A 56,533-nucleotide genomic window follows, 5' to 3' on the forward strand; every position below is an offset into this window, starting at 1 on the left:
TCCCTACCTCCTCAAGAATGAGGAACGCAAACATGCAAATCACGCGCCAGCTCGGGACTTATTCAGCGTTGCCCTAAGATACCTGATCCGGCGGGTACTGGGTTTTCTGATCGAAGCTGACCAAATGCTCTCGCTCATACTTTCGTTGTTGCGTCTGCGCGACGCCAAGGCGCGTGTGCTGCCGTTGTTACCGTGGGCGCTTCACGATGAGATCGGCTATGACTACCCTGGTACCACTAGCAACGTGTTGCGGGCGCGGTCCGCGCAGGAGGAGGACGCGGAGATCAAAGCTCTACTCGTCGACATCTCCACGCAATTAGAAGTCGCCATGGCAGCGCTCGATGCGCTCCCGCGGCTTCGCGAACTGACGGTACCGCGCTCACTGCGCCGCGACTTTGCGAAAGCGCGCGACAAGGCAATGGAACATTCAATGCGCGAGGCCAGTAAGCGCTCGGTCCTCGCGCAGCTCGCGAGCCAAGTACACATCAAGGCCGGCGAGACCACCTTTCAATATCTGGACGAGTCATTCTCCGAGCCCACTGGGTTTGCCTCACATTCGGTCTCATTTGAGCTACCGCGGCGCGAGGTGCTCGATCCGGTGGGTAACGCCTACCGGCGACTGCAGCTTCGCACGACCAAGCGGGATCATGCATGAGCGCCAGCAACCCCATGCGTTTGGCACTGTCGCACTACCTTCGCACGCTGCGTGAGCGCGACGAGTTCGACCGGCTGCTGCCAGAGCTGCTGACGGAAATGGGCTACCTGCCTTTGGTGAAACCCAAGGCAGGTGTTCGTCAGTTCGGAGTGGACTTCCCAGCCGCGGGCAGATCCCCTGTCGATGGCGTCGATGAGCTGCTGATCTTTGTCATAAAGCAGGGCGACATAGGCCGGAACACCTGGGACGGAGATCAAAACGCCGTGCGGCAAAGCATGGACGAGATCATTGATGTCTGGCTCGCCAGTCATGTTCCGCCCGAGTACAGGAACCACCGCAAGGTGATCGTGGTGGCGACCACCGGTGACCTCGGCCAAGCAGTGCAAGCCAACTGGTCGGGCTTTGCGACACGCCATCCGCAGCTTCGATTCGAGTTCTGGGGCGCCGACAAAGTGGCCGACCTAGTCGAAGCGAATTTGCTCAACGAACACTTGTTCGATGGCCAGGACCGGTCAGATCTGCGCAAGGCGCTCGTGATGGGTGCCGATAGTGACTATCAATTCGACGATCTGTGCCGCTTGTTCCTTCGCCAGCTTGGCATGGCGTCCGACGGCCAATTGACCGAGGAGGGAAATAGGCAGTCAGTTCCGGCGCTCCTCAAGGCGTTACGCCGAATGCATCTGGCCGCCCTGGTGTGCTCGTACTGGGTGGCCGGCGAAGGCGAGCGGCGCCAAGCGCTTTGGGTACTGGAACGCACGCTGCTGTGGTGCTTCCATCGAGCCGTGCTGCAATCGCTGCAGGAGCGCGAAGACATACAAGAGGTCATCCGAGAAGTCTGGCGCTCCTACTTGGTGATAGCCAACCGGTACTACGAGGCAATCAGCGCGCACATCCACATGAAAGATGGACTGTCGGGCTACGCGCGTGAAGGCGCGGAGTATTCGGTACTGCTGCTTGAACAGGTCGGTCTCGTTGCATCGATCGGCCTATCCGCCGTTATGGTAGACGCCGAGCAAGACGATCTCTGGTCGGCGCGCAGTAATGAGTTCTCAGGTGCGCTCGCTGCGCTGCTGCGCAATCATGAGGCGGCCGCATCCCCGCGCATTGACGCTCAGGTGATCGATATTTGTCTGGCCTTGGTGCTGTTGGTCCAGACATGCCGCTTCGACATAGCGAACTGGTGGGTCGCGGAGATCGTTGGGCGCCTAAACCTTGTTTTCAGACTCGGCCGGATGTTTCCAGTCGGAACTGACTCTTTCGAAGACTTGGTTGAACTTAGCGTGTCTGAAAACGACGAGTTCAAGGGACGCATGAAACAGCATTCCTGGCTGCTGGCAACCATAGGCTCATGGTGTGCCATGTTAGGCCTCGATGGCGCGTATGAGGCCTTGGCCGAGGGCTATGTGCAGAACTACCCTGAGGTGGGCAGTCAGCTCTGGCACCCGTCTGCCGACTGGAGCACGCGGTGGTATTTCGCACCTGCACACCAGACCAACGGCAGCACAGAAGCACCCTACACACTGCCCACGTCGGCCCAAGTCCTGCGCGATCGCATCGCGCAGTTCAATACCACCGGGCGCCTTAGATGGGAGGAAAATTCGCCGGCGTTGGCGATAGGCCTGTGGCCTCTGGACTTCATAGCCTGCCGGCACTTTCGAACCCCTGTACCCGCCTCGTTGTGGTACCACCTGAATAGTACGCTGCCTAAACGTTGCGAGAACGAGAGCTGATTGACGCTGCGTATCCGAAATTTCGCAGAAGAGCCGGCTTTTGTGACCAAGTCACAGCGTACGACGTCAGTCTCGGGGCGGAAATTTTCGTTTGGTCCAGCATGGGTGAGCCAACGCCAGCTAGTGCGCCAATACGATCGACTGTGGCTGACTGCTGATTGGCACGCAGCAGACGATCGCGCTCATCACATCACCGACAGCTTTCGCTGGCGGGCATTAGCAACTGCGAAGCGACTGGTTACGCACATAAAACCAAATCGCCATACAAAAAAAGGGGCCAGCGGCCCCTTTTTTTAGATTACAAACTCCCGACGGACTTTATTTTTCTCCGACGGACTTTATTTGCTCCAGTCATTTATAGCATAAAGCCTCACTCCACCGTCACACTCTTAGCCAGGTTCCGTGGCTTATCGACATCCGTACCCCGCGCACACGCCGTGTGGTACGCCAGCAGCTGCAGTGGCACCACATGCAGCAACGCAGACAGCGCGCCGTAGTGCTCCGGCATGCGGATCACGTGCAGGCCTTCGCCGCTGGCGATGTGGGAATCGGCATCGGCCAGTACGTACAGCACGCCGCCACGGGCACGCACTTCTTGCAGATTGCTTTTCAGCTTTTCCAGCAGGGCGTCGTTGGGGGCCACGGCCACGACCGGCATCTCGCTGGTGACCAGGGCCAGGGGGCCGTGCTTCAACTCACCGGCGGCGTAGGCTTCGGCGTGGATGTAGGTGATTTCCTTGAGCTTGAGCGCGCCTTCCAGGGCGATGGGGAAGTGCAGGCCACGGCCCAGGAACAGCGCGTTTTCCTTCACTGCGAAGTCTTCGGCCCAGGCGATGATTTGCGGCTCCAGCGCCAGCACGGCTTGCAGCGCGGCGGGCAAGTGGCGCATGGCCTTCAGATGGCCGGCCTCTTCTTCTTCGGTCAGGCGGCCCTTGGACTTGGCCAAGGCCAGGGTCAGCAGGAACAGGCCTGCCAGTTGGGTGGTGAAGGCCTTGGTGGAGGCCACGCCGATTTCCACACCCGCGCGGGTGATGTAGGCCAGCTTGCATTCACGCACCATGGCCGAGGTGGACACATTGCACACTGTCAACGTGTGCTGCATGCCCAGGCTTTGGGCGTGACGCAGGGCGGCCAGGGTATCGGCGGTTTCGCCGGACTGGGTGATGGTGACCACCAAGGTCTTGGGGTTGGGCACCGAGTCGCGGTAGCGGTACTCACTGGCGATCTCCACCTGGGTGGGGATCTTGGCGATGCTTTCCAGCCAGTATTTGGCGGTGCAGCCGCTGTAGTAGCTGGTGCCACAGGCCAGGATCAGCACCGAGTCGATGTCTTTGAAAACGGCTTCGGCGTCGCCGCCGTTAGGGCCTTCAAACAGCCCCGGCACGATGGCGGTCACGCCTTCCAGCGTGTCGCCGATGGCGCGCGGCTGCTCGAAGATTTCCTTCTGCATGTAATGGCGGTAGGGACCCAGCTCGGCTGCGCCGCTGTGGGCGTGCACGGTCTTGACAACGCGGGTGACGGGCTTGTGGGCCTTGTCCACAATCCAGTACTTACCCATTTGCACATCCACCACGTCGCCCTCTTCCAGGTAGACGATCTGGTCGGTCACGCCGGCCAGGGCCATGGCGTCGCTGGCCAGGAAGGTTTCGCCTTGACCCACGCCCAGAATCAAAGGTGAGCCGGCGCGCGCGCCGATGACGCGGTGCGGCTCGTCCTTGCAGAACACGGCAATCGCATAGCCGCCGTGCAGCTGCAGCACCGTGGCCTTGACTGCCTCGAACAGGTCGCCGTTGTACAGGCTGTCCACCAGGTGGGCGATGACTTCGGTATCGGTCTGGCTGGTGAACACGTAACCCTTGGCCTTCAGCTGGGCGCGCAGCTCTTCGTGGTTTTCAATGATGCCGTTGTGCACCAGGGCAATACGGCCGGCGCGGCTGGCGGAATCGGCGCCGGGGCCGTGGCTGAAATGCGGGTGCGCGTTGTGCACGGCCGGGGCGCCGTGGGTGGCCCAGCGGGTGTGGGCGATGCCGGTGCCGCTCTCCAACTTGTCTTCGCTCACCTGCGTCATCAACTCGGCCACGCGCGAGGTGCTGCGGGCGCGCCGCAGGGTGCCGGTGTGCTGTGCATCCGGGCCCATGCCTTGCACGGCCACGCCGCAGGAGTCGTAGCCCCGGTACTCCAGGCGCTGCAGGCCCTGGACCAGGATGGGGACGATATTGCGGGTAGATACAGCGCCAACGATGCCACACATAAAAGACTCCAACAGTTTGTTTGTGCCGGCATGTTAAGCCTGAGCACGAGAAGATTGGTTTCAATATTTCATATTTAATGGAATAATATTTCTTACTAAATTTATCAAGAAATTAAAGTAAAAATTTATTCAATTTATGGAACAAATAGAACTCGATGCGATTGATCTGCGCCTACTGCAACAGCTGCAGCAGGATGCTTCGCTGAGCAATCTGGCGCTGGCGGAGCTGGTCCATGTCTCGGCCCCCACCTGCCTGCGGCGCGTCAAGCGCCTGGTGGACTCGGGCCTGATCGCCAGGCAGGTGGCCATCTTGGACAACGACAAGCTGGCCACGCAGCTGGGCCATGGCCTGACGGCGATTGTGGAAATCACCCTGGACCGGCAGGGCGACGAGCACCTGGCCGCTTTTGAGGCCCGGGTTGCGGCAGACGACGCGGTGCAGCAGTGCTACCGCGTATCGCCCGGGCCGGACGTCTGCCTGGTGGTGTTTGCCCGTGACATGCCAGACTACCTGGCCCTGGCGCAGCGCCTGTTCACCAGCGATGCGAATGTGCGCAATGTGAAGGCATTCTTCAGCCTGAAGCGCAGCAAGTTCGAGCCCCGTGTGCCGGTGGCACTTCGCACCAATATTTAAAGGAAAAAGGCCCGCAGCGCAGAATATACCTGCGCAAGCAGCTACCAAATCCATAGCACAAATATTGACTCACCCAGCCATCAATTTCTGCACGCGTCGGCACCAGAAATTTCAACCCGGCAGGCAACGCATCTGCTTATAGTGGCAGACAGCCCACCCGCACTGCCATGAATACCCCCACGCTAGAAGACACCGCCCAGCTGCAGACCCGCCGCGCCGAAGTGGCCCAAGCCCTGGCCGCCGCCCTGCCCCGCCACGCCATCCTGTCGCGCCGGGAAGACACCACGCCTTATGAATGCGACGGCCTGACCGCCTACCGCACGCCGCCGCTGCTGGTGGTGCTGCCCGAGACCGAGGCCCAGGTAGTGGCCGTGCTGCAAATCTGCCACCGCCTGCAGGTGCCGGTGGTGGCGCGCGGCGCGGGCACCGGCCTGTCCGGCGGGGCCATGCCGCACCGGCTGGGCGTGACGCTGTCGCTGGCCAAGTTCAACCGCATCCTGGCCGTGGACCCACTGGCCTGCACCGCCACCGTGCAGTGCGGCGTGCGCAACCTGGCCATCAGCGAGGCCGCCGCGCCCCACGGCCTGTACTACGCGCCGGACCCCAGCAGCCAGATCGCCTGCACCATAGGCGGCAATGTGGCCGAGAACTCGGGCGGAGTGCACTGCCTGAAATACGGCCTGACCTTGCACAACGTACTGCGTGTGCGCGGCTACACCGTGGAGGGCGAAGAGGTCGTATTCGGCTCCGAGGCGCTGGACACACCCGGCCTGGACCTGCTGCCCCTGGTCATTGGCAGCGAAGGCATGCTGGCCGTGACGCTGGAAGTCACCGTCAAGCTGGTGCCCAAGCCGCAGCTGGCACGCTGCGTGATGGCCAGCTTTGCCGATGTGGAGTCGGCCGGCAATGCGGTGGCAGCGGTGATTGCCGCCGGCATCATCCCCGCAGGCCTGGAGCTGATGGACAAGCGCATGACCGCCGCCGTGGAGGACTTCGTCCACGCCGGCTACGACCTGGACGCCGCCGCCATCCTGCTGTGCGAGAGCGACGGCACACCCGAAGAGGTGGAAGAAGAAATCACCCGCATGGAAGCCGTGCTGCAGGCCAACGGCGCCACCCGCTGCACCGTCAGTGTGGACGAAGCCCAGCGCCTGAAGTTCTGGAGCGGACGCAAGAACGCCTTCCCCGCGTCGGGCCGCATTAGCCCCGACTACATGTGCATGGACTCCACCATTCCGCGCAAGAAGCTGGCCGAGATCCTGCGCGCCATCGAGGCCATGGAACAGCAATACGGCCTGGCCTGCGCAAACGTATTCCACGCCGGGGACGGCAACCTGCACCCGCTAATCCTGTTCGACGCGAACGACCCCGACCAGATGCACCGCTGCGAACTGTTCGGCGCCGATATTCTGGAAACCAGCGTGCGCCTGGGCGGCACGGTGACCGGTGAGCATGGCGTGGGCGTGGAAAAGCTGAACTCCATGTGCGTGCAGTTCAGCGCACCCGAGCGTGAACAGATGCTGGCCGTGAAGCGTGCCTTCGACCCACTGGAGTTGCTAAACCCCGGCAAGGTCATCCCCAGCCTGCAACGCTGCGCCGAATACGGCAAGATGACCGTGCTGCGCGGCATGCTGCCCTTCCCCCATTTGCCGAGATTCTGATGGCCCACACCGACACTGCGCTGCAGCACCTCATAGAGCGGGTGCAAGCCGCCCACGCACACAAGACAGCCCTCAACATCCAAGGCGGCAATAGCAAGGCCTTTTACGGCGAAAAGCCGCACGGCGAGCCGCTCAGCATGCGCGACCTGGCGGGCATCAGCAGCTACGAGCCCAGCGAGCTAGTCGTCACCGCGCGCGCCGGCACCCCGCTGGCCGAGCTGGAGGCCGCCCTGGCCGCCAAGGGCCAGTGCCTGCCCTTCGAGCCGCCGCGCTTCAACGCCCACGGCACGGTCGGTGGCATGGTGGCCGCCGGCCTGTCCGGCCCCGCCCGCCCGCATGTGGGCATGGTGCGCGACTACGTGCTGGGCGCCACCGTGCTCAACGGCAAAGGTGAACTGCTGAGCTTTGGCGGCCAGGTCATCAAGAACGTAGCCGGCTACGACCTGTCGCGCGCCCTGGCCGGCTCCATGGGCGTGCTGGGCATCATTTGCGAAGTATCGCTGAAGGTGCTGCCCACGCCGCCCGCCAGCGCCACCCTGGTGTTCGAGATGGACGAAGCCACGGCCCTGCAGCAGCTGCACACCTGGGTCGGTCAGCCCCTGCCATTGAACGCCAGCAGCTGGCATGCGGGTCACCTGCATCTGCGCCTGGCCGGTGCCCAGGCCGCCGTGCACGCGGCCTGCCAGCGCCTGGGCGGCACGCTGCAGGAGCCCGAAATGGCCGCCACCTGGTGGCAGCTGGTGCGCGACCAAGGCCACCATTTCTTCCAACTGGATGCCGCCCACCTGGCGCGTGGCGAAGAACTGTGGCGCATCTCCGTACCCGCCACCACGCCGCCGCTGGACTTGCCGGGGCAAAGCTTCATCGAATGGGGCGGCGCGCTGCGCTGGCTGCGCGGCTTTGCCACGCCCAAGCAGATACGCGCCGCCGCAGCCCAGGCGGGTGGCCATGCCACTCTGTTCCACGCTGACCACCGGCATGACGGCGTATTCACCCCGCTGTCGGCCCCGCTGCTACGCATCCAGCGCGCACTGAAAGCCGCCATGGACCCGGCTGGCATCTTCAACCCTGGTCGCTTGTACCCCAGCCTGTAATGCAAACCCACCTCAGCCCCGAATTCAAGAACACTACCGACGGCCAGGCCGCCGAGGCGATTCTGCGCAAATGCGTGCACTGCGGCTTTTGCACCGCCACCTGCCCCACCTACCAGCTGCTGGGCGACGAGCTGGACGGGCCGCGCGGCCGCATCTACCTGATGAAGCAGGTGCTGGAGGGCGCGGAAGTTACGCGCAGCACCCAGCAGCACCTGGACCGCTGCCTGACCTGCCGCAACTGCGAATCCACCTGCCCCAGCGGCGTGGAATACGGCCAGCTGGTAGACATAGGCCGGCGCATCGTGGACGAACGCGTGGAGCGCCCCACCACCGAGAAAGTCGCCCGCTGGATCTTGCGGGAAGGCCTCACATCCCCGCTGTTCGCCCCGGCGATGAAGGTCGGCCAGGCGCTACGCCCGCTGCTGCCCCAAGCCCTAAAGAACAAGGTGCCCAAAGCCACGCCGGCCCAGGCATGGCCCACGCGCGAGCACGCCCGCAAGGTGCTGGTGCTGACGGGCTGCGTGCAGCCGGCGATGATGCCCAACATCAACAGCGCCACCGCCCGCGTGCTGGACGCTGCCGGCATCCAGACGCTGGTGGCGCCCAGCGCCGGCTGCTGCGGGGCCATCCGCAGCCACCTGGGTGACCACGGCGGCGGCCTGGCCGATACGCGCCGCAATATCGACGCCTGGTGGCCGCTGGTGGAGGCCCACACGGTGGAGGCCATCGTGATGAACGCCTCCGGCTGCGGCGTGATGGTGAAAGACTACGGCCACGCCCTGGCCGCCGACCCGGCCTATGCGGCCAAGGCCGCGCGCATCAGCGCACTGACACGCGACCTGAGCGAGCTGCTGCCTGATCTGGCCGCCGCCCTGCACGGCAAGCTACGGCCCGGCGCCCAACAGCAGCTGGCCTTCCACCCGCCCTGCACACTGCAGCACGGGCAAAAACTACGCGGCGGGGTGGAAACGCATCTGGGTGCGCTGGGCTTCAAGGTGCAGCTGGCCGCGTCTGAGAGCCATCTGTGCTGCGGCTCGGCCGGCACCTACTCGGTGCTGCAGCCCGCACTGGCCACCCAGCTGCGCGACCGCAAGCTGGGCCACCTGGAGCCGCTGGGTGCGCAAACCATCGTCTCGGCCAATATCGGCTGCATCCAGCACCTACAAAGCGGCACCAGCACGCCGGTGAAGCACTGGGTGGAGGTTCTGGATGCCGCTCTGGTTTACGAATGAAATAAGCCTCCAGCGCAGTTAATACCTGCGCGAGCAGCTATTCAAAATATAGCAACTACTCTGCCAGGCTGGTAGCGACGCTGATGTCGCCCTCCAGCACCCGGTGGATGGGGCATTTGTTGGCGATCTCCAGCAGCTTGGCACGCTCCTCGGGCGTGATGTCGCCTTCAATGTGCAGGCTGCGCTGCAGCGCGTAGCGGACCTTGCCGTCCTCGGTCTTACTCTCGGTGTGGCTGATGTCCACGCGCAGGTCGGTCACGGCCAGCTTGCGGCGGCGGATGTACAACTCCAGCGTCAGGCTGGTGCAGGCGGCCAGGGCCGAGTCCAGCAGGTCGTGCGGGTCGGGTGCCAGATCGTCGGAGCCCAGGGTGGCATCCACATCGGCGCTCCAGCTGTGGCGGCCATTGGTCAGGGTGGTGAGCGCACCGAACGGGCGGTGCAGGCGGGATTGGATGGGCATGGGTTTCCTGGGTGGCTTGAAGCAGCCACTTTAGCCCATTCCCCACCCGGCACGCCCCCGAAAAATCAAGCCAAATTGCCCTGGCACACGTACTTCAGGTGCATGTATTCGCCCAAGCCATGGGTCGAGCCTTCGCGGCCGTAGCCGGACTCTTTCACGCCGCCAAAGGGCGCTGCCTCCGCCGCCAGCGCGCCTTCGTTAATACCGACGATGCCGCACTCCAGCGCCTCCGCCAGACGCCAGATGCGCCGCACGTCGCTGGAATAGAAGTAGGCGGCTAGCCCGAACGGCGTGGCATTGGCTGCGGCCAGAACTTCGGCTTCGGAGGTGAAGCGTGTGATTGGCGCCACAGGGCCAAAGGTTTCCTCGCACGAGCAGTCCATGCTGGCCGTCGCGTCCACCAGCACCGTGGGCGCGTAGTAGTTCGCCCCCAATGTCGGCAGGCGCTGGCCGCCCGCCAGCACCCGGGCGCCGTTGGCCACAGCGTTCTGCACGTGGCGCTCGATCTTTTCGACGGCACGGGCGTTGATCATGGGGCCGATCTGCGACGCGGCGTCGGTCGCCGGACCGACCACCAGCGCAGCCACACGCGCGGCCAGCTTCTGGGCGAAGGCGTCGTGCACGCCGGCCTGCACATAGATGCGGTTCGGGCACACGCAGGTCTGCCCGCCATTGCGGAACTTGGACACCATCAGGCCCTCGATGGCCGCGTCGATGTCAGCGTCGTCGAACACGATGAAGGGTGCATTGCCACCCAGTTCGAGCGAGAGCTTTTTCAGCGTATCGGCCGAACGGCGCGCCAGATGCTTGCCCACCGGGGTGGAGCCGGTAAAGGTGATCTTGCGCACGCGCGGGTCGTCCAACCACACGTCCACCACCTCGGGGGTGCGCTCACGCGAGGCGGTGACGATGTTCAGCACGCCCGGCGGCACGCCGGCCTCCTGCGCCAGCTTTACCAGCGCAAGCGATGTCAGCGGCGTGTCCTCAGCCGGCTTGCAGACCACGGTGCATCCCGCAGCCAGGGCGGGCGCGATCTTGCGGGCGATCATGGCCGCTGGAAAATTCCACGGCGTAATGGCCGCGATCACACCCACCGGTTCCTTGAAGGCAAACATGCGGCGACCCGGCACTGGCGCGGGAATGATGTCGCCGCCGGCACGGGTGGCCTCTTCGGCAAACCATTCCACATAGCTGGCCGCGTACAGCACCTCACCCTTGCCTTCGGCCAGGGGCTTGCCTTGTTCGCGTGAGATCAGCCGGCCCAGATCTTCCTGGTGCGCCAGCATGAGGTCGTTCCAGCGCTTGATGATCTGCGCCCGCTGCTTGGCTGGCACGGCGCGCCAGACCGGGAAAGCCGCGTGGGCCGCATCGACAGCCACACGGGCGTCTGCGGCCGAGCCATCGGGCACGCTGGCAAACACCAGGTTGGTGGCGGGGTCGCTAACGTCCAGACGGCGGCCGTCGCTGGAGTCGCACCATTCAGTGCCTATGAGTTGGCGACCCGGCAGCAGGTCCTGGCGTTGAAGTGTCAGTGGCATAGAGGTATAGGGTGTGAAAGTAAGAAAAGATCAGGCGGCGGCAACATGCTCGGCAATGGCGATGCCAACCTCGGTGGTCGAGGCTGTGCCGCCCAGGTCCGGCGTACGTGGCCCACTGCGCAGCACGTCTTCAATGGCACGCACGATCGCGTCGTGCGCGGCGCGGCCCACACCTTCGCCATGGGTCAGAAAGTCCAGCATCAAGGCACCCGACCAGACCATGGCGATCGGGTTGGCAATGTTCTTGCCGTAGATGTCGGGGGCCGAGCCGTGCACGGGCTCAAACAGCGAAGGGAAGCTGCGCTCCGGGTTCAGGTTGGCCGATGGCGCCAGGCCGATGGTGCCGGTGGTGGCGGGGCCCAGGTCGGACAAGATGTCGCCAAACAGATTGGTGGCCGCCATCACGTCGAAGCGGTTGGGCTGCAACACGAAGCGCGCGGTCAGGATGTCGATGTGCTGCTTGTCCAGCACCACCTCGGGGTAGTCCTTGGCCACCGTTTCCGCGCGCTGGTCCCACCAGGGCATGCTGATGGCAATGCCGTTGGATTTGGTGGCCAAGGTCACATGCTTGCGGGGCCGACTTTGCGCCAGATCGAAGGCGAAACGCAGCAGGCGGTCCGTCCCCTTGCGCGAGTAGACCGACTCCTGGACCACGATCTCGCGGTCGGTTCCCTCGAACATGATGCCGCCCAGCGAGGTGTATTCACCCTCGGTGTTCTCGCGCACCACGTAGTAGTCGATATCGCCCGGCTTGCGGCCGGCCAGCGGACAGGGCACGCCCTCGAACAGGCGCACCGGGCGCAGGTTGATGTACTGGTCGAACTCGCGGCGGAACTTGAGCAGCGAGCCCCAGAGCGACACGTGGTCGGGCACGGTGGCGGGCCAACCCACAGCGCCAAAGTAGATCGCATCGACGCCCTTGAGCTGCTCCTTCCAGTCGTCCGGCATCATCTGGCCGTGCGCCTGGTAGTAGTCGCAGCTGGCCCAGTCCATGGTGCGGCACTCCAGTGAGAAACCGAAGCGCTCGGCGGCGGCCTGGACCACGCGCAGACCTTCGGGCAGTACCTCCTTGCCGATGCCGTCTCCGGCGATGAGTGCGATGCGAAAGCTAGGTTCCATGGCTATCAGGTCCTTGTGAAGATGGGGCTTGTCATTCAGGCCACAGCGCGCCGTTGATCCATCTCATCGAGCCAGCCGCGCCGAAGTTCGGGCACCGAGCGTTCCAGCAGTTCGTAATACGGATGGTGCGGGCCGCGGTTGTAGTCAGCGCGGGCAACTTGCGCGAGCTTGTGGCCGTCCTTCATGACGACGATTTCGTCGCAGACCGCGCGCACCGTGTGCAGGTCGTGGCTGATGAACAGGTAGGACACGCCGAGTTCACGCCGCAGCTCGGCGATCAGGTCGAGCACAGCAGCGCCAACGACGGTATCCAGCGCCGAGGTCACCTCGTCGCAGAGTATGAGGTCAGGGTCGGCAGCCAGCGCGCGCGCCAGGTTCACGCGCTGCTTCTGCCCGCCCGAGAGCCCACCGGGCAAACGCGCAGCCACGGTGTGTGGCAGCTTGACCAGGTCCAGCAGCTCGCGGATGCGCTTCTGCAGTGCCGGCCCGCGCAAGCCCTTGTAGAACACCAAAGGCCGCGCCAGGATGGCCTCGATGGTCTGCGAGGGGTTGAGTGCCGTGTCGGCCATCTGGAAGACGATCTGGATCTGGCGCAGCTCTTCCTTGCTGCGCTCGGTGAGCGTTGGTGCCAGCTCGCGGTTCTGGAAGATGATGCCGCCACCGCAGGGCTTGATCAGCCCGGCCACGGCACGCGCCAGCGTGGTCTTGCCGGAGCCCGACTCGCCGATCACGCCAATGGCCTGGCCCCGGTACAGCTTGAGGTCGATGTGCTGCAGGATCAGCTTTTCGGGCTGGCCCTGGAGGTCGGTGGGGCCATAACCAGCCGAGAGGTCGTGGATGTCCAGCAGCAGCTCGCTGCCACAGCCTTGCGGCGACACCCGGGGCGCAGGACGCGCCGCAGCCAGCAGGCTTTGGGTATAGGACTGGGCTGGCTGGCTGAGGATGTTTTCGGTCGCGTTGATTTCCTGCATCTGCCCGTTGCGCAGCACCAGAATGTGGTCGGCCATCTGGGCCACGACGGCCAGGTCATGGCTGACGTAGACCGCCGTGGCACGGCGCTCGCGCACCACACGGCGGAAGGCGCGCAGCACCTCCAGCTGGGTGGTGACGTCGAGTGCGGTGGTCGGCTCGTCCAGTATGACCAGGTCTGGGTCGGTGATCAGCGCCATCGCCGCCATCACGCGCTGCAGCTGCCCGCCGGACACCTGGTGCGGGTAACGCGCACCAATGGTTTCGGGACTGGGCAGCGCAAGCTCTCTGAACAGCGCCACGGCCTTGGCTTCGGCTTCAGGCCGCTTCATGAGGCCGTGGATGAGCGTGGGCTCCACCACCTGGTCCAGCAGCGTGCGCGAGGGGTTGAAGGAGGCCGCCGCACTCTGTGCGATATAGGACACGCGGCGCCCGCGCAGGGTGCGCTGCCCGGCTGCGTCCAGCGTCAACACGTCCACATCGCCGATGCGCACGCTGCCGCCGGCAATGGTGCAGCCGCTGCGGGCATGGCCCATCAGCGCCAACGCGGTGGTGGTCTTGCCGGAGCCGGACTCGCCGATCAGTGCCAGTACTTCGCCGGGCTGGATGGAGAAGCTGAGATGGTCCACCAGCGTCTGGCCGCCTGCAGTGATGTGCAGGTCTTTAACAACAACAGGTGCGCCCATCAGTGTGCTCCCCGGCGGCGTTCGCGGGCCGCGCGGCCCGGCAGGTTGTCGATAACCAGGTTGACAGCGATGGTCAGGCTGGCGATAGCCAGGGCCGGAGCGATCACCGAGGCGCCTGCATCGGGCAGCGCACCGATGTTCTCTCGCACCAGCGAACCCCAGTCGGCGGCTGGCGGCTGTATGCCCAGGCCGAGAAAGCTCAGGCCCGCCAACAACAGCACCACGTAGACGAAACGCAGCCCCAGGTCGGACAGCATGGGGCCCAGGATGTTGGGAAGAATTTCTCGCAGCATGATGTAGAGCGTGCCCTCACCACGGGTGCGTGCCACCACCACGTAATCCAGCGCATTGATATTGACTGCCAGCGAGCGCGCAATGCGGAAGGCGCCGGGGATATAGATGATGGCAGCCGTGGCCACCAGCATGGCCACCGAGGAACCGAACCCCGCCACCATGATGAGCGCAAACATCTTGCTGGGAATGGCGGTCAGGGTGTCCAGGCCACGGCTGAGCGTGGCGTCCAGCACCCTGCTGCCGCTGGCGGCCAACAGGGCCAGCACGGTTCCCACGCCGCTGGCGAACAGCGTAGCAATCAGGGCTACGCCGACGGTGTAGCGGGCGCCATTGACCACGCGCACCAGCATGTCGCGGCCAAGATAGTCCGTCCCCAGCCAATGCGCGGCACTGATGGGGGCGAAAACGGCATTGCTGCCGGAGCCGGCAAGCTCTCGCGACAACATCGCTGGGCCGAACAATGCGGCGAGCATCCAGATGGCCAGCACCGCCAGACCCACCAGACCAGATAAACCGAACCCGGATAGCCAGCGTCGACAAGCGCCGCGCGGGGTGGCCACGGGAGGAGCGGTCAAGGTTTGCACAACAGGTTCCATGGGGTATCGCTTATGTGTTGGGGGCGTTGAGGGGATATCGCAAAGAGATGCAAGCCAGGTACAGGCTACTCAGAGGTGGCGCAGGCGGGGGTTGGCGACGATGCCGCAAACATCGGCCAGCGTCACCAAGATGAGGTATCCCGCACAGAAGATCATGGCGCAGGCCTGCACCAGCGGCATATCACGCTGGGCGACAGCGTCCACCATCAGCTTGGCAATGCCGGGGTAGTTGAAGATGGTCTCGACAATGATCACGCCGCCAAGCAAATAGGACAGGCTGAAAGCCACGGCATTGGCAATCGGGCCAATGGCGTTAGGCAGCGCATGGACCATCACCGTGCGCAAGGGCGAGGCCCCCTTCAAACGCACCATTTCGATGTACGGCGCTTCAAGCTGGTCGATGACCGCAGCACGGGTCATACGCATCATCTGCGCGATGATCACGCAGCACAAACTGAGCACCGGCATCGCAAAGGCACGCAGCATCTGCCCTATGGATTCAATATCACTCGCATAGGACAGCGCGGGCAGCCAATGCAGCTTGACCGCGAAGACGAGCACCGCCAGTGTGGCAACCAGAAATTCAGGCACAGACACCACGCCAACGGCCACGGTGGAGGCAAACCGGTCGAACCAGGAACTGCGCCATACCGCCGAAGAGATACCCAATGCCAGAGCGATGGGAACCGAGAAAACGGCAGTCACGGCCGCCAGCAGCAGCGAATTGGGCAGGCGGCTGGCCACCAGCTCCCCCACGGGCATGCTGGTCGTAGCCGAGGTACCGAGATCGCCATGCAGAACACCCCCCAGCCAGTGGATGTAGCGCAACGGGGCGGGCACGTCCAGACCCATCTGCACACGCAGCGCGGCCAGGGCCGCTGGGGTCGCATCCTGACCCAACTGCTCCTGCGCGGCGTCTCCGGGTAACACGGCAGTGATCGCAAAGACCAGCGCTGAGACGGCCAGCAAGGAAAGCAAGCCAATGGCAATGCGCTGGCCGAGCAGCTTGAGAATCAGGGCATTCATATCAATCTTTCAGGTACAACAACCTGCCGCCTGCACAGCACTTGCAAGAAATGGGCACACTGTGGCGGGCGGTCATGTCCGTGGCTATTCAGGCCATCACGCAGCGCTTATGCGTCCAGCCAGACGTGCTCGGCAAAGGAGAAACCCATCAACCCGCCCAGCGGCCGGGCTTCCAAACCCTTGACCTTGGAGCTGTAGGCGTCAATGCTGGCAATGAACATGGGAATGCCGATGCCGGACTCCTGGTGGATCAAGGTTTGCATGTCGGCGTACTGCTGTTTGCGCTTGGCCAGGTCGGTTTCGGCACGCGATGCCAGCAGCAGTTGGTCGAACTTGGGGTTCTTCCAGCGCGACTCGTTCCACTGCGCGTCGGACTGGAAGAACTGTGTCAGCAAGGTATCGACGCTGGGCCGGGTGTTGATATTGCCGAAGCCAATCGGGCTGCTGAGCCAGTGGTTCGACCAATAACCGTCGGACGGCATGCGCTTGACATCCAGCTCTAGGCCGATGCGCTGACCCGTTTCCTGCATCAGCAAGGCGATCTCGGTGGAGTAAGTGGCCGCAGGCGAGGTCACGACAGGAATTTTTCCGCTCACACCCGATTTCTGCAGATGGAACTTGGCCTTGTCCAGGTCCATGGTCCGCTGCGGCAGGCCTGCGAAGTAGAAGCGGTTGGTCGGGTCCACAGGCTGGTCGTTGCCGACCGTTGCATAGTCCAGTGCAATGGTCTTCTTCATCTGCTCGCGGTCCAGCATGTACTTCATGGCCATGGCGAAGTCGGGGTTGGTACCCGGGCCCAGGTCGCGGCGCATGATCAGGTCGGTGTATTGACCGGACTGCGACGTCAGGATGTTGAAACCCGGTGTGCCTTTGACACGTGCGACAGCGCGCGGATTGACGCCGTTGATCAAATCCATGCCACCGGACAGCAGCGCATTGAGCCGGGCACTCTCGTCGCCGATACCCACAAATTCGACCTCATCGAGGTAAGGTTTACCGGGTTTCCAGTAAGACTCGTTACGGACAACGATGGAGCGTATGCCGGGCTTGAACTCCTTGAGCTTGTAGGGGCCTGTGCCAATGCCCGCAGTGAAGTCGGTCGTGCCGTCTTTGACGATGTGGAAGTGGAAGGTGGCGACGATGGTCGGCAAGTCGGCGTTCGGCGCCGTCAGCACGATCGTGACCTCGTTCGGACCGGTGGCCTTGACGCTTTCAATCTGGTCGGCCAGCACCTTGGCCTTGGAGGCCGTGGCCGGGTCCTTGACGCGCATCACCGAATACACCACGTCCGCTGGCGAGAGCGCCTTGCCGTCATGGAAGGTCACCCCCTTGCGCAGCGTAAAGACCCAGGTCTTGGCATCGCGGGTGGTGAACGATTCCGCCAGAGCTGGCTGGGGAGTAAGGCTGGCGTCGAGCACGGTCAAGCCATTGAAAAGCATGGTGCTGCGGCAGTAGTCGGCCTGGTTGGATTGCTTGGCCGGATCCAGCGTGTCGGTAGCGGCTGTCTGCTCACCCGAGACACGAATACGCCCACCCTTGCGTGGTGTCTGCGCATGGGCAGACATCGCGAAGGTGGCAGCACCACCAGCCAGGGTGGCCTGCATGCCACCCGCCATCAGCATGGCGAGCACATCGCGGCGCGAAGCTCCGCGGCGCAGGGACTCCATCACCCGGACGCTGTCTGTGGGATGGACAAGACTATCGAACTGATTGCGGCTATTGCTCATGGGGACGCACTCCTTGTAGAACGGTGAATGGGGGAGTAAATGGCTCAAAGACCGACGACGCCAGCCAGGCCGCCGATGTCCTGGATCTCGGTGTAGCCATAAGCCGGATTGCCGGGGCCATGGCCACGATTGACGAACACCTTGTTCACAATGCCGATGTCTGCGGCCGACATCAAGTCGTAGCGCAGGCTGGACGAAACGTGCAGCACATCCTCCGGGTTACAGCCCAGCGAGTCGAACATGAACTCAAAAGCGCGCAGCCGTGGCTTGTAGGCCTGGGCCTGCTGGGCGGTGTAGACACGGTAGAAAGGCGCACCCAGCATGGCGACGTTCTTCTGAATTTGAGAGTCGTCGGCATTGGAGAGAATCACCAGCGGGATCTCGTGCGCAACCTTGGACAGGCCTGCCGGCACATCTTCATGCGGTCCCCAGGTAGGAACGGCGTCGTAGTATTGCTGCGCATCGCTATCCAGATACTGGATCTTCCAGGCCTTGCACAGGCGGCGCACGGCATTCTTCAACACGGTCTCATAAGGCTTCCAGTCACCCAGAACCTCATCGAATCGATAGCTGGTGAAGTCTGCAATGAACTGCTCCATACGATCGGCCGGAATACGGTCCGCAAAAATGACCCGGGTCATCTCGGTCATACGGAAGCGCGTGAGCGTGCCGTAGCAGTCGAAGGTGATGTACTTGGGACGAAAAGCCATGGTTGCTGATCCTTGATATGCCGGTGTCCGACCGGAAACGGGTTGCGGCATAACTGATTTCCGCGACGTCTTGATGTGAAGTAATTGAATCACGCAAGCTCACGAGGGTTGTATGGAAATGGCTGGCGTTTTGATCCCAAGCTGCTGTTTGAAGTGGGGAGCGCGGCATGGCGTGCGGTTCGCACCGCATGCGTGCGGTATGCACCTTGGTGTGCTGCGGCGCATCCACCCGGCACGCTTTTGAAGCAAGGCTAGAGCAGGTTAGTCCGGCAACCCAGACTTGCTAAATACCCGGCTGCGGTACGCCTGTTGCATCGCACCGCCACCGTACCCGGCACCAGACAAACAGCCGCAGCATATGTATGCGTAAGCCGGGCTGCAGCGGCAGCGAATTGCAAAGCGCCGGGCCGCCACAGAAGATGCTTGCGAGTTGCAGCAACATGCATCTTGACTCTGGCGTAGTGCATCGATGTCGGTCAAGATCGGCGCACTCCCATGTTTGCAAGAGAGATTTCCCGTATGCCCTTATCTTCCCCTTCCGACATCGCCGAAGACCGCGTGGTCTTCAGAGCGATGACCAACGACGACATCGAGCAGGCCCACGCACTGTCCGCCGAACTTCGCTGGCCGCACCGCCCGACCGACTGGGCACAAGTCTTTGAATATGCTGAAGGCACGGTGGCTGAACAAGGCGGCAAGATCGTGGGCACCGCACTGCGCTGGCGCTGGGGTGCGCAGCATGCATCCCTGGGCCTGATCATCGTGAGTCCGGCGTGCCAGGGTCGCGGCATCGGCCGCCAACTCATGGAGGTTCTGCTCGACGGACTGGACTCACACAGCGTATTGCTGCAGGCGACAGAAGCCGGTCGCCCACTGTATGAAAAGCTGGGCTTCAAGGTCACTGGCGGAATACGCCAGCACCAGGGCCTGGCTAAGCCGACACCGCTGATCGAACTACCTCCCGGTTGCCGCTTGAGGCCTGCGGGCCAGAACGAGCTGGCCGCGCTGCAATCGCTAGATGCAGCTGCGCGTGGCATGCCCCGCCTCGCACTGATAGAAGACCTGTTGGACCGGGCTGAAGCCTGCGTGGTGCTGGACTGCGAACAAACACCGCGAGGCTTCGCCATGCTGCGCCGCTTTGGTCGTGGCCACGTCATCGGGCCAGTAGTCGCCCCTGACGTGGAAGGTGCCAAGGCGTTGATCGCCCACCTGGCCGGACAAAACGCCGGCCATTTCACCCGCATCGACGTGGATGCCAACGCGGACCTGGGCGACTGGCTGACCGCCATCGGCCTGGCGGAGGTCGATGCACCGACAACCATGGTGCGCGGCACACCCTTGCCGACCACCAAAGGTGGGCCGGTACTCTTTGCTATCACAACCCAGGCCATCGGCTAAGGACCGGAATGCACGCATTCAGCTTTGTCTACAAGTCCGATCCGGTACGCGGCCGCGTATGGGCCGAAGTGTTTCGTACGCAGGCACCACATATCGACTTTCGGATCTGGCCCGATGTCGGCGATCCCGAGCAAGTGCGATTCCTGGCGGCCTGGGTGCCCCCCGATGACATCACTCACCAATTTCCCAAGCTTAAGGTGCTGTTCTCCTCCGGTGCAGGCGTGGACCAATTCGACTTGCATGCGCTACCGGCAGACCTGCCGGTGGTACGCATGGTGGAACCAGGCATCGTCGCTGGCATGGTGGAGTATGTGACCCATGCCGTGCTGGACCTACACCGGGACATGCCCAAGTACCGTCGCCAGCAGCAGCAGGCCGATTGGCGGCCACTGCAGGTCCGGCCAGCCGCCGACCGGCGCGTTGGCGTGCTCGGCCTCGGGTCGCTCGGGCAGGCAGTGCTCGCGCAGCTAAAGGCACTAGGTTTCGATTGTGCGGGCTGGAGCCGTTCGCAACACCATATCGACGGCGTGCAATGCCACGCGGGCAGCGAAGGCCTGGCTAGCTTTTTGGCACGCACCGACATACTCGTCTGCCTGCTGCCTCTGACCGACGCGACGCGCGGACTTCTCAATGCCAAGCTCTTCGCCCAACTCCCCAAAGGCGCAGGCCTGGTACATGTCGGACGTGGGCCGCAACTGGTCGATGCCGATCTACTGGCAGCCCTGGAAACAGGGCACATCGGTGACGCCATACTCGACGTAACAGAGCCTGAACCTCTGCCCGCGTCGCATCCATTTTGGTCGCATGCGCACATCGCGTTGACCCCGCATATCGCGAGCATGACACACCCGTTGAGTGCTGCACGCGTGGTGCTGGACAATCTGCGCCGCTTCGAATCCGGCGAGCCCATGGTGGGGTTGGTGGACCGCCAGCGAGGCTACTGAAAGCGTACGCAATCTACCGACAACCCCTACCGGCAGATTGCGCTGCGAGAGACCGCGAATCGGCAATTTCCCACTGTTGGCGGCACCAGCTTCGGCACCCATATTGCAACGTGCGCCCTAGCATAGAGGCATCAAGCAAGCAACTTTGGATAAGGCCTCTTCCATGTCAAAACTTCTCGTCTCCTTCAACCTCGACCAACTCGGCGAACCACGCGAATACCGGCCGCCAGCGGACCGCGTTATCGAGGGCGACATCGTCTGCCGCAACTGGGATGTCGATAGCGCCAAGGATGGCCAGGTGCGTGCCGGCGTGTTCGAGTCGACAGTCGGAGTCAACCACTCCATCAAGGGCGAGACCTGGGAGTTCTGCCTGATCCTTTCTGGCGTGGTGGAAATCACCGAGGCCGGGCAAGCACCGGTGACCTACAAGGCTGGCGACTGTTTCATCATGAAGCCCGGCTACATCGGCACCTGGCGCACGATTGAAACCGTGCGCAAGGTATGGGTCATGGCCTGAAGCAACGGCCCCCGGACAGCACGGACCACCCCATAAGCACAGAAAACCAGACCATGGCAGCCCCCAACCTCACCCTCAACGACGCGCGGCTCTATATCGACGGCAAATGGCTCGACCGTTCCAGCGCTGCGCAGATCGCCGTAGTCAATCCATACACCGAGCAGGTGGTGGGGCATGTCGCCGCCGGTTCATCGGCCGATGCCGATATGGCCGTGGCTGCAGCCCGGCGCGCATTCGAGACTTTTTCGCGCAGCACGGTAGTGGAGCGACTGGCCCTGCTAGGCCGCATCCTGGCACTACTGGAAGAACGCGCGGAACTGTTCGCACAGGCCATCGTGACCGAGATGGGCGCTGCGATCAGCTTCGCCCGGGCGTCCCATGTGCCCTATGCCATCGCCCATGTACGCGTGCAAATGGAGGTGTTGCAGCGCTACGCCTTTCTCACCAACGAGGGCGGCACCGCCTTGGCCAAAGAGCCGATCGGTGTCTGCGCACTGATCACGCCCTGGAACTGGCCGCTGTACCAGATCACCGCCAAGGTGGCACCCGCGATCGCAGCCGGCTGCACCGTGGTACTCAAGCCCAGCGAGCTCTCGCCTTACAGCGCACAACTCTTCGCGCAGGTGATGCACGACGCCGGCGTACCGGCCGGTGTGTTCAACCTGGTGGGAGGCACCGGCGAAGTCGTCGGTGCGGCACTGGCGTCGCACCCGGACGTCGATATGATTTCCATCACCGGATCGACGCGCGCGGGTGTGCTGGTGGCACAGGCGGCCGCCGTGACGGTCAAACGCGTAGTGCAGGAACTGGGCGGCAAGTCGCCCAATGTGTTTCTTGACGATGCCGACTTTGAGAACGGCGTTGCCAAGGGTGTGCTCGCAGGCATGCGCAACGTAGGCCAGTCGTGCAGCGCACCGACACGGATGCTGGTGCCGGCGTCACGCCTGGCCGAAGTGGAAGCCTTGGCGCAAGCGGCCGCGGCCAGCATCGCGGTAGGCGATCCGCGCGATGAAAAGACGGCCATGGGCCCGATCGCCAATGCCGCGCAGTTTGTCCGGGTGCAGGACATGATTGCAGCCGGCATGGACGAAGGCGCCAAGCTAGTCTGCGGTGGGCAGGGCCGACCGGTCGGACTGGCGCACGGCTTCTTCGTACAGCCAACCGTGTTTTCCAATGTGACGCCCGGAATGCGGGTAGCACAGGAGGAAATTTTCGGCCCAGTGCTGGTGATCATGCCGTACAAGGATGAGGCAGAAGCTATCGCCATAGCCAACGACACGGTTTACGGCCTGGGTGCCCACCTGCAATCGAGCGACTTGGATCGCGCCCGCCACGTGGCGGGCCGCATCCGCGCCGGACAGGTGCATATCAACTACCCCACCTGGAACGGACACGCACCGTTTGGCGGCTACAAGCGCTCTGGCAATGGACGCGAATATGGCGTCCACGGCCTGGAGGAATACCTAGAGACCAAGGCCATCATTGGCTACTGATGGTGCCGCCAAGGAACCGGGTTGAGTGCTTGACGCAGCATCGCGAGGAAGGCGGTCGTACGCGCGCTGCGACCACGCCGCGAGCCCAACATGGCCACCACGTCAGCACCAGGCAGTTCCCATCCCGGCAGGACCGCACGCAAGCGGCCTTGCACAATATCATCCGCGACATTCCATTCCGAGCGGATGGCAATACCCATGCCGGCCAAGGCCCAGTCCCGCACCACGGCGCCATCGTTGCTGGACATCACAGGGTTGATGCGAACCGTCACGGGGTCGCGCCTGGCGGCACTGAAGCGCCAGAGCGTGACATCCTCATTGTTCTCCCGCACCACCAGGCAACGGTGTCTGGCCAGGTCGCCAGGCTCGGCAATCGGCTCGGCGCGCTCCAGATAGGCGGGGCTGGCGCACAAGATGCGCCGGTTCGGCGCCAGCGTAGTCATGATCTGGTTCGGCGGGCCCGCCGGCCCGATGTGGATCACCACATCGCAGCTTTCAATAAGCTGCGCGCCGGGGTGGTCAGAAAGCTCCAGCGAAATGGTCACGCCCGCATGCGTACGTGCGAAGGCCTCAGCGACCGGCGCCACGTGCAGCCTGCCAAAGCCATGCGGTGCGGCGACACGCAGGTGCCCGCTCACCTTGCTCGTGCGGTCGCCAAGTGCTTCAGCGAGCGCGTCGATGGTGTCGGCGACCATGCGGCCGTGTGCAGCGACCAGCGCGCCTTCGTCGGTCAGGCTAGAACGCCGGCCTGTGCGATCCAGGAGCTGCACCCCGGCACGGGCTTCCAAAGCTTGCAAGCGCTGCGACACCGCGGGCGGCGTGACATTGAGCTTGCGCGCGGCTTCGGCCAGCGAACGGGAATCTGCCAGCACGGCAAAAAAGGCGAGATCTTCAGAAGTAATCATTAAGGCATAGCTTAATGTTTAATGCAGAAAACGTAAATTGCAAACTTATAGGTCGACACGGAAAATTCCTCCATCAACCGACCTGGAGAACCCGCATGAACGAGGCAATGACTACCGTAGACCTGACGCTGCAAGCGACCACCGAAAACAGCAGCTTGCATACACTGGAAACCCCTTGCCTGGTGCTCGACGCCACACGCATGGAGCGCAACGTGGCACGTTTGCGCAGGCGTATGGCGGATCTTGGCGTGCAGCTGCGCCCGCACCTCAAGACCGCCAAGTCGGTCGAAGTGGCGCGCCGGGTCATGGACTCGCCACGCGGTCCGGCCACCGTGTCGACACTCAAGGAGGCAACACTGTTCGCAGCTGCCGGTGTTCGCGACATCGTCTATGCGGTCGGCATTGCGCCGGCCAAGCTGGCCCAGGTGCTGGCGCTGCGTGCCCAAGGGATCGACCTCGCCGTGGTACTCGACACGGTGGCGCAGGCCGAAGCGGTTGCAGCCGCCTCCCGCGAGGCCGGCGCCCCCATTCCCGCGCTGATCGAGATCGATTGCGATGGCCACCGCTCTGGCGTGCTGCCGACCGACGCCACCGCTTTGCTGGCCATCGGCAAGGCGCTGGAACAAGGTGCATCGCTGCGCGGCGTATTGACCCATGCCGGCGGTAGTTATGCCGCACGCGGCGCGGAGGCTTTGCAGCAATGTGCGGAGGACGAACGGCGCAGTGTCGTTGTGGCTGCCACCATCTTGCGCAATGCGGGCTGGCCCTGCCCAGTCGTGAGCATGGGTTCCACCCCGACCGCGCACAGCGCTTCGAACCTGACCGGTATCACCGAGGTGCGGGCAGGCGTATTCGTGTTCTTCGACCTCGTGATGGCGGGCATCGGCATCTGCCGCATCGACGACATCGCGCTGTCTGTCATGGCGACAGTAATCGGCCACCAGCGCGCCAAGGGCTGGATACTGGTCGATGCCGGCTGGATGGCGTTGTCGCAGGACCGCGGCACCTCGAAACAGGCGGTGAACCAGTGCTATGGCGTGGTCTGCGACATCGCTGGCGAGCCTTACCCCGACCTGATCGTCTCCGATGCCAACCAGGAGCACGGCATCATCACCGTCCGGCCTGGCTCCAGCGGCACGCTGCCCGATCTGGCCATCGGCGACCGCGTACGAATTCTGCCCAACCATGCCTGCGCCACCGGAGCCCAGCACAGCCGCTACCACGTCGTGCGCGGTGACAGCAGCACGATCGAAGCCGAATGGCCAAGGTTCGGCGGCTGGTGATCGCGAATTTCTTTTTTGATCTTCATCCACTCTAACCCAACGTCCCAACCATGCCAGCACCTCTCACCGCTGTAGAAACCACGCCAGACCTGCCCACCCACGCCGATGTGGTCGTCATCGGTGGCGGCATCATCGGGTGCTTTACCGCCTATTACCTGAGCCAACGCGGACTGAAGGTCGCGCTGGTCGAAAAGGGGCGCATCGGTGCGGAACAGTCGAGCCGCAACTGGGGCTGGTGCCGCCAGCAGAACCGCGATGCCCGCGAGCTACCTATGGCCACCAAAAGCCTGGACCTGTGGGAACAGTTCAGCGCCGAATCCGGCGAAGACACGGGCTTCAAACGTTGTGGCCTGCTCTACCTCAGCAACAGCGAGGCGGAGCTGGCCGGCTGGGCACGCTGGGGCGAGTTCGCCCGCACCGTCGGCGTGAAAACACACATGCTGACGGCCGAAGAGGCCGCCCAGCGCGGACGCGTAACCGGTAAGCCGTGGAAAGGCGGCGTCTTCTCGCCCACCGACGGCACAGCAGACCCATCGCGGGCAGCCCCGGCGGTGGCCCGGGCCATCATGCAGCTCGGCGGCAGCGTGCACCAGGACTGCGCAGCGCGCGGCATCGAGATGGAAGGAGGCCGGCTGTCGGGCGTTGTCACGGAGAAGGGCACGGTACGCACCAAGATCGCCGTGCTGGCAGGCGGTGCCTGGGCGTCCTCCTTTTGCCGCCAGTACGGCATCCGGTTCCCGCAAGCGGCCATCCGGCAGACGGTGCTGGCGGTCTCGCCGGGGGCCAGCGAACTGCCGCCGGCACTCCACACCACCGCCGTGTCCATGACCCGGCGCAGCAATGGCGGCTACACCGTGGCCATCAGCGGTCGCGGGCGGGTGGATCCCACACCGCAATTGCTGCGCTTCTCCGCCCAGTTTCTGCCCATGTTCCAGCGCCGCTGGCGCAACCTGGCACCGGGCGGACTGGAAGGCATGCGGTCGGGCCATGAAGGAATGTCCCGCTGGCGGCTGGACCAGCCGACACCGATGGAGCGCATGCGCACCCTCGATCCAGCGGTGGACAAGGCGGTCGTGCGCTTGACCTACCAACGCGCGTTGGACCTGGTCCCGGCGCTGAAAGACCGCACCGTCACGGCGGCATGGGCCGGTTATGTTGACAGCACGCCTGATGGAGTCCCTGGCATAGGCGAGATGGCCAGCGTTCCCGGCCTGGTTCTGGCGGCCGGCTTCAGCGGACACGGCTTCGGCATTGGTCCCGGCGCCGGTCATCTGATCGCCGACATCGTCAGCGGCGCTACACCTCTTGTGGATGCGCGCCCCTACCACCCGGACCGCTTCCAGTCGCCGGCCTGGGGCAAGGTGGCGGAGTTCTAGATGTGCCGATCGAGGCGCTCTGTATCAGGCGTCGAGCCAGACGTTTTCTGCAAAAGAATAGCCCATCAGGCCACCCAGCGGAATCGGCGCCAGGCCCTTGAGCTTGCTGCTGTGGCCGTCGATGCTGGCCAGGAACAAGGGGATGCCGATACCTGCCTCCAGGTGGATCATGGTCTGCATGTCGGCGTACATCTGCTTGCGCTTGGCCAGATCGGTTTCAGCACGCGATGCCAGCAGCAGTTGGTCGAATTTCGGGCTCTTCCAGCGCGACTCGTTCCAGGCCGCGTCCGACTGGAAGAACTGGGTCAGCAGCGTATCGGCACTCGGGCGGGGATTCACATTGCCGAAACCCACCGGACTGTTCAGCCAGTGGTTGGACCAGTAGCCATCGGCCGGCATGCGCTTCACGTCCAGGTCCAGGCCGATGCCCTGTCCGGCCTGCTGCAGCAGAAGCGCAATCTCCACCGAATACATGGCCGCTGGCGAAGCCACTACCGGCACCTTGCCGGTCACACCCGACTTCTGCAGGTGGAACTTGGCCTTGTCCAGGTCCATCTTGCGCTGCGGCAGGCCCTCGAAGTAGAAACGGTTGGTCGGGTCTATCGGCTGGTCGTTCGCGATCACGGCATAGTCGAGCGCGATGGTCTTCTTCATCTGCTCGCGGTCGAACATGTACTTCATCGCCATGGCGAAGTCGGGGTTCATGCCCGGGCCTTGGTCTTTGCGCATGATCAGATCCGAATACTGACCCGACTGGGTGGTGAAGATAGCGTAGCCCGGCGTACCCTTGACGCGGGCCACGGAACGCGGGTTGACCGAAGCCACCAAGTCCATACCACCCGACAGCAGTGCGTTGACGCGTGCGCTTTCATCGCCGATGCCGACGAACTCAATCTCATCAAGGTAGGGCTTTCCAGGTTTCCAATAGGCCTCATTGCGCACCACCAGCGAGCGCACACCGGGCTTGAATTCCTTGAGCTTGTAGGGGCCGGTGCCGATGCCCGCGTTGAAGTCCGTAGTACCGTCCTTGACGATGTGGAAATGAAAGGTGCCGACGATGACGGGCAGGTCTGCATTCGGCGCGGAGAGCACCATCGTGACCTCGTTCGGGCCGGTGGCCTTCACACTTTCTATTTGGTCTGCCAGCACCTTGGCTTTCGACGCGGTGGCCGGGTCCTTGTGGCGCATCACGGAATACACCACGTCGGCTGGCGACAGCGCCTTGCCGTCATGGAACACCACACCTTTGCGCAACGTGAAGACCCAGGTCTTGGCATCCTTGGTGGTGAACGATTCGGCCAAAGCAGGCTGTGGCGTAAGGCTGCCGTCCAGCACGGTCAAACCGTTGTAGAGCATGGTGCCGCGCGAGTAGTCGGTCTGGTTCGACTGCTTTGCCGGGTCCAGCGTATCGCTGGCAGCGGCCGTGGCACCGGCTACGCGAATGCGCCCACCGCGGCGCGGAGTTTCGGCATGCGCCGTCATCGCCACACCGGCCAGGCTGGTGGCCAGCGTGGCCTGCATGCCACCAGCCATCAACATGGCAAGAATGTCGCGCCGCGTGGCACCGCGTCGTATCGATTCCATCACCCGCAGGCTTTCGCCGGGACTGACAAGTTGGTCTAGCTTGTTTTTTCTGTAGTTCATGGTGGTGAGCTCCTGGGGTTGAAAGAAAACGGGGAGGATGCGCGGTTGACCAGTAACCGCTCAGGCCAGTCGGTCCTTGAGTCGGTAGTACATACCCACCGCCGGCAGAAACCACGGCGGTCCAAAGTGGCCTGGAATAGCGGGCCAGTCGCGGCCTTGCCAGGGGTTGGCATGCACCTGGCCAGCCATGACATCGGCCATGACTTCGCCCATATGCACCGACATCTGCGTACCATGGCCGCTATAGCCCATGGCGTAATACAGCCCGTCGCGCTCGCCCGCATGGGGCAGTCGGTCCTGCGTCATATCGACCAGCCCCCCCCAGCAATAGTCGATGCGCACGGCACCCAGTTGCGGAAAAGTCTCGGTCAGGCCTGCACGCAGTATCTCGCCGCTGGCTGCATCCGATTGCGGGCTGGATATCGCAAACCTCGCCCGCCCGCCGAACACCAGCCGATGGTCGGCCGTGAGCCGAAAGTAATGGTGGATGTTGGCTACCGTGGTGTAAGTACGACGCTGGGTCAGCAGGGACTGTGCACGTTCGGCGCCGAGCGGTTCGGTGACAACAATGAAGCTGCCGATAGGCACGATGCGACGGCGCAGCCAGCCAAAGCTGCCGTAAGCACCGTGACGCGTTGCACCAGTAGCCAGCAGCACCTGCTGCGCTGTCACCGTGCCACGCGCCGTGTGCAACTGCCGGGCGCGGCCCGGGCCTGTCCGCGTGATGCGCTCAACACTGGTACCGGTATGTATCTGGGCGCCGCTGCGCTCAGCAGCAGCAGCCAGGCCCGCGGCAAAGCGGCCCATATGCATCTGGCCACTGCGTTTGTAGAGCAGGCCGCCATGGAAGCGTTCGCTTTGCACCTCAGCCTGAACCCGTGCGGCATCAAGTATCTCGACGTCGTTGTCCACGCCATCGTCTATCAGCCGCTGCGCGCTGCGTTGCAGCGCGGCCATCTGGTTGGGCCGGGTGGCCAGCTTGAGTTTGCCGTGGCGCAGAAAGTCGCAATCAATGGCCTCGTCGCGTACCACGCGGGCCACCGTGTCTACGGCTGCATCGTAGGCCTGGTACCAGGCACGCGCCTTGTCGATACCCACCTTGGCCGCCACATCGGCATAGTCCACGGCCAGCCCATTGTTGACATGTCCTCCGTTGCGCCCTGAAGCCTCGGCAGCAACACGGCTGCCAGCCTCCAGCACGACGACGTTCGCACCCCGCCGGGCCAGGGTCCGTGCGGCCGATAGCCCAGTAAACCCCGCGCCAACGATGGCCACATCGACCTGCGCGGGTAGCTCCCGCACCGGGGCAACAAAGGCAGGCGACGAATCCGTCCAGTAGGAATCAAGCTTCATGCTGCAGCACCGCCAAGATTCCGCTGCCGGGTGCCACAGCGCGCCAGCTGGCGTGATCCGTGGCTGCAGGGTAATGTGCTGCGGCCACCGTAGACGGTGTGCCTGGGACGAAAGATCATGGTCTCGGTTCCTGTGTCAAACCGGTCTCAGACCGGCGCAGGTCACGGCCTGACAGGCCTGTGCACCCACTGGATTTCGAACTGATTGAAACATGCACTGGTACGAGGCTTGTAGGGAAATGCATGCCTTGCCACGCTAAAGCTGCGGTTTGACGTGGCAGCTGCAGCACGCCATGCGGTCTGCACCGCATGCGTGCGGCGATGCACTTCCCTGCAGCGTACCGAAGCCCGAAAAGCACGGTTTTGAAGCAGCCCTCGCACCATCGCCTTGCCAGTGCCGACCTGTATTGCGCCATACATGCCGACATGGCAAAAGTGCCTTCCAGCAGCGCCGCATGATCTGCTGTCAAAACTCTCATAACCGCAGGCTTCACCAATCGCCAGCCCCATTGCAGCACCACGCGACAAGGCACAAGACCTATGCTGACAGGCATCAGAACGTCTCATCGTTTCGCATGTTTTTGCATCCACGGACCCGCCATGAACCAACTCTCAGATCTGCCTCAACTTGCTTCTCTCAGCGCCATTGACCGTGCCCACCTGATTCATCCCGTCTCGCCCTGGCGCATGCATGAACAACGCGGCCCCACTGTGTTGAGCTCTGGCCGCGGCGCCTGGCTGACAGATGCAAATGGCCACGAACTGCTCGACGCGTTTGCCGGTCTGTGGTGCGTCAACGTAGGTTACGGGCAGGAGAGCGTGGTACAGGCCGCCGCCGAACAAATGCGCCGCCTACCCTATGCCACTGGCTATTTCCATTTCAGCAGCGAGCCCGCCATCCGCCTGGCCGCCAAGTTGGTCGAGATCACGCCTGCATCGCTGACCCGGGTGTATCTGACACTGGGTGGATCTGAGTCGGTGGATGCGGCCGTGCGTTTCATCGTGCAGTACTACAACGCCATAGGCAAGCCATCCAAGAAGCAATTCATCGCGTTGGAGCGGGGCTACCACGGATCGTCATCCACCGGTGCGGGTCTGACGGCCTTGCCAGCATTCCACCGGGGCTTTGATTTACCCCTACCCACGCAGCACTACATTCGTTCGCCCAACCCCTACCGCCATGAAGGTGCCGCTGATCCGCAAGCGGTTATCGACGCATCGGTCGCCTCATTGCGCGCCAAAGTGGCCGAGCTGGGTGCCGAAAACGTGGCGGCATTCTTCTGCGAACCCATACAGGGATCTGGCGGCGTCATCGTGCCGCCCAAAGGCTGGCTCAAGGCCATGCGCGATGTCACGCGCGAGCTCGACATCCTGTTCGTCGTGGACGAAGTCATTACCGGCTTTGGCCGCACGGGCCCGATGTTCGCCTGCGATGCCGAAGGTGTGGAGCCCGACCTGATGACCATGGCCAAGGGTCTGACTGCGGGCTATGCGCCAATGGGGGCGACGATGATGAGCGAAAAGGTCTACACAGGCATCGCTGACGGTGCGCCCGATGGTGCCGTCATAGGCCATGGCGCCACCTATTCTGCGCATCCCGTTAGCGCCGCAGTCGCACTGGAGGTTCTGCGCCTTTACGAAGAAGGCGGTGTGCTGGCCAATGGGCAGCGCGGCAGCGTGCATTTTGCGGCCGGCCTGGACGCCCTGACTGCACATCCTTTGGTTGGCGAATCCCGCCACCGTGGCCTGCTTGGCGCTTTGGAGCTTGTCAGCGACAAAAACACCAAGAGCGGCTTCGATGCAGCACTGGGTTTACCTGAGCGTATCGCCCAGACAGCTTACCGCCACGGCCTGGTGTTCCGCGCGTTTGGAGACAACATCCTCGGCTTCGCACCGGCTCTCACCTTCACCGAAGACGAGTTCGCTCAAATGTTCGACCGGCTGAAGACAACGCTTGACGATGTTCTCGCCATGCCCGATGTACGTGCCGCACTGGCCGGCTAGGGCCCAACAGCCCTTTCACGTAGCAGAATCTGTGTTTTCCACGCTATAGACCTCGCCATGAACGAAGCCTTAAAGATTGACCGCCTGGACCTGCGTATCCTGGCGCAACTACAAAAAAATGGGCGGATGACCAACGTTGACTTGGCAGACGCGGTGGGCTTGTCGCCAAGCCCCTGTCTGATCCGCGTGAAGCGGCTGGAGCAGTCTGGCTACATCGCGGGCTATGGCGCGCATCTGCGCCTGGAAAAGCTCGGCGACACGCTGACCGTCTTCACCGAGGTCACCCTGTCGGACCACCGCCGCGAAGATTTCGCGCGCTTCGAAGCGGCCATCCGCGAAGTGGACGAAGTGCTCGAATGCCACCTGGTGAGCGGCGGCTACGACTACCTGCTGCGCTTCCTGACGCGCGGCGTGAACCACTACCAGGAAGTGGTCGAGGAACTGCTTGAACGCAACATCGGCATCGTCAAGTACTTCAGCTACATCGTCATCAAGTCGCCGTTCATCAAGGCGCACTGCCCCGTCGAGAAACTGTTTCCCCACCAGCGCTGAACTCCGCGCCTGACCGCATGCCAGACACCTCTTCTCGTCCCGCACCCCACCCCCGTTCGCCCGGCCGCTTTGTCCGGCTCGCAGAGACCGACCGCCCTACCCTGTCGCTGCTGATCGATGGCGAGCCGGCTACCGCCCTGGTGGGCGATACGCTGCTCGTCGCCTTGCTCAGCCACGGCCGCCGGGTGCGGGATAGCGAATTCGGCGACGGACCGCGCGCTGGCTTCTGCCTGATGGGCGCCTGCCAGGACTGCTGGGTGTGGACGCCGCAAGGCCAGCGCCTGCGCGCCTGCAGCACGCCGGCCGAGCCCGGCATGGCCGTGCTGACCCAGCCGCCGCTGCAGCATTGGCCGGTCACCCCCGACCTGCAGCAATCTCTGCAGCAGCAGGCGGCAAAGGGGCCTCTGTGAGCACCGCACCCCGCATCGTGGTGGTGGGTACCGGCCCAGCCGGTGTGCGCGCTGCCCAGGCCCTGGTCCAGGCCGGCCTGCGGCCCACCGTGGTCGACGAAAGCCGGCGCGACGGCGGCCAGATCTACCGCCGCCAGCCCGAGGGCTTCAAACGCTCCTGCGCCAAGCTCTACGGCAGCGAAGCCGGCAAGGCCCAGGCCCTGCACCAGGACTTCGACGCGCTGCGCCCGCACATCGACTACCGCAGTGACACCCTGGCCTGGAACGTGACCGAAAAAGCCCTGCATCTGGTGCATGCGGGCCAGGCCGAGACGCTACCGTTCGACGCCTTGCTGGTCTGCGCCGGAGCCACTGACCGGCTGATGCCAGTGCCCGGCTGGCACCGCGCCGGCTGCTACAGCCTGGGCGCGTCGCAGATCGCCTTGAAGGCGCAGGCCTGCGCCATCGGCCAGCGCGTGGTCTTCATGGGCAGCGGCCCGCTGCTGTACCTGGTGGCCTCGCAATACCAGCAGGCCGGCGCCCAGGTGGCGGCCGTGCTGGATACCGCGCCCGCGTCCAAGTCCTGGGCCGCCATCACCGGCCTGCTCGCGCGGCCCACGCTGGCGCTGCGCGGGCTCGGCCTGATCCGCGGCCTGCGCCGTGCCGGCGTGCCGGTGCTGCAAGGCGTGACGCCTCTGCTGATCGAAGGCGACGAGCGCCTGGGCGTGCAGGCGGTGCAGGTCCGTGACGCGCAAGGCCGTACACAGCGCTTCGAATGCGACGCAGTCGGCCTGGGCTGGCACTTGCGCGCCGAAACCCAGCTGGCCGACTTGGCCCGCTGCGAATTCGATTTCGAACCCGTGAGCCGCCAGTGGCTGCCACGCATCGATGGCGACGGCCGCAGCAGCACGCCGGCGGTCTACCTTGCAGGCGACGGCGTACGCATCCTCGGTGCCGACGGCGCGGAAGCCGCCGGCCGCCTGGCTGCGCTGGCGGCGCTGGCCGACCTCGGGCATGTCCAGGGCCGCGCCCTGTATGAAAACGAATCGGCCACGCTGCGCCGCACCCTGGCGCGGATGGACCGCTTCCGCCTAGGCCTGGCGCGCACCTTCCCCTGGCCGCATGCGCAGGCCGCGACCCTGCCCGACGAGGCGGTGGTGTGCCGCTGCGAAGCCGTCACCGTGGGCGAACTGCGCCGCTGCGTGAACGAACTCGGCAGCCAGGAAGTCAACCGCGCCAAGGCCTTCAGCCGCGTCGGCATGGGCCGCTGCCAGGGGCGCTTTTGCGGCCATGCCGCGGCCGAGATCGTGGCCCAGGCCTGCGCAATTCCGGTAGAACAGGTAGGACGGCTGCGTTCGCAGGCGCCCGTCAAGCCGCTGATGATGGACACGCTGGAGGCCACCGAATGAGCGCAACCACATTCGACACCGACGTGCTGGTATTGGGTGGCGGCCTGATGGGCACCAGCACCGCGTTCTTCCTGCGCCAGCATGGCAAATCGGTCACGCTGCTCGAGCGTGAACTCGTGGGCCGGCAGGCCAGCGGCACCAACTTCGGCAATGTGCGCCGGCAGGGCCGCGAACTGCACCAGATGCCGCTGGCCAACCGCGCGCGCGCCGTCTGGGGCCGGATCAAGGAGCTGCTGGGCGAGGATGTGGAATTCGTGCCCTATGGCCATCTGCGCGTCTGCTATACCGAGAAGCAGGCCGCAGTGATCGAGAAACATGCGCGCGACGTGAAGCCACTGGGCCTGGACCTGGAGCTGTTCAGCGCCGAGCAGTTGCGCCAGCGCTGGGGCATCTTCGCGCCCAGCGTGGTGGCCGGCTCGTATTCACCACAAGACGGCCACGCCAACCCGCGCCTGGCCGGCCCCGCCTTTGCGCGCGCGGCACAGCGCGCCGGCGCCAACATCATTGAGCATGCCGAGGTGCTGCAAGTCGAGCGTGACGGCAATGGCTTCGTCGCCCACACGGCCGATGGCCGGCGCTTTCGCGCGCCGCAGATGCTGGTGGCCTGCGGCGCCTGGTCGAACCGCATGGCCGAGCAGTTCGGCGAGCGCGTGCCGATGGAGGCCCGCGGCCCGCAGATGGGTGTGACCGAGCCACTGCCCTACGCGATAGGCCCGTCCATCGGCCTGTCGTCGCCCATAGAAACCGAAGGCCTATACTTCCGCCAGATCGCGCGCGGCAACATCGTCTTCGGCGGCGGGCTCAAGGGGCCAGCCCATGCAGACCTGGTCCGCGCCTATGTGAAGCCCGACAACGTGCTGCGCCAGTTGCGCGAACTGCGCCGCTTCGTGCCCGCCTTCGCCCAGGTGCAGTTGATCCGCGTGTGGAGCGGCATCGAGGGCTACACCGTCGACTGGCAACCCGTGATGGGGCCTAGCGCCAAGGTGCCCGGCCTGCACTACGCCTTCGGCTTCAATGGCGAGGGCTTTGCCATCAGCCCCGGCGTGGGCGAGACCATGGCCGAACTGATGGCCACAGGCAATACGTCGATTCCGCTGGCGCCCTATGCCATCGGGCGATTCGCAGCGCTGCAGCAGGCGCGGCAAGCAGCATAACTATCAAAAACATAGCACCTTGCGCACATGAAATATGCGCAGGAAGCCGATTTCATTCAAAAGTTTCGACAGCCCACCTCATGCCAACGCACGCGCCGCCACCTCGCAGAACCAGCACACGCCCAGGGGCAGCGCGTCGTCGTTGAAGTCGTAGCAGGGGTGGTGCAGCGCGCGTTCGCCGTCGGGCCCGGGATCGGCGCGGCCCTGGCCCAGCCACAGGTAGGCGCCGGGGTTGCGCTGCAACATGAAGGCGAAGTCTTCCGAGGTAAAGGCCGCGCGCGGCGCCTCTGCGGCCTGCAGGCCTATCGCCTGGGCTGCGTCGAGCGCCAGTGCGGCTTCGGCCGCGGTGTTGATGGTCGCGGGGTAGTAGCGCAGGTAGTTCAGCTCCGCCTGCACGCCACCGGACAGGGCCACGCCCTCTACGCAGGCGCGCAACGCGGCTTCGATGCGGTCTTGCGTGGCGAGGTCGAAACTGCGCACCGTGCCAGTGATGCTCACCTCGGCCGGCAGCACGTTGTGGCTGTGGCCGCCCTCGATACGCGTGACCGATAGCACGGCCGATTCGCCAGGGTCGATGCGGCGCGAGACGATGGTGTTGAGCAGGGTGACCAGCTGGCTGGCTGCGAGGATGGCGTCCGGCGTGTGCTGGGGCTGGGCCGCATGGCCGCCGCGGCCGCGCAGCACGATGTCGAAGCGATCGGCTGCGGCCATGATGGGCCCGGGCCGGGTCTGCGCCTGGCCCAGCGGCAGGTCGGGCCAGTTGTGCAGCGCATAGACGCTGTCGCAGGGAAAACGGTCAAAGAGACCGTCTTCAATCATGGCGCGGGCGCCACCCTTGCCTTCTTCGGCCGGCTGGAAAATGAAATGCACCGTGCCATCGAAAGCGCGGGTGCGCGCCAGTTGCCGGGCAGCACCGATCAACATGCTGGTGTGGCCATCATGGCCGCAGCCGTGGTGGGCGCCAGGGATACGACTGGCGTAGGGGCTGCGCCCGAGCTCCACCACGGGTAACGCGTCCATATCGGCGCGCAGGCCAACGCTACGGGTACTGCTGCCGCAGCGCAGGCTGCCGACCACACCGGTACCGCCCAGTCCCTCATGCACGTCCAACCCGAGCAGGCGCAAGGACTGCGCGACGATGCCGGCGGTACGCCGCTCGGCAAACGCCAGTTCGGGGTTGGCGTGCAGGTCCTGGCGCAAAGCCACCAGGTCCGGCAACAGGTCGGCCACCGGTGCCGCGATGTCCCTCAGGGCTGCCGGCATCAGCGCCCAGCCTCAACCGCGTCGGCCAGCTCTTTCAAAGTGTGGAAGTGGTAGTCGGGCTGGGTCAAGGCCGATTCGATGGTGCCGCCCGAGCCCGCCTGCCCATGGCGCCGCTCGATCCAGCAGGTGGTAATACCCAGCTGCTTGGAAATACCAATGTCGTGGTACTGGCTTTGCGCAACGTGCAGATTGTCTGCCTGCTTGTAACCCCAGGCCCCTTCAAAGCGACCCCGTGCATAAGCAAAGTAACGGGCATCGGGCTTCTCGCAGAGCGCGTCGTCGCAGCTCAGTTCCAAGTCAAAGGGTTGGTCAAGCGTCTTGGCGAAGTGCTTCAACGCCCAGGTCTGCGCATTGGTCATAGTGACAAGCTTGAAGCGCTTGCCCAAACGTTTCAATGCCTCGACGGAGTCAGGAAACGCCGGCCATTGGGCCACGGAATCACGGAAGCCTTGTGCCAGTACATGGCTGTCAGGCAGGCCCAGCGGTGGCGCAATCGCATGCCATACGCGCACCAGATCGTCGGGGTACCAGGTGACGTCTTCGCTCTTGCGGGCCTTGCGGTAGGCACTGAGAAAGTCGTCGTCGGACACCTGGGTGCCTGGTACGGCGGTATGCAAATAGTCGAGCATGCCGCGCTCGAAATCGATCAGAGTGCCGACAACGTCGAACGTGAGGACTTTGAAGTGTTGAAGAGACAAGTTAAGGCTCCAGCTAAGACGGTGTATGTCGTATAGCTAAAGCATAGGCGGCAACGCATTCGGTGCGAGAGCAAACCGGGCCACTGCCTTGGCACAGGATTCTGTTGTCGCCTCGGCAGCAGCATGTTCTACCGCGTGATCGAAGCCTGCGCCTTATTCCACGACTCGAACCCGCCTGGATCAGCGCCAATGAAAGGGCAGCTTGAAGTCCAGTGGACCCAGGTGCATATGGATGGAGCCCAGCCCAAGGGCGCAAAGAACTGCGAAAACGACAAAAAACCAGCCTACCGCAAGCATGAATGTGTTCAGAAATTTCATAGCCGAGGATGTTAACGCCCGCCCAGAAGTCGTTTTGCACCCTAAGCGCTTGAAAACCAGCTGGAGCGCTCCCATCTGGTATCCAGAACCTTCACTTGAGCAGGTTTTTAGAAATTTCCCATAACTTTCAATAGGTTACACAGGTTTTCAAGATACCCAGAGTTCCACGTTTGCCAAGAATCGACAATCGCTACAGGCTTACTGGGTCAAAGCTCCCAGCTTTGACCAAGGGAATACCCTAGCGCCAAAGAGGAAATCCCCGGCTTTAGCACTCTCTTTAATAGAGTGCTAATATTCAGCCCTAGAGAAAGGGAATCTGGTATGAACCTTCAAACTGGAACCATGTCCACCGCATTGGCGGCCCCGAACCCCTGGGCCCTGGTGCCCCCGCTGGGTAACCTGGACGCATATATCTCCGCGGTGAACCGCATGCCCATGCTCACCCTGGAGCAGGAACAGCAATACGCACGCCAACTCAAGAACGATAACGACGTGGACGCCGCCGGTAAGCTGGTGCTATCGCACCTGCGCTTGGTTGTGTCCGTCGCACGCCAATACCTGGGCTACGGCCTGCCACATGGCGACCTGATCCAAGAAGGCAACGTCGGCCTGATGAAAGCCGTGAAGCGTTTCGACCCTGACCAAGGTGTGCGCCTAGTGAGCTACGCGCTGCACTGGATCAAGGCGGAGATGCACGAATACATCCTGAAGAACTGCCGCATGGTCAAAATGGCGACCACCAAGGCACAGCGCAAGCTGTTCTTCAACCTGCGCTCCATGAAGCAGGGCTTCAAGTCCGATGCGAGCGACGGTGACACCCACCGCGACACCTTGAGCGAGTCGGAAATCGAGTCGATGGCCAGCCAGCTGAATGTGAAGCGCGAGGACGTGATCGAGATGGAAACCCGCTTGTCCGGTGGCGACGTGATGCTGGACCCGGGTCCATCGGACGATGGCGAAGACAGCTACGGCCCCATCGCCTACCTGGCCGACACGGTGCACGAGCCCACAGCCCAGATCGAAGCCCACCAGCGCGACACTCTGGCCAGCGATGGCGTGCGCAGCGCGCTGGACGGCCTGGACGAACGCAGCCGCCGCATCGTGGAAGAGCGCTGGCTCAAGGTACAGGACGACGGCTCTGGCGGCATGACGCTGCACGAGTTGGCGGCCGACTACGGCGTGAGTGCCGAACGGATTCGCCAAATCGAATCTGCGGCCATGAAGAAGATGAAAAAGGCGCTGACCGAATACGCCTAAGTGCTGCATTCGCCGCCAAACAAAAAGGGACCTAGACGGTCCCTTTTTTTATGCAGCCTGCTTGAGCAGTATCTTCAGGTCGCCCAGCAGCGGCGCCACGCCACCGCCGTAGCGCGCATACAGGCGCAGCCGGCCCTGGGTGTCGTACACGTAGCTGCCAGCGGAATGGTCCATGGTGTAGCTGGTAGGCGTGCTGCCATCCACCTTCTTGTAGTAGACCTTGAAGTCCTTGGCCACGGCGGCCAACTGCTCAGGCGTGGGCACCAGCGCCAGGAAGCTGGGGTCAAAGTTGGCCATATAGGCCTTCAGCAGAGCCGGTGTATCGCGCTGCGGGTCCACGGTGATGAAAATGCCTTGCAGGCGGTCGCCATCGGCGCCCAGGGACTTCTTGATCTCGGCCAGCTCGGCCATGGAGGTGGGGCAAACGTCCGGGCACTGGGTGTAGCCAAAGAACACCACCACCAGCTTGCCTTTGAAGTCCTTCAGGCTGCGGCGCTGGCCGTTGTGGTCGCTCAGCTGGAAGTCCTTGGCATAGTCCGCCCCGGTGACATCCACCGAGGCAAAATCGGCCTTGGTTTCAGAACAGGCAACAAAAAGACCGCTAGCGCACATAGTTACTGCGCCAACAGCTACTCTTTTAATAGCATCACGTTTATGCATAAGGCTCAGATCAGGTAGTGGTCTAGCAGCAACGCAGCAAACAGCGCGCTCAGGTGGATCAGAGAAAAACGGAAGGTCTTGCGCGCCAGGGCGTCCGAGTAATTGCGCCACAGTGCAAAACCATAGCCGCAGAAGCCAATGCTCAGCACCACGGCGGTTGCCAGGTACAGCCAGGAACTCATGCCGTAGATGAAGGGCATCAGGCAGGCCGCGAACAGCACCAGGGTGTACAGCAGCACCTGCAGGCGGGTGAACTCGTTGCCATGGGTCACGGGCAGCATAGGCAGGCCGGACTTGCGGTAGTCCTCCACCCGGTACAACGCCAGCGCCCAGAAGTGCGGCGGCGTCCACAGGAAGATGATCAGGAACAGGATCAAGGCTTCAGGCCCGACATTGCCGGTCATGGCGGCCCAGCCGAGCACCGGCGGCATGGCGCCCGAGGCTCCGCCAATGACGATGTTCTGCGGCGTCAGCGGCTTCAGAATGACGGTATAGACCACGGCATAACCCACAAAGGTGGCAAAGGTCAGCCACATGGTCAGGGCATTCACCCACACATACAACAGCACCGAGCCAGCCACGCACAACAGGGCCGAAAACAGCAGGGTTTGCCAGTCCTGCAGCTCCTGCCGCGCCGTCGGCCGCCAGGAGGTGCGCTTCATCTTGGCGTCTATGCCCTTCTCTACCAGGCAATTGAAGGCGGCAGCGGCGCCAGCCACCAGCCAGATGCCCAGGCAGGCCACCAGGCCCAGCCGGACTTCGGCCCATGTAGGCGCGCCGGGCACAGCCAGCACCATACCAATCAGTGCACAAAACACGATCAACTGGACCACGCGCGGCTTGGTCAGCGAATAGAACTGGCGCAGGCGCGAGGGCGGCGCGGCAGTCATGGGAGGGGCGGTAGGTTCAGCAACACGCATGCAAACAATCTCGGTCCAGACAAAAAATACACGCCGTCAGCGAACGGGGCGCTGCGCCGCCGGCTCGCTGAAGGCAAAGGAAACACGGGGCTCGGCGGCCAATGCACTGCGGCGGCTGCAAACGATCCAGGTCAGCACGACCACCAGCGCGGCCGCGCCCCCTGTATGGCCCACGGCAGCCAGCATAGGCCAGCCCAGCACCACATTGCTCAAGCCCGTCGCAAACTGCAACAGGGTCAGCCCACCCAGCCAACGCGCCTGGCGCTGGGTGGCCGGATTACGGTGCAAGCGCCAAGCCAGCCATGCCAGCGCCAACAGCACAAGATAGGCCATCAGCCGGTGGGTGTAGTGGATAGCCGTCAGCGCCGGAAATCCCAGGTAGGTGCCATCCTGCAAGCGCCCCAGGGGGCGCCAGATCTGGAAGGCCTGCTGGAAGTCCATCTCTGGCCACCAGCTGTTTTGGCACAGGGGGAAAGTATCGCAGGCCAGCACCGCATAGTTGGTGCTGACCCAGCCGCCCAAAGCCACCTGGCAGGCCAGCAGCGCAAACACCAGCCAATGAATCCAACGCGCTCCCGGCCAGGCCGGCGCTGGCACCCGCTCGCGCTGGGCGTAGGCCACGGCCTGCACGCACAGCAACACCAGCAGCACCAGACCGCCGATCAAATGCAAGGTGACGATGGCCGGGAACAGCTTCATGGTGACGGTCAAGGCACCGAATGCGCCCTGCACGCACACCCACACCAAGGTCAGCATGGGCCACCAGGGGCTGACGGGCAGGATCAGGCCTCGCCGGCGCTGCCACCAGCTGGCAATGGTCAGCGTCAAAATCAACACGCCGACCGAAGTCGCCAGATAACGGTGCACCATCTCCACCCAGGCCTTGCCATGGGTCACGGGTCCGCTGGGCATAGCAGTCTGGGCATGGGTGATTTGGGCCACGGCACCCAGTGGGCTGGCATTGCCATAGCAGCCCGGCCAATCGGGGCAGCCCAGACCGGAGTCGGTCAGACGGGTGAAGGCACCAAACAACACCAGGTCAAAGGTCAGAAACAAGGTCAACACCGTCAGGGCCTGCAAACGCCCCATGGTCGATGCCTGGGGGTTGCGCAGTCGCACCCACACCAGGGGCACGACGGCGATCAGCAAGCCCACCAGCATGACGCGGATGGCGGGCGACAGGTCGTACAAGGCAGGCGTGTCCATTTAACGGCCCGGTTGGTCCCAGGCTGCCGAGGCGCGCAACAGGCGCTCCAGGTCCCGCTTGGCGTTCGCCGCACCGGCCAGGTCCAGGCTGGCAGGGAAGCGCATCATCCAGTTGCCCAGGGGATCAACCAGGTACAGGTGATCGGCCAGCAGATGGCCCTGGGCAGGTGATAACCACTGCGATAGCTGTGACTCGGGCAGGCGCAGCACGGTGGCACCTTTCAAGGCGGGCAACAGGCGCTCGGGCACGGGGGCTTCGTCTGTCACCAGCCAGACCCAGTCCACGCGGTCTTTTTCCTTGCCCTGGGTCTCGCGCAGCTGGCGCTGCAAATACAGGTGTTTCTCACACAGCGCATCGCATGCGCCACTGCCTACGCTGAGCAGCAGCCACTGGCCCTTGAGCGCCCGCAGATTGCCAGGCGTACCGTCCAGCGCTTGTACCGGCTGATCGGGCAGCGGGCGCTGCGGGTCGATCAGCTCGCCAAAATTGCGCCGACCCTCGGGGCGGATCACGTAATAGGTGAAATACGAGGCAACCACCGGTGCAGCACAAGTCAACAGCACGGCCAACATCTTCCAGCGACCCAGCACCGTGCGCCGACTGGCACCATCCACCGCCTCCTGTGGCGTAGGCATGGAGTGCACCGTCATGCCCAGCAAGTGGTCTTCAGACGGGCTCACGGCAGCGGGAGTGCTTAGGGATGAAGCGTCGGACAATTTGGAACCAGACATAAAGGATTGCGATCAGGGCAGCCAGCCCAAACCATTGGAATGCATAGCCATAGTGCTTTTCAACACCGGTATTGGCCTTGGGCCAGTCACGTTGCAGCAGCGGTGCGGGCGGCCCGGTTTGGAATACAGACGCCGCCATCAGGGGCAGGCCGGTCTCCGCAGTGAAAGCTGCCAAGTCGAGATTTTGCCGGATGGGCCCCGACTCTACCGCCTGGAAGGCGTAAAGCTTGGACGGTGGCGGGGCCATACGCCCTTGCACATCTACCAAGCCCCCGGGCGTATCGATGCGGGGCAAGGCCGTGCGGTCCAGGAAATTGCGTGGCACCCAGCCCCGCTGCACCAGGATCACGGCCTGGCTGTCCAGCAACTGCAAGGGCGTCACCACATAAAAACCAGTCTGGTCGTGCATCTGGCGGTTGTCCAGAAACACCGTGCGCTGCGCCACCCAATGGCCACGCAACTGGACATTGCGGTGCAGCAGCGAATCAACCTGCGGACTGGCCAGCAACTCGGCCTGTGCGACCGGCGGCAGCCGGTTCTGAGACTCGATGGCGGCAAACAAGGCCTCCTTTTGGGCTGCACGCGACAATTGCCAGCGCCCCAGCGACAGCGTAGCGGCCAGGCCCAGCAAAGCCCCTGCGGTCAGCAAACAGAAACGCAACTTGGGGCTCACGGGATAATGCACTCCATGACCTACCTCGCCCTCATTGCTTTTGCGGCCATCTTCGCCAGCCTGGGCGCTGCCCTGTACTTCATGCTCAAAGGCGGCAAGGACGACCCAAACAGCCCGAAAAAGGCCGACCGCATGGCGCGGGCACTAGCGTTCCGTATCGGGTTCTCGGTATTACTGTTCGTCTGCATTCTGGTGGGTTGGAAGCTGGGATATTTGCACCCCACCGGCATCCCTGCCGGCAAATAAGGCGCAGCAACAAAAAAGCGCCCATCGGCGCTTTTTTGAAGGATGGTAGAGGGCAGCGCCATTACATCCAGTAGACGATCACATACAGGCCCAGCCAGACCACGTCCACGAAGTGCCAGTACCAAGCCGCGCCCTCAAAGCCGAAATGCTTTTGCGGCGTGAAGTGGCCCTTCATCAGACGCAGCGTGATAAACAGCAGCATCAACATGCCCACAAAAACGTGGAAGCCGTGGAAGCCGGTCAGCATGAAGAAGGTAGAGCCGTAGACGCCGGAACTGAGCTTGAGATTCATCTCGCTGTAGGCGTGGGCGTATTCATATCCCTGCACGAACAGGAACACCGTACCCAAAATCACCGTGGCCCACATGAAGCCAATCGTCTTGCCGCGCTGGCCTTTGACCAGCGCATGGTGGGCGATCGTCAGCGTCACGCCCGAGCTCAGCAACAGACCGGTGTTAATGGTCGGCAGCCAGAACGGCGTCATGGTTTCGAAAGGTTCAATGATGTTCGCTGGCGAAGCCGTGACACCCGCAGCCAAGCTGGGCCACACTGCCTTGAAGTCCGGCCACAGCAAGGCGTTGTCCAGACTCCCCAAAACCGGCACGGAGTGCGCACGCGCCCACCACAAAGCGGTGAAAAAGGCGCCGAAGAACATCACCTCCGAGAAGATGAACCAGCTCATGGCCCAGCGGAAGGACAGATCGATCTTGTGCCCATAGAGCCCGCCTTCGCTTTCACGGATGGCGTCGCGGAACCACTGGTACAGCACACCCCACCAGAACAGCATGCCAACGGCCAGTGAGTACTTGCCCCATTCGGCATCGTTCACCCATTGGCCAGCGCCCAGGATCACAAAAAACAAGCCCAACGCAGCCATCGCCGGGTGGCGCGATGGACCAGGCACAAAGTAGTACGGTGTTGCGGCATGCGCGCTTGAACTCATTTCAGCTCCTTGGTCTCACTTATTTTCTTAACCGTTTAGCAAAGCAGATCACTTCGCTACCACCCAACTGACAAAAAACATCAAACCCACCACGAACAGCAGCACGGCCAACAAGCCTACTGCAATCACCTGCAGCGGACTCAGCTTGGCCAGGTCATCTTCAAAGCCGCTGCGCTTGCGTATGCCCAGAAACGACCAAGCCACCGTCTTGATAGTGTGCAGTACAGAGGCCTTGGCCGGTGCACTCATGAGCCCCGCCCCGCTTCCACATGCTTCCCTGCATCGACCGTGGACACAGGCGCTGGCGGGGTCTTACCACCCACTTCAAAAAAGGTATATGACAAGGTGATCGTGCTCACATCCTTGGACAGCTTCGGGTCGATCACAAAAGCCACAGGCCATTGCTTCTTCTCGCCTGGATCCAGGGTGTATTGATTGAAGCAAAAGCATTCCAGCTTGTTGAAATGCGCCGCTGCCTGCCTGGGCGCATAGCTGGGTATAGCCTGTGCGGCCATACGCCGGTTCTGCACGTTCTGGAATTCGTACATCACGGTAGTCAGTTCGCCAGGGTGCACCTGTAGCGATCGCGTGGCGGGTTTGAACTCCCAGGGTCCACGCGCGTTCGCATCAAACTCTACCGTGATGGTCCGGCTCATATCCACCTGGGTATTGGCGGGTAGCTTGATAGCCTTGCCTGCACCGCCATCGCCCGGCAACTGACGCTCTGCCAACGCCAGCACATTGATGCCGGTCATCTCACAAATCGCCTTGTACAACGGCACCAGCGCATAACCGAAAGCAAACATGCCCAGCGCCACAACGCCCAGCTTGCCCATCATCTTCCAGTTTTCGCGACGCACGTACATGCAGGCCTTGTAGTGACTTAGTGGTGGCTCAGCAGAACCATCTTGACAACAAATCCCACAAAGAACACCAGCGCAACCGACGCCAGTATCAGTCCGGTACGAAGGTTGTGCTTCTTTTGCTCTGGCGTCAGCATAGTCAGGTGTTATCCAATGACGCGGGTTGCCGTGGCATCCAGCTTGGGTGGGGTTTCAAAGGTGTGGAAGGGTGCGGGCGATGGCACCTCCCACTCCAGACCTTCAGCGGCCTCCCAGGGCTTTTGCGACGCTTTTTCGCCCTTGCCCATCATGGCGGGCAGTACGACGAAAAAGAAGAAATACACCTGGGCAAAACCGAAGGCAAACGCCCCCACCGACGCAATGGCGTTGAAGTCAGCAAACTGCATGGGGTAGTCCGCATAGCGGCGCGGCATACCGGCCAAGCCCAAGAAGTGCATCGGGAAGAAGGTGACGTTGAACGCTATCAGCGACCACCAGAAATGGATCTTGCCGCGGCGTTCGTTGTACATCACACCGGTCCACTTGGGGCACCAATAATAGAAACCGGCAAACATGGCGTACAGCGAACCTGCCACCAACACGTAGTGGAAATGCGCCACCACGTAATAGGTGTCCTGCAGCTGAATGTCGATAGGCGCCACCGCCAGGATCAGGCCGGTGAAGCCGCCCATGGTGAACACGAATATGAAGCCCACAGCGAACAGCATCGGGGTTTCAAAGGTCATCGAGCCCTGCCACATGGTGGCGATCCAGTTGAAGATCTTCACGGCGGTCGGCACGGCGATCAGCATGGTGGCGTACATGAAGAACAGCTGGCCTGTCACCGGCATGCCGGTGGTGAACATGTGGTGCGCCCAAACAATGAACGACAGGATCGCAATAGAAGACGTGGCGTAGACCATGGAGGCGTAGCCGAACAACTTCTTACGTGCAAACGCTGGCACGATGTGGCTGATGATGCCGAAGGCCGGCAAAATCATGATGTACACCTCGGGATGGCCGAAGAACCAGAAGATGTGCTGGTACATCACCGGATCACCGCCACCGGCGGGGTTGAAGAAGCTGGTACCGAAGTGGCGGTCCGTCAGCGTCATGGTGATGGCGCCGGCCAACACGGGCATCACGGCGATCAACAGATAGGCGGTGATCAGCCAAGTCCAGCAGAACATCGGCATCTTCATCAGCGTCATGCCGGGTGCGCGCATGTTCAGGATGGTGACGATGATATTGATCGAGCCCATGATGGACGATGCGCCCAGAATGTGCATCGCAAAAATACCGGCATCCATGCTGGGGCCCATCTGCAGGGTCAATGGTGCATACAGCGTCCAGCCCGCGGCAGGCGCACCGCCAGGCATGAAGAACGAGCTGACCAGCGTCACAGCGGCGGGAATCATCAGCCAGAAGCTGAAGTTATTCATGCGCGCAAACGCCATGTCACTGGCGCCGATTTGCAACGGGATCATCCAGTTCGCAAAGCCCACAAAGGCCGGCATGATGGCGCCGAACACCATGATCAGGCCGTGCATGGTGGTCAGTTGGTTGAACAACTCGGGATTCACGAACTGCAGACCAGGCTGGAATAGCTCGGCGCGGATCAGCAGCGCCAGGACGCCGCCCACCATTAACATGGTGAAACTGAACAACAGGTACAGGGTACCGATGTCCTTGTGGTTGGTCGCAAAAACCCACCGACGCCAGCCCGTAGGTGCGTGGTGGTCATGCCCGTCGTGGTGGGCATGGTCTTCGTGGGGATGGAGAACTGCGCTCATCTTGCTTTCCTTGGAAATCTGTACGTTGCGAGAGCAGCTTATTTGCCGCGCAGAGCCAAGACATCAGCCGGCTGCACCAGTTGGCCCGTCTTGTTGGACCAGTTGTTTTTGGTGTAGCTGATGACTGCTGCAATATCGGTATCGCTGAGTTGCTTCCAGGAAGGCATGGCACCGTTGTTTTGCCCATTCAGCACCGTCATGATCTGCAGACTCTTGTCCGCATCCAACACCTTGGGCGAACCATCCAGTGGCTTGATCGGGCCTGCGCCCTTACCGTTGGCCTGGTGGCAGGCTGCGCAATTGGCTGCATACACCTTTTCACCGCGCTTGAAGATGTCGTCCAGTGTCCAGACCTTGGAAGGATCATCGGCCTTGGCAGCCATCTTCTTTTTCTCGCCGTCCACCCACTTGGAATAGTCTTCTGCCGACACCACCTTCACCTGGATGGGCATGTAGGCATGCTCCTTGCCGCAAAGCTCTACACATTGGCCATAGTAGGTACCAACCTTTTCCGCACGGAACCAGGTGTCGCGCACAAAACCGGGAATCGCATCTTGCTTGATACCGAAAGCCGGCACACCAAAGGAATGGATCACATCGTCTGCGGTGGTGATGATGCGCACCTTTTTGTCCACTGGCACAACCAGCGGGTTGTCCACTTTCAGCAGGTAGTCGTCCACCACTTCATTGGCCTTGGGGCCACCATTGTTGGACATGGCGCGCTGGCTGCTGTCCAGCGTGGACACGAAGCCGATTCCTTCGCCCTCACCCTTCAGGTAGTCGTAGCCCCATTTCCACTGCATACCAGTGACCTTGACGGTCAGGTCGGCATTGGTGGTGTCCTTCAAGGCGACGACCACCTTGGTGGCCGGCAGCGCCATCAGGATCACGATGACGAAGGGCACGATGGTCCAAATCACTTCTACCACTACGGACTCGTGGAAGTTGGCGGCCTTGTAACCCTTGGATTTGCGGTGCTTCCAAATGGAATAGAACATCACCCCGAAGACCGCAACAAAGATGACGCAGCACACGATGAGCATGAACCAGTGCAGCCACTGCTGCTCTTCGGCGATCTTGGTGACTGCGGGGGCCAGATTCAACTGCCGCACTGCGGGGCCACCGGGTAGATCATTGACCGCATGCGCAGCAGTGCTGAACCATGCGCCCACCCAGACGCCGAGTGCGGGCAGGAGTGAAGCCAACTTGTTAGGAATCATCTTCATCGTTTTAACTTCTTCTCAATAGAACCAGTTTGTCTACGCTGCCCAAGCAACCCTGGACCTCCCCCTCAAGCGCTGCGCAATGCCATGCGAAGTTCGCGGGCCAACGCGGACCGCAACTCTGGACGCACATACCGCCCTACCTCTACCGAACACCCCTGGCCGGACACCTCTATCAAGGACCGGTCACCTGTTTTGGGTTCGATTCTGACCCATTCACGGTGAAACTCAGCTCGCTCCAGTCGGCCCGCATTTTCCAACTCAACCACCAGACGGGGACCTTGCAACGAAATCTTCTCGCCATCGGTGGCATGGCGGGCATACACCAGGAACGCAATACCCACGGCCGCCAGCTCCAGCCACGCAAAAGGCAATACCAACTTGGCACCCTGCATCCAGAAAAAGGACGCAATCCCCAAAGACACCACACAGATCGACGCGTACAGCCAAGCCAGCTGGGTCGGAGTGACCGAACAATTACGCTTCAGAAACCAGTGGATGTTCTGGCCGGAAACGGTGGCGAAGCGAAATACCAGATTCGACACGGATGGCACTCACAAAATTAAGCCCTTCGGACGACTTGACTGTCACTTTCCGATGGGCTTAGCTGCGTGGGAAGATACCCATATGTTTTTTCATTTTCATTGTAGCCCGCCTTTCCCGCTGGCGGCCTACCTAGAAACCATCATGCCGCGCCAGGCTTGGCTCTCTGCAGCATATCGCGCATGTCTCGCAGCGAAACCGCGCTTTGGGCACTGACCCGCAGCTTGGGTGCAGGCTTCAGCGCGTGGCCATAGATCAGCTCAAACGTCAGCGGCAGCCGCCCCTGCTCCGCAGCACTGGCCAATTGACGTGCCAACGCGGCCTCCAGTTGCGCGCGCCAGGCCTTACCACGCAAACCCGCAAAGCGCTGGGGATGCAGGTTGCGGCCGATCGAGCGCAGGTCCTGCAGCAGACGCTGTGGGTTCTCATACGTCAGCCGGATGCGCTCCATGTCCATCACCGGCTCGGCAAAGCCCGCGTGCACCAGCATGTCACCCCAGTCATGCATATCGGTGAACTGGTGGCCCGGCAGCGGCCAGCCCTGGGCAGCATAGACACTGCGCAGCTCCTGCACGGTGTCCGGCCCCAGGCAGGAAAACATCAGAAAGCCATCGACGGCCAAAGCGCGGTGCCACTGCGCGATCAGGGCCTGGGGGTCGGGCGCGGAATGCAACAGCATATTCGCCCACAGCATCTGCACACTGCCATCGGGCGGCAACTGGGCATGCTGGGGGGGTGCCGTCCAGCGGCCCGGATTCCACCACGGTTTTGCTACAGATTGAATAGCTGCCTGCGCTTGATTTTCGTGCGCCTCCACCACATAACACGCAGCATCCGGGTAGCGGGCTGTGAGCTTGGCATGGGCCTCCAGGCCGCCGCGCACCGGCTCCCAGTGGGCCCAGGCCTGCGGCTGCAGCTTGATCCACTGCAGGCGGTCCTCCATGCGCCGGGCCACCTCCTCGTGCAACCAAGGGGACGTTGTGGCGGGCAGGCGGGCCCAGCGGGCGGCGGCGGCGGGGTCAATCGTGGGCGGAAGTTGGGTCGTCATAGGCTAGCCGGCTAGTATATTGAGGCCATGTTCCGCGCGCTTATCCACCGGGCAGCAACCCTTTTGCCCAGCCAGTGCGCCGTCTGCCGGGCCTGGCCCAGCCAGCCGGTGTGCGGCGCCTGCGTGGCCCGCTTCGCCCAGCCGCGCCTGCGCTGTACCACCTGCGCCCTGGTCGTGCCCGAGGGCGTGGGCCAATGCGGTAGCTGCCTGCGGCAAGCACCTCCAGTGGATGCCTGCCTGGCGGCGGTGGACTATGCCTATCCCTGGTCGCAGTGCATTGCGCGCTACAAATTCCAGCAGCACGTGGGTTGGGCCGCTACGCTGGCCGATCTGCTGCGCCACAGCCCTTGGGTGGAACCCGCGCTGGAACGCTGTGATGTGCTGCTGCCCATGCCTTTGTCGGCAGAGCGTCTGCGCGAACGCGGCTTCAACCAATCGCTGGAACTGGCGCGCCACCTGGCGCCGCACAAAACCGATGCACGGCTGCTGCTGCGCACCCGGCATACCGCACCCCAGCCCGCGCTGAGCCGCACCGACCGCCTGCGCAACGTCAAAGGCGCTTTCGCCGTAGAACCTTTGCGGGCCCACAGCCTGCGGGACAAACGGGTGGTGCTGGTGGACGATGTGATGACCAGCGGTGCCTCGCTGTTTGGGGCGGCGGCCGTGCTGCGCCAGGCCGGCGCCACGCATATCACCGGCCTGGTGGTGGCGCGCACACCTGTAGATTAGCGCTCGAAGAAAGCCCGCACCACCTGTGCCACGCGGCGCACATCGTCTTGCGACACGTCCAGGTGGGTGACCAGGCGCAGGGTATACAAGCCGGTGGCCAGCACCTGCTGGGCCTTCAGGTGTTCCACCAGTGCCTGGGCCTGCTCGGCAGCTACGTGCAAGAACACCATATTGGTCGGCCCGGCATCCACCTGCAAGCCAGGAACGCCCGCCAGCAACTCGGCCAGCAGGCGGGCATTGGCATGGTCATCGGCCAAGCGCGCCACGTGGTGCTCCAGCGCGTACAGGCCGGCGGCCGCCAGCACGCCGGCTTGGCGCATGCCGCCGCCCAACATCTTGCGCCAGCGCCGCGCCTGGGCGATGAAGTCCTTGCGGCCCAGCAGCACCGATCCCACCGGCGCACCCAGGCCCTTGCTCAGGCAGATGCTGACCGAGTCAAATCCGGCGATGAGTCGGCGTTCGGTCTGTATCAACACCTCGCCGGGCTGCTGCGAGGCCACAACGGCGTTAAAAAAGCGCGCCCCGTCCAGATGGCACTGCAAGCCGCGCCCATGGGCCAGGGCCACCGCCGCGTCCACATAGTCCTGCGGCAGCAGCTTGCCGCCGATGGTGTTCTCCAGCGCCAGCAGGCGCGTGCGGGCGTAGTGCACGTCGTCGGGTTTGATGGCGGCGGCGATGCGCTCCAGCGGAATGCTGCCGTCGCGCGCGTTGTCCAGCGGCTGGGGCTGGATGCTGCCCAGCACGGCTGCGCCACCCGCCTCCCATTTATAGCAATGGGCCTCCTGGCCGACGATGTATTCGTCACCGCGCTGGCAGTGGGTCATCAAGGCAATCAGGTTGCTCTGCGTGCCGGTGGGGCAGAACAGGCCGGCCTCAAAGCCCAGGCGCTCGGCCAGGCTGTCCTGCAGCAGGTTCACCGTGGGGTCGTCGCCAAACACGTCGTCACCCAGGGGTGCGGCCAGCATGGCGGCCTGCATGGCGGTGGTGGGACGGGTGACGGTGTCGCTGCGCAGGTCTATGGTTTTCATGGGGCGTCAAAAAGAAGGGGATGCGACAGGATAATCCAGGCATGTTGAACATCGTCCTGGTCGAACCTGAAATCCCGCCGAACACCGGCAACGTCATCCGCCTCGCGGCCAATACCGGCTGCAATCTGCACCTGGTGGAGCCGCTGGGCTTCTCCATGGACGACAAGCATATGCGCCGCGCCGGGCTGGACTACCACGAGTACACCACGCTAACCCGCCACGCCGACTGGCCCAGCTTTCTGGCCACCGCCCAGCCCGACCCGCAGCGCCTGTTCGCGCTGACCACCAAGGGCACGGGCAATGTGTTCGACTGCGCATTCGCGCCCGGCGACTGGCTGGTGTTCGGCTCAGAAACCAAGGGCCTGGCAGAGAGCGTGCGCGCCGCCTTCAGCCCCCAGAATTGCCTGAAGCTGCCCATGCGGCCCGGCCAGCGCAGCCTGAACCTGTCCAACGCCGTAGCTGTGACGGTATTCGAGGCCTGGCGCCAGTGCGGCTTTCAATAGCTATCAAATAAATAGCTACCTGCGCAGGTAAAACCTGCGTTATCGGCCTATTTCTTATAAATCCGTTCAGGCATAGTGGCGCACCAGCGACTCGGCCACGCAGGCCGGCCTAGCCTGGCCTTCCAGCTCCAGCGTCGCCTCCAGGACGATCTGCACGCCCGGCTCAGCCAGTGGCGTGCAGGCCAGCAGCTTCAGGCGTGCACGCAGGCGACTGCCCACGGGCACGGGGTGGATGAAGCGCACCTTGTTCAGGCCGTAGTTCACCGCCATGCGCGACTCGGTGATGGCAAACGAGCTGTCAAGCAGGCGCGGCAGCAGCGACAGCGTCAAAAAACCGTGCGCGATCGGCCCGCCGAAGGGTCCCGCCTTGGCCCGCTCCACGTCCACGTGTATCCACTGCTGGTCACCCGTGGCGTCGGCAAACTGCTGCACCTGGGCCTGGGTGATGAGCGTCCAGTCGCTGACGGCAATCTCCTGGCCCACCGCAGCGGCCAGCTCGGCGAAAGTGGCGAAGGTTTTCAAATGGCTCAGGCGTCCAGCCAGGCAGCCAGGGGCTTCCACTGCTCCAGGTCTTTTTCAACCCGGCTGGGCGCCACATCGAACAGGCTCAGGCCGCCGGCGGCCAGATGCACATAGTTTTGCGTATCGCGCAGATGGCTCAGCACCGGCACTTCCAGGCCGTCCAGGTATTCACGCAGGCGGTCGGCCGACAGGGTGCGCTCATCCACCCGCATGCCGACCAGGCCGACCTGCATCTTGTCGATGCGGCGGTGCTCGGCCAGCCGGTCCAGAAATTTGCGCGTGGCAAAGATGTCGAACACACTGGGCTGCAGCGGGATGACGATCTTGTCGGCCAGCTTCATCACGTCCTTGAAACGCTTGCCGTCCAGGCCGCCGGGCGTGTCCAGCACCACATAGCCATCGGCTTTGCTGGCTTTGGGCGGTTTGTCGATCTCGTCGGAGGCCACATCCCAGGCGGTGATGGGCGCCGCATGCTCCGGACGCAAGTCCAGCCAAAGGCGGGACGACTGCTGCGGGTCGGCATCTCCCAGCAGCACTGCATGCCCCTGGGAGGCGTAGTAGCCCGCAATCTGGGTGGCCAAGGTAGATTTACCGACGCCGCCCTTGGGGCTGGCGACAACAACGATGGGCATGGAGAACTCCTGGTTGAGAATTTGCTATGTTAGCGGCATGCACGAAGCCAGTTCCAACCCCAATTCAGCCGACCCAGCGCCCCCCGACAACACCCCACCCCGCATCTACCTGCTGGCCGCCCACCCGAACTGGCGCGCCTCGCGCGTCAACCAGCATCTGCTGGACACGGCGCGGGCCCTGGCCGACACCGCCGACGGCCAGCACCTGGAGGTGCAAGACCTGTACGCCAACTACCCCGACTACAGCATCGACGTGGCGGCCGAGCAAGCCCGCGTGGAGGCGGCCGACCTGCTGGTGCTGCTGCACCCCATACAGTGGTACTCCATGCCCGCGCTGCAAAAACTGTGGTTTGACGAGGTGCTGACCTACGGCTGGGCCTATGGCGTGGTGTCTGCGGGCAGCGACGAAACCGCGCCCCAGGGCGCGCCCGGTACCGCGCTGCGTGGCAAGGCCTTGTGGCTGGTGCTGACCACTGGCGGACAGGAGGGCTCGTACCAACCCAGCGGCAAGCAGGCGTCGGATTTCGATGCCTTCCTGCCGCCCTACCGGCACACCGCCGCTCTGTGCGGCATGCGCTTTCTGCCGCCGCTGGTGCTGCACAGCGCCCACAGCGCGGGCAAGCAAGAGGTGCTGGCGCATATCGCGCAGTTCCGCCAGCGCCTGCAGCACTACCCCCATTGGCCCGAAGCCGCAACGGACATCTGATATCCCATGGAACACGCTCCCTCCTGGCTGGTAAACAGCTTTGTCTACCTGAGCGCGGCGGTCATCGCCGTGCCGCTGAGCAAGGCCCTGGGCCTGGGCTCCATCATTGGCTACCTGGCCGCCGGCATCGTCATCGGGCCCTGGGGTCTGGGCCTGGTGACCGAGGTGCAGGACATCCTGCATTTCGCCGAATTCGGCGTGGTGCTGATGCTGTTCCTGATCGGCCTGGAGCTGGAACCCAAGCGCCTGTGGAGCCTGCGTCGCCCCATCTTCGGCTGGGGCTCGGCCCAGGTGCTGGGCTGCGCCGTGGTGATACTGCTGGGCGGCATGGCGGCCGGGGCACCCTGGCGCATCGCCCTGGTAGCGGCGCTGGGCCTGGCCCTGTCCAGCACGGCAATTGCGCTACAGGTGTTTGGCGAACGTAATCTGCTGCCCACGCGCAGCGGGCAGGCGGGGTTTTCCATCCTGCTGTTCCAGGACGTGGCGGCCATCCCCATCCTGGCGCTGCTGCCGCTGCTGGGCGCCATTTCTGAAGAAAATGATGCGCTAGCGCATATATCACCTGCGCTGGCAGCTCTTAAAACAATAGCAGTCATCGCCGGAATTGTGTTGGGTGGCCGGCTGCTGCTGCGCCCGCTGTTCCACTGGATTGCGCGCAGCAAGACGCCCGAGATCTTCACCGCGGCCGCCTTGCTGCTGGTGGTTGGCATTGCCTCGCTGATGCTGTCGGTAGGCTTGTCGATGGCGCTGGGTGCCTTTCTGGCTGGCGTGCTGCTGGCCGAGAGCGAGTACCGGCGCGAACTGGAGACCGATATCGAGCCCTTCAAGGGCCTGCTGCTGGGCCTGTTCTTCATTGCCGTGGGCATGAGCGTGGACTTTGGCGTGCTGCTGCGTTCGCCGGGGCTGATGGCGGCCATCGTGGCCGGCTTTCTGCTGGCCAAGCTGCTGGTGATCTACGCCATCGCCAAGGCCATGGGCGTGCCCTTCCAGGAGCGACCGGTGTTCACCGTACTACTGGCGCAGGGCGGTGAATTTGCCTTCGTGGTGTTCCAGACCGCCACGGCGGCCCAGGTGTTTTCTGCGCAGACCTCGTCCCTGCTGATCGGCTCGGTGGCAGTATCGATGCTGGTCAGCCCGTTGCTGCTGCTGGCCATCGACAAACTGCTGCTGCCACGCCTGGCGCAGCGCGGCGGGCCGCAGCTGGAAGAGCTGACCGAGCAGCAAGAGGCGCCCATCATCATTGCCGGTTTTGGCCGCTACGGCCAGATCGTGGGCCGCATGCTGCTGGCCGAGGGCATAGGCGCCACCGTGCTGGACCATGACGCGGAAATGGTGGAGACCATCCGCCAGTTCGGCCTTCGCGTGTTTTACGGCGACGCCACCCGACTGGACCTGCTGCGCCTGTCGGGCGCTGCCACCGCCAAGATCCTGGTCGTGGCGGTGGACGACAAGGAGCAGAGCCTGAAGATCGTGGACATCGCACGCGAGCACTTCCCCAACCTGGAGATCGTCGCCCGGGCCCGCGACGTGCCCCACTGGTATGCGCTGCGCGACCGGGGTGTGCAGCGGGTAGAGCGTGAACTGTTCGAGTCCAGCCTGCGTAGCGCGCGTTCGGTGCTGGAGCTGGTGGGTTACCCGCCACACGAGGCGCGGCAGCAGGCCATGCGCTTTCGGCGGCACAACATCGGGTTGTTCGAGCAGATGTACCCGCACCGCAAAGACCGCAACAAGCTGATCGCCGTGGCCACCGAAGGCCGCCAGCAGCTAGAGGAGCAAATGGCCCAGGAGCGGGAAGAACAGGCGCAACGCCGGGCCAAAACCCGGGGGCACTGAGGCCCAGACCGTTTTTACTCGACCACCTCGGGCTCATCCAGCGGCGCCGCCGCCTGGTAAGCGGCGGCCATCTTGGCCACCTCGTCGGCCAGCACCTGGCGCAGGCTGGCCGGGCCGAGCACCACGCAACGTGCGCCGTGGCGCAGGATGTCGCTCATCAGTTCCCGATGGTCCATGTAAGGCACGCGCAGCAGATAGCTGCCGTCCTGCTGAACGCGGCCCTGCTGCTGGGAATGCCACTGCAAGTGCGCCGCCTCCGCCGCATGCTCCGCCCCAAACTGCAGCCGCGCCCAACGCACCCTGCCACTGGGGTAGATGCCGTACAGCGGGCCAAAAGCCGCATCCAGCTTGTCAGCGCCCATGTCCACCGCGCCGGTGCCCAGCACCTGCACATCGATGATGGCCGCCACCTCCACACTGTGCAGCGCGCTATGGCCGTGGCACCACACCTCCAGGTACCAGACGCCCTGGTACGACACCATCCGCAGAGGCGAAACCTCACATCCCACCAGCGTGAGCTCGCCCTTGGTATAGGTCAGCAACAGGCGCTTGCGCCGCACCAGGGCCTGGCCCACACGCTCAAAGTACCGCGGCGTAGCTGGTTCCCGCTCGAGCCCGACGATACGCACGCGCTCACGCAGCTCCTGCAGCTCGACGTTGTCGCTTTGCAAAAGTGCCATCAGGCGCTCGGCCTCGGACACGGGGTTGAGTATCAGCCCCCCGGTATCCAGGCAGGCCAACAGATGCTGCAAGGTCAGCAAGGCCTGGATCTCAGCCGGTGAAAACCACAGGCCCGGCAGCTCATGGGCACTGGTTCTGGGCTCCTGCAATGCCGCAAGCCGGTAACCGCCCGCAGCGCGGCTCCATTCAATGGGCAATTTCAGCCGTTTGCGCAGGTCGTCCAGGTCACGCTTCAGCGTTGCACGGGATACTTTCAGTTCATCCTGCAGCGCAGCGAAGCTGATGACCTTGTGTTGGCGCAGTAGCTGGTCGATTTTGTAGAGGCGCCCCGTCTGGTCCATGGTATCTCCGGAGATGGAATCAGGTATTCAAGTAACAGATGTAACCATTTAATTCCATAGCCATGCAGAGAGCAAGGCACTTTTACACAGCGACCTAGCGAGTTTCCCTTGGTTCAACTGTATACAAGCCACATCCTTGCGACATATTCATGCAACTGCAGCGCCTACTTTACAGTGTCTTGCAGCTGCTGCTTACCAGTAAACAGCCTACCCAGCATCCAGAAAGCTGTGGCGAATCGAAACTCCATCCACAGCTTTACTAACGCCACGCTCAAGAACAGCGATGACACCGCGAAGTTGCGCGCATCCAACAAACCCCGCCACGCGAACGGAATCCATGCGCACAAACTGCCGCGGAGCTTGAGCGACAACGCCCCGGTTTGGCCGTGGT

The 56,533-nt window shown here is 63.2% G+C and carries 54 protein-coding genes; 23 read left to right on the plus strand and 31 right to left on the minus strand.

The window, feature by feature from the left end:
• Nucleotides 1-655 (plus strand): hypothetical protein (locus AC07VY_RS07420; protein WP_495097159.1); only part of this gene is annotated, 655 nt, incomplete at its 5' end.
• A complete protein-coding gene (locus tag AC07VY_RS07425; protein WP_495097158.1) occupies nt 652-2,385 on the plus strand; it encodes a hypothetical protein in 1,734 nt (577 codons plus the stop codon). The genes AC07VY_RS07420 and AC07VY_RS07425, both read left to right, overlap by 4 nt.
• A 370-nt stretch (nt 2,386-2,755) precedes the next feature.
• Here AC07VY_RS07425 and glmS read toward each other — a convergent pair whose 3' ends face one another.
• Nucleotides 2,756-4,636 carry a glutamine--fructose-6-phosphate transaminase (isomerizing) gene (gene glmS, locus AC07VY_RS07430; protein ID WP_495097157.1) on the minus strand — a complete coding sequence of 627 codons (1,881 nt, stop codon included), beginning with the start codon at nt 4,634-4,636 and terminating at the stop codon, nt 2,756-2,758.
• Between the two features lie 136 nt (nt 4,637-4,772).
• Here glmS and AC07VY_RS07435 point away from each other — a divergent pair, with 136 nt between their 5' ends.
• From AC07VY_RS07435 to glcF, 4 genes are all read left to right on the plus strand, one after another.
• Nucleotides 4,773-5,270, plus strand: coding sequence for an Lrp/AsnC family transcriptional regulator (locus AC07VY_RS07435; protein WP_495073703.1), 498 nt, complete (start codon nt 4,773-4,775; stop codon nt 5,268-5,270).
• Between the two features lie 167 nt (nt 5,271-5,437).
• The gene (locus tag AC07VY_RS07440; RefSeq protein ID WP_495097156.1) at nt 5,438-6,931 is read left to right on the plus strand and encodes an FAD-linked oxidase C-terminal domain-containing protein; all 1,494 of its coding nucleotides are present in this window, start codon (nt 5,438-5,440) and stop codon (nt 6,929-6,931) included.
• The gene (gene glcE, locus AC07VY_RS07445) at nt 6,931-8,025 is read left to right on the plus strand and encodes a glycolate oxidase subunit GlcE (protein ID WP_495097155.1); all 1,095 of its coding nucleotides are present in this window, start codon (nt 6,931-6,933) and stop codon (nt 8,023-8,025) included. Before AC07VY_RS07440 ends, glcE begins: the two co-directional genes overlap by 1 nt.
• On the plus strand, nt 8,025-9,257 hold the full coding sequence (gene glcF / locus AC07VY_RS07450; RefSeq protein WP_495097154.1) for a glycolate oxidase subunit GlcF: 1,233 nt from the start codon (nt 8,025-8,027) through the stop codon (nt 9,255-9,257). The genes glcE and glcF overlap by 1 nt, the downstream gene beginning before the upstream one ends.
• A 55-nt stretch (nt 9,258-9,312) precedes the next feature.
• On the opposite strand, the gene AC07VY_RS07455 is transcribed toward glcF, so the two are convergent.
• The 8 genes from AC07VY_RS07455 to AC07VY_RS07490 form a co-directional block, all read right to left on the minus strand.
• Entirely contained in the window at nt 9,313-9,717 is a 405-nt protein-coding gene (locus AC07VY_RS07455; RefSeq protein ID WP_495097153.1) for an OsmC family protein, read from the minus strand.
• Nucleotides 9,718-9,782: 65 nt separating this feature from the next.
• Entirely contained in the window at nt 9,783-11,255 is a 1,473-nt protein-coding gene (locus AC07VY_RS07460; RefSeq protein WP_495097152.1) for an NAD-dependent succinate-semialdehyde dehydrogenase, read from the minus strand.
• A 30-nt stretch (nt 11,256-11,285) separates the two neighbouring features.
• Complete coding sequence (locus AC07VY_RS07465) at nt 11,286-12,374, minus strand: tartrate dehydrogenase (RefSeq protein ID WP_495097151.1); 1,089 nt, start codon at nt 12,372-12,374, stop codon at nt 11,286-11,288.
• A 35-nt stretch (nt 12,375-12,409) separates the two neighbouring features.
• A complete protein-coding gene (locus tag AC07VY_RS07470) occupies nt 12,410-14,029 on the minus strand; it encodes an ABC transporter ATP-binding protein (protein ID WP_495097150.1) in 1,620 nt (539 codons plus the stop codon).
• Nucleotides 14,029-14,919 (minus strand): ABC transporter permease, encoded by an 891-nt coding sequence (locus tag AC07VY_RS07475; protein ID WP_495097149.1) that lies wholly within the window; start codon nt 14,917-14,919, stop codon nt 14,029-14,031. The genes AC07VY_RS07470 and AC07VY_RS07475 overlap by 1 nt, the downstream gene beginning before the upstream one ends.
• A 69-nt stretch (nt 14,920-14,988) precedes the next feature.
• Complete coding sequence (locus AC07VY_RS07480) at nt 14,989-15,945, minus strand: ABC transporter permease (RefSeq protein WP_495097148.1); 957 nt, start codon at nt 15,943-15,945, stop codon at nt 14,989-14,991.
• 107 nt (nt 15,946-16,052) lie between these two features.
• Complete coding sequence (locus tag AC07VY_RS07485; protein ID WP_495097147.1) at nt 16,053-17,672, minus strand: ABC transporter substrate-binding protein; 1,620 nt, start codon at nt 17,670-17,672, stop codon at nt 16,053-16,055.
• Nucleotides 17,673-17,716: 44 nt separating this feature from the next.
• The gene (locus tag AC07VY_RS07490) at nt 17,717-18,382 is read right to left on the minus strand and encodes a haloacid dehalogenase type II (RefSeq protein ID WP_495073714.1); all 666 of its coding nucleotides are present in this window, start codon (nt 18,380-18,382) and stop codon (nt 17,717-17,719) included.
• A gap of 519 nt (nt 18,383-18,901) precedes the next feature.
• Between AC07VY_RS07490 and AC07VY_RS07495 the strand changes: the two genes are divergently transcribed.
• From AC07VY_RS07495 to AC07VY_RS07510, 4 genes are all read left to right on the plus strand, one after another.
• Nucleotides 18,902-19,780, plus strand: a complete 879-nt coding sequence (locus AC07VY_RS07495; protein ID WP_495097146.1) for a GNAT family N-acetyltransferase — start codon at nt 18,902-18,904, stop codon at nt 19,778-19,780.
• Nucleotides 19,781-19,788: 8 nt separating this feature from the next.
• Nucleotides 19,789-20,724: a 2-hydroxyacid dehydrogenase gene (locus AC07VY_RS07500; RefSeq protein WP_495097145.1), complete on the plus strand. Its 936-nt coding sequence runs from the start codon at nt 19,789-19,791 to the stop codon at nt 20,722-20,724.
• A gap of 163 nt (nt 20,725-20,887) precedes the next feature.
• On the plus strand, nt 20,888-21,241 hold the full coding sequence (locus tag AC07VY_RS07505) for a cupin domain-containing protein (RefSeq protein ID WP_116607683.1): 354 nt from the start codon (nt 20,888-20,890) through the stop codon (nt 21,239-21,241).
• Nucleotides 21,242-21,294: 53 nt separating this feature from the next.
• On the plus strand, nt 21,295-22,734 hold the full coding sequence (locus AC07VY_RS07510; RefSeq protein ID WP_495097144.1) for an aldehyde dehydrogenase family protein: 1,440 nt from the start codon (nt 21,295-21,297) through the stop codon (nt 22,732-22,734).
• Here AC07VY_RS07510 and AC07VY_RS07515 read toward each other — a convergent pair.
• Entirely contained in the window at nt 22,728-23,639 is a 912-nt protein-coding gene (locus tag AC07VY_RS07515; protein WP_495097143.1) for a LysR family transcriptional regulator, read from the minus strand. The genes AC07VY_RS07510 and AC07VY_RS07515 overlap by 7 nt on opposite strands.
• Nucleotides 23,640-23,734: 95 nt before the next feature.
• Here AC07VY_RS07515 and AC07VY_RS07520 point away from each other — a divergent pair, with 95 nt between their 5' ends.
• A complete protein-coding gene (locus AC07VY_RS07520; RefSeq protein ID WP_495097142.1) occupies nt 23,735-24,922 on the plus strand; it encodes a DSD1 family PLP-dependent enzyme in 1,188 nt (395 codons plus the stop codon).
• Between the two features lie 50 nt (nt 24,923-24,972).
• Nucleotides 24,973-26,298 carry an NAD(P)/FAD-dependent oxidoreductase gene (locus tag AC07VY_RS07525; RefSeq protein WP_495097141.1) on the plus strand — a complete coding sequence of 442 codons (1,326 nt, stop codon included), beginning with the start codon at nt 24,973-24,975 and terminating at the stop codon, nt 26,296-26,298.
• A gap of 24 nt (nt 26,299-26,322) precedes the next feature.
• On the opposite strand, the gene AC07VY_RS07530 is transcribed toward AC07VY_RS07525, so the two are convergent.
• Both AC07VY_RS07530 and AC07VY_RS07535 read right to left on the minus strand, forming a co-directional pair.
• The gene (locus AC07VY_RS07530; protein WP_495097140.1) at nt 26,323-27,942 is read right to left on the minus strand and encodes an ABC transporter substrate-binding protein; all 1,620 of its coding nucleotides are present in this window, start codon (nt 27,940-27,942) and stop codon (nt 26,323-26,325) included.
• A gap of 60 nt (nt 27,943-28,002) precedes the next feature.
• Nucleotides 28,003-29,295: an NAD(P)/FAD-dependent oxidoreductase gene (locus tag AC07VY_RS07535; protein WP_495097139.1), complete on the minus strand. Its 1,293-nt coding sequence runs from the start codon at nt 29,293-29,295 to the stop codon at nt 28,003-28,005.
• Nucleotides 29,296-29,894: 599 nt separating this feature from the next.
• Here AC07VY_RS07535 and AC07VY_RS07540 point away from each other — a divergent pair.
• From AC07VY_RS07540 to AC07VY_RS07560, 5 genes are read left to right on the plus strand one after another with little or no spacing between them, the layout of a single operon-like run.
• Nucleotides 29,895-31,298, plus strand: a complete 1,404-nt coding sequence (locus AC07VY_RS07540; protein WP_495097138.1) for an aspartate aminotransferase family protein — start codon at nt 29,895-29,897, stop codon at nt 31,296-31,298.
• Between the two features lie 57 nt (nt 31,299-31,355).
• Nucleotides 31,356-31,850 carry an Lrp/AsnC family transcriptional regulator gene (locus AC07VY_RS07545; RefSeq protein WP_495073725.1) on the plus strand — a complete coding sequence of 165 codons (495 nt, stop codon included), beginning with the start codon at nt 31,356-31,358 and terminating at the stop codon, nt 31,848-31,850.
• Nucleotides 31,851-31,867: 17 nt separating this feature from the next.
• Nucleotides 31,868-32,260: a (2Fe-2S)-binding protein gene (locus AC07VY_RS07550; RefSeq protein WP_495097137.1), complete on the plus strand. Its 393-nt coding sequence runs from the start codon at nt 31,868-31,870 to the stop codon at nt 32,258-32,260.
• Complete coding sequence (locus AC07VY_RS07555; RefSeq protein WP_495097136.1) at nt 32,257-33,648, plus strand: FAD/NAD(P)-dependent oxidoreductase; 1,392 nt, start codon at nt 32,257-32,259, stop codon at nt 33,646-33,648. Before AC07VY_RS07550 ends, AC07VY_RS07555 begins: the two co-directional genes overlap by 4 nt.
• Nucleotides 33,645-34,802, plus strand: coding sequence for an NAD(P)/FAD-dependent oxidoreductase (locus tag AC07VY_RS07560; RefSeq protein WP_495097135.1), 1,158 nt, complete (start codon nt 33,645-33,647; stop codon nt 34,800-34,802). The genes AC07VY_RS07555 and AC07VY_RS07560 overlap by 4 nt, the downstream gene beginning before the upstream one ends.
• A gap of 78 nt (nt 34,803-34,880) precedes the next feature.
• Here the strand turns inward: AC07VY_RS07560 and AC07VY_RS07565 are convergent, their stop codons facing one another.
• Nucleotides 34,881-36,065: a M20 aminoacylase family protein gene (locus AC07VY_RS07565; RefSeq protein ID WP_495097134.1), complete on the minus strand. Its 1,185-nt coding sequence runs from the start codon at nt 36,063-36,065 to the stop codon at nt 34,881-34,883.
• Nucleotides 36,065-36,763, minus strand: coding sequence for an HAD-IA family hydrolase (locus AC07VY_RS07570; protein ID WP_495097133.1), 699 nt, complete (start codon nt 36,761-36,763; stop codon nt 36,065-36,067). Before AC07VY_RS07570 ends, AC07VY_RS07565 begins: the two co-directional genes overlap by 1 nt.
• 639 nt (nt 36,764-37,402) lie before the next feature.
• On the opposite strand from AC07VY_RS07570, the gene rpoH reads away from it, so the two are divergent.
• Nucleotides 37,403-38,338 (plus strand): RNA polymerase sigma factor RpoH, encoded by a 936-nt coding sequence (gene rpoH / locus AC07VY_RS07575; RefSeq protein WP_495097132.1) that lies wholly within the window; start codon nt 37,403-37,405, stop codon nt 38,336-38,338.
• A 48-nt stretch (nt 38,339-38,386) separates the two neighbouring features.
• Here rpoH and AC07VY_RS07580 read toward each other — a convergent pair whose 3' ends face one another.
• From AC07VY_RS07580 to AC07VY_RS07600, 5 genes are read right to left on the minus strand one after another with little or no spacing between them, the layout of a single operon-like run.
• Complete coding sequence (locus AC07VY_RS07580; protein ID WP_495073732.1) at nt 38,387-38,950, minus strand: SCO family protein; 564 nt, start codon at nt 38,948-38,950, stop codon at nt 38,387-38,389.
• A gap of 53 nt (nt 38,951-39,003) precedes the next feature.
• On the minus strand, nt 39,004-39,918 hold the full coding sequence (gene cyoE / locus AC07VY_RS07585; RefSeq protein WP_495097131.1) for a heme o synthase: 915 nt from the start codon (nt 39,916-39,918) through the stop codon (nt 39,004-39,006).
• 36 nt (nt 39,919-39,954) lie between these two features.
• Nucleotides 39,955-41,124 (minus strand): COX15/CtaA family protein, encoded by a 1,170-nt coding sequence (locus AC07VY_RS07590; protein ID WP_495097130.1) that lies wholly within the window; start codon nt 41,122-41,124, stop codon nt 39,955-39,957.
• A complete protein-coding gene (locus tag AC07VY_RS07595; protein WP_495097129.1) occupies nt 41,125-41,856 on the minus strand; it encodes an SCO family protein in 732 nt (243 codons plus the stop codon).
• A complete protein-coding gene (locus AC07VY_RS07600) occupies nt 41,792-42,529 on the minus strand; it encodes an SURF1 family protein (RefSeq protein WP_495097128.1) in 738 nt (245 codons plus the stop codon). Before AC07VY_RS07600 ends, AC07VY_RS07595 begins: the two co-directional genes overlap by 65 nt.
• 15 nt (nt 42,530-42,544) lie before the next feature.
• Here AC07VY_RS07600 and AC07VY_RS07605 point away from each other — a divergent pair, with 15 nt between their 5' ends.
• Nucleotides 42,545-42,775: a twin transmembrane helix small protein gene (locus tag AC07VY_RS07605; RefSeq protein ID WP_495097127.1), complete on the plus strand. Its 231-nt coding sequence runs from the start codon at nt 42,545-42,547 to the stop codon at nt 42,773-42,775.
• 61 nt (nt 42,776-42,836) lie between these two features.
• Here AC07VY_RS07605 and AC07VY_RS07610 read toward each other — a convergent pair whose 3' ends face one another.
• The 8 genes from AC07VY_RS07610 to AC07VY_RS07645 all read right to left on the minus strand — a co-directional run bounded on the left by AC07VY_RS07610 (nt 42,837) and on the right by AC07VY_RS07645 (nt 49,167).
• A complete protein-coding gene (locus tag AC07VY_RS07610) occupies nt 42,837-43,718 on the minus strand; it encodes a cytochrome c oxidase subunit 3 (RefSeq protein ID WP_495073738.1) in 882 nt (293 codons plus the stop codon).
• A 48-nt stretch (nt 43,719-43,766) separates the two neighbouring features.
• Nucleotides 43,767-43,967 (minus strand): DUF2970 domain-containing protein, encoded by a 201-nt coding sequence (locus tag AC07VY_RS07615; protein WP_495073739.1) that lies wholly within the window; start codon nt 43,965-43,967, stop codon nt 43,767-43,769.
• Entirely contained in the window at nt 43,964-44,584 is a 621-nt protein-coding gene (locus tag AC07VY_RS07620; protein WP_495073740.1) for a cytochrome c oxidase assembly protein, read from the minus strand. The genes AC07VY_RS07615 and AC07VY_RS07620 overlap by 4 nt, the downstream gene beginning before the upstream one ends.
• A 17-nt stretch (nt 44,585-44,601) precedes the next feature.
• A complete protein-coding gene (locus AC07VY_RS07625) occupies nt 44,602-44,718 on the minus strand; it encodes a cytochrome oxidase small assembly protein (protein WP_490590801.1) in 117 nt (38 codons plus the stop codon).
• A 9-nt stretch (nt 44,719-44,727) separates the two neighbouring features.
• A complete protein-coding gene (gene ctaD / locus AC07VY_RS07630) occupies nt 44,728-46,353 on the minus strand; it encodes a cytochrome c oxidase subunit I (protein WP_495073742.1) in 1,626 nt (541 codons plus the stop codon).
• 38 nt (nt 46,354-46,391) lie between these two features.
• The gene (gene coxB, locus AC07VY_RS07635; RefSeq protein WP_495097126.1) at nt 46,392-47,579 is read right to left on the minus strand and encodes a cytochrome c oxidase subunit II; all 1,188 of its coding nucleotides are present in this window, start codon (nt 47,577-47,579) and stop codon (nt 46,392-46,394) included.
• 65 nt (nt 47,580-47,644) lie between these two features.
• Nucleotides 47,645-48,121 carry a DUF2244 domain-containing protein gene (locus tag AC07VY_RS07640; protein ID WP_495073744.1) on the minus strand — a complete coding sequence of 159 codons (477 nt, stop codon included), beginning with the start codon at nt 48,119-48,121 and terminating at the stop codon, nt 47,645-47,647.
• Nucleotides 48,122-48,261: 140 nt separating this feature from the next.
• Entirely contained in the window at nt 48,262-49,167 is a 906-nt protein-coding gene (locus tag AC07VY_RS07645; RefSeq protein WP_495097125.1) for a class I SAM-dependent methyltransferase, read from the minus strand.
• Between the two features lie 27 nt (nt 49,168-49,194).
• Here AC07VY_RS07645 and AC07VY_RS07650 point away from each other — a divergent pair, with 27 nt between their 5' ends.
• Nucleotides 49,195-49,896, plus strand: a complete 702-nt coding sequence (locus AC07VY_RS07650) for a ComF family protein (RefSeq protein ID WP_495097124.1) — start codon at nt 49,195-49,197, stop codon at nt 49,894-49,896.
• Here AC07VY_RS07650 and ltaE read toward each other — a convergent pair.
• On the minus strand, nt 49,893-50,924 hold the full coding sequence (ltaE, locus tag AC07VY_RS07655; RefSeq protein ID WP_495097123.1) for a low-specificity L-threonine aldolase: 1,032 nt from the start codon (nt 50,922-50,924) through the stop codon (nt 49,893-49,895). The genes AC07VY_RS07650 and ltaE overlap by 4 nt on opposite strands.
• Nucleotides 50,925-50,965: 41 nt before the next feature.
• Between ltaE and trmL the strand changes: the two genes are divergently transcribed.
• A complete protein-coding gene (gene trmL, locus AC07VY_RS07660) occupies nt 50,966-51,427 on the plus strand; it encodes a tRNA (uridine(34)/cytosine(34)/5-carboxymethylaminomethyluridine(34)-2'-O)-methyltransferase TrmL (protein ID WP_495097122.1) in 462 nt (153 codons plus the stop codon).
• Nucleotides 51,428-51,493: 66 nt separating this feature from the next.
• On the opposite strand, the gene AC07VY_RS07665 is transcribed toward trmL, so the two are convergent.
• Together AC07VY_RS07665 and AC07VY_RS07670 are read right to left on the minus strand one after the other, a co-directional pair.
• Entirely contained in the window at nt 51,494-51,949 is a 456-nt protein-coding gene (locus AC07VY_RS07665; RefSeq protein WP_495097121.1) for a MaoC family dehydratase, read from the minus strand.
• Nucleotides 51,950-51,954: 5 nt separating this feature from the next.
• Nucleotides 51,955-52,581 (minus strand): nucleotide-binding protein, encoded by a 627-nt coding sequence (locus AC07VY_RS07670; RefSeq protein WP_495097120.1) that lies wholly within the window; start codon nt 52,579-52,581, stop codon nt 51,955-51,957.
• Nucleotides 52,582-52,618: 37 nt separating this feature from the next.
• On the opposite strand from AC07VY_RS07670, the gene kefF reads away from it, so the two are divergent.
• Together kefF and kefC are read left to right on the plus strand one after the other, a co-directional pair.
• A complete protein-coding gene (kefF, locus tag AC07VY_RS07675) occupies nt 52,619-53,287 on the plus strand; it encodes a glutathione-regulated potassium-efflux system oxidoreductase KefF (RefSeq protein ID WP_495097119.1) in 669 nt (222 codons plus the stop codon).
• 6 nt (nt 53,288-53,293) lie between these two features.
• Entirely contained in the window at nt 53,294-55,120 is a 1,827-nt protein-coding gene (gene kefC, locus AC07VY_RS07680; protein WP_495097118.1) for a glutathione-regulated potassium-efflux system protein KefC, read from the plus strand.
• A gap of 14 nt (nt 55,121-55,134) precedes the next feature.
• Here the strand turns inward: kefC and AC07VY_RS07685 are convergent, their stop codons facing one another.
• Entirely contained in the window at nt 55,135-56,142 is a 1,008-nt protein-coding gene (locus AC07VY_RS07685) for a helix-turn-helix transcriptional regulator (protein ID WP_495073753.1), read from the minus strand.
• Between the last annotated feature and the right edge of the window lie 391 nt (nt 56,143-56,533).

Source organism: Rhodoferax sp. GW821-FHT02C08 (genome assembly GCF_059421805.1).

Coding starts and splice junctions, on each gene's coding strand:
- AC07VY_RS07425 (WP_495097158.1), top strand. CDS start 652: ATGAGCGCCAGCAACCCCATGCGTTTGGCACTGTCGCACTACCTTCGC.
- glmS (WP_495097157.1), bottom strand. CDS start 4,636: ATGTGTGGCATCGTTGGCGCTGTATCTACCCGCAATATCGTCCCCATC.
- AC07VY_RS07435 (WP_495073703.1), top strand. CDS start 4,773: ATGGAACAAATAGAACTCGATGCGATTGATCTGCGCCTACTGCAACAG.
- AC07VY_RS07440 (WP_495097156.1), top strand. CDS start 5,438: ATGAATACCCCCACGCTAGAAGACACCGCCCAGCTGCAGACCCGCCGC.
- glcE (WP_495097155.1), top strand. CDS start 6,931: ATGGCCCACACCGACACTGCGCTGCAGCACCTCATAGAGCGGGTGCAA.
- glcF (WP_495097154.1), top strand. CDS start 8,025: ATGCAAACCCACCTCAGCCCCGAATTCAAGAACACTACCGACGGCCAG.
- AC07VY_RS07455 (WP_495097153.1), bottom strand. CDS start 9,717: ATGCCCATCCAATCCCGCCTGCACCGCCCGTTCGGTGCGCTCACCACC.
- AC07VY_RS07460 (WP_495097152.1), bottom strand. CDS start 11,255: ATGCCACTGACACTTCAACGCCAGGACCTGCTGCCGGGTCGCCAACTC.
- AC07VY_RS07465 (WP_495097151.1), bottom strand. CDS start 12,374: ATGGAACCTAGCTTTCGCATCGCACTCATCGCCGGAGACGGCATCGGC.
- AC07VY_RS07470 (WP_495097150.1), bottom strand. CDS start 14,029: ATGGGCGCACCTGTTGTTGTTAAAGACCTGCACATCACTGCAGGCGGC.
- AC07VY_RS07475 (WP_495097149.1), bottom strand. CDS start 14,919: ATGGAACCTGTTGTGCAAACCTTGACCGCTCCTCCCGTGGCCACCCCG.
- AC07VY_RS07480 (WP_495097148.1), bottom strand. CDS start 15,945: ATGAATGCCCTGATTCTCAAGCTGCTCGGCCAGCGCATTGCCATTGGC.
- AC07VY_RS07485 (WP_495097147.1), bottom strand. CDS start 17,672: ATGAGCAATAGCCGCAATCAGTTCGATAGTCTTGTCCATCCCACAGAC.
- AC07VY_RS07490 (WP_495073714.1), bottom strand. CDS start 18,382: ATGGCTTTTCGTCCCAAGTACATCACCTTCGACTGCTACGGCACGCTC.
- AC07VY_RS07495 (WP_495097146.1), top strand. CDS start 18,902: ATGCCCTTATCTTCCCCTTCCGACATCGCCGAAGACCGCGTGGTCTTC.
- AC07VY_RS07500 (WP_495097145.1), top strand. CDS start 19,789: ATGCACGCATTCAGCTTTGTCTACAAGTCCGATCCGGTACGCGGCCGC.
- AC07VY_RS07505 (WP_116607683.1), top strand. CDS start 20,888: ATGTCAAAACTTCTCGTCTCCTTCAACCTCGACCAACTCGGCGAACCA.
- AC07VY_RS07510 (WP_495097144.1), top strand. CDS start 21,295: ATGGCAGCCCCCAACCTCACCCTCAACGACGCGCGGCTCTATATCGAC.
- AC07VY_RS07515 (WP_495097143.1), bottom strand. CDS start 23,639: ATGATTACTTCTGAAGATCTCGCCTTTTTTGCCGTGCTGGCAGATTCC.
- AC07VY_RS07520 (WP_495097142.1), top strand. CDS start 23,735: ATGAACGAGGCAATGACTACCGTAGACCTGACGCTGCAAGCGACCACC.
- AC07VY_RS07525 (WP_495097141.1), top strand. CDS start 24,973: ATGCCAGCACCTCTCACCGCTGTAGAAACCACGCCAGACCTGCCCACC.
- AC07VY_RS07530 (WP_495097140.1), bottom strand. CDS start 27,942: ATGAACTACAGAAAAAACAAGCTAGACCAACTTGTCAGTCCCGGCGAA.
- AC07VY_RS07535 (WP_495097139.1), bottom strand. CDS start 29,295: ATGAAGCTTGATTCCTACTGGACGGATTCGTCGCCTGCCTTTGTTGCC.
- AC07VY_RS07540 (WP_495097138.1), top strand. CDS start 29,895: ATGAACCAACTCTCAGATCTGCCTCAACTTGCTTCTCTCAGCGCCATT.
- AC07VY_RS07545 (WP_495073725.1), top strand. CDS start 31,356: ATGAACGAAGCCTTAAAGATTGACCGCCTGGACCTGCGTATCCTGGCG.
- AC07VY_RS07550 (WP_495097137.1), top strand. CDS start 31,868: ATGCCAGACACCTCTTCTCGTCCCGCACCCCACCCCCGTTCGCCCGGC.
- AC07VY_RS07560 (WP_495097135.1), top strand. CDS start 33,645: ATGAGCGCAACCACATTCGACACCGACGTGCTGGTATTGGGTGGCGGC.
- AC07VY_RS07565 (WP_495097134.1), bottom strand. CDS start 36,065: ATGCCGGCAGCCCTGAGGGACATCGCGGCACCGGTGGCCGACCTGTTG.
- rpoH (WP_495097132.1), top strand. CDS start 37,403: ATGAACCTTCAAACTGGAACCATGTCCACCGCATTGGCGGCCCCGAAC.
- AC07VY_RS07580 (WP_495073732.1), bottom strand. CDS start 38,950: ATGTGCGCTAGCGGTCTTTTTGTTGCCTGTTCTGAAACCAAGGCCGAT.
- cyoE (WP_495097131.1), bottom strand. CDS start 39,918: ATGCGTGTTGCTGAACCTACCGCCCCTCCCATGACTGCCGCGCCGCCC.
- AC07VY_RS07590 (WP_495097130.1), bottom strand. CDS start 41,124: ATGGACACGCCTGCCTTGTACGACCTGTCGCCCGCCATCCGCGTCATG.
- AC07VY_RS07595 (WP_495097129.1), bottom strand. CDS start 41,856: ATGTCTGGTTCCAAATTGTCCGACGCTTCATCCCTAAGCACTCCCGCT.
- AC07VY_RS07605 (WP_495097127.1), top strand. CDS start 42,545: ATGACCTACCTCGCCCTCATTGCTTTTGCGGCCATCTTCGCCAGCCTG.
- AC07VY_RS07610 (WP_495073738.1), bottom strand. CDS start 43,718: ATGAGTTCAAGCGCGCATGCCGCAACACCGTACTACTTTGTGCCTGGT.
- AC07VY_RS07615 (WP_495073739.1), bottom strand. CDS start 43,967: ATGAGTGCACCGGCCAAGGCCTCTGTACTGCACACTATCAAGACGGTG.
- AC07VY_RS07620 (WP_495073740.1), bottom strand. CDS start 44,584: ATGTACGTGCGTCGCGAAAACTGGAAGATGATGGGCAAGCTGGGCGTT.
- AC07VY_RS07625 (WP_490590801.1), bottom strand. CDS start 44,718: ATGCTGACGCCAGAGCAAAAGAAGCACAACCTTCGTACCGGACTGATA.
- ctaD (WP_495073742.1), bottom strand. CDS start 46,353: ATGAGCGCAGTTCTCCATCCCCACGAAGACCATGCCCACCACGACGGG.
- coxB (WP_495097126.1), bottom strand. CDS start 47,579: ATGAAGATGATTCCTAACAAGTTGGCTTCACTCCTGCCCGCACTCGGC.
- AC07VY_RS07645 (WP_495097125.1), bottom strand. CDS start 49,167: ATGACGACCCAACTTCCGCCCACGATTGACCCCGCCGCCGCCGCCCGC.
- AC07VY_RS07650 (WP_495097124.1), top strand. CDS start 49,195: ATGTTCCGCGCGCTTATCCACCGGGCAGCAACCCTTTTGCCCAGCCAG.
- ltaE (WP_495097123.1), bottom strand. CDS start 50,924: ATGAAAACCATAGACCTGCGCAGCGACACCGTCACCCGTCCCACCACC.
- trmL (WP_495097122.1), top strand. CDS start 50,966: ATGTTGAACATCGTCCTGGTCGAACCTGAAATCCCGCCGAACACCGGC.
- AC07VY_RS07670 (WP_495097120.1), bottom strand. CDS start 52,581: ATGCCCATCGTTGTTGTCGCCAGCCCCAAGGGCGGCGTCGGTAAATCT.
- kefF (WP_495097119.1), top strand. CDS start 52,619: ATGCACGAAGCCAGTTCCAACCCCAATTCAGCCGACCCAGCGCCCCCC.
- kefC (WP_495097118.1), top strand. CDS start 53,294: ATGGAACACGCTCCCTCCTGGCTGGTAAACAGCTTTGTCTACCTGAGC.
- AC07VY_RS07685 (WP_495073753.1), bottom strand. CDS start 56,142: ATGGACCAGACGGGGCGCCTCTACAAAATCGACCAGCTACTGCGCCAA.